The sequence below is a fragment of the Nocardioides luteus genome (assembly GCF_015752315.1).
Taxonomy (GTDB): domain Bacteria; phylum Actinomycetota; class Actinomycetes; order Propionibacteriales; family Nocardioidaceae; genus Nocardioides.
The window spans coordinates 622,336-679,233 of sequence record NZ_JADOVJ010000001.1; the positions used below are offsets into that span (position 1 = coordinate 622,336).

Annotated in this window: 55 protein-coding genes and 1 riboswitch (2 of these 56 cut by a window edge); of the genes, 31 read left to right on the forward strand and 24 right to left on the reverse strand. The window is 69.5% G+C overall.

Going from position 1 to position 56,898, the window contains the following annotated elements:
- The 3 genes from lon to HD557_RS02985 all read left to right on the forward strand — a co-directional run.
- Positions 1-226 carry the 3' end of an endopeptidase La gene (gene lon, locus HD557_RS02975; protein WP_196872768.1) on the forward strand. Its footprint begins 2,099 nt before the window's first position, so 226 of the gene's 2,325 nt are visible here — the last part of the coding sequence; the start codon falls outside the window, past its left edge; its stop codon occupies positions 224-226.
- 163 nt (positions 227-389) lie between these two features.
- A riboswitch (SAM riboswitch) is annotated at positions 390-528 on the forward strand.
- An 11-nt stretch (positions 529-539) separates the two neighbouring features.
- Positions 540-1,811, forward strand: a complete 1,272-nt coding sequence (thrC, locus tag HD557_RS02980) for a threonine synthase (protein WP_008360838.1) — start codon at positions 540-542, stop codon at positions 1,809-1,811.
- 83 nt (positions 1,812-1,894) lie between these two features.
- Entirely contained in the window at positions 1,895-2,764 is an 870-nt protein-coding gene (locus HD557_RS02985; protein WP_050800892.1) for an SGNH/GDSL hydrolase family protein, read from the forward strand.
- 143 nt (positions 2,765-2,907) lie between these two features.
- Here HD557_RS02985 and HD557_RS02990 read toward each other — a convergent pair whose 3' ends face one another.
- The 6 genes from HD557_RS02990 to HD557_RS03015 form a co-directional block, all read right to left on the reverse strand.
- Complete coding sequence (locus tag HD557_RS02990; protein WP_196872769.1) at positions 2,908-4,506, reverse strand: AMP-binding protein; 1,599 nt, start codon at positions 4,504-4,506, stop codon at positions 2,908-2,910.
- Between the two features lie 78 nt (positions 4,507-4,584).
- Positions 4,585-6,153, reverse strand: coding sequence for an AMP-binding protein (locus HD557_RS02995; protein WP_196872770.1), 1,569 nt, complete (start codon positions 6,151-6,153; stop codon positions 4,585-4,587).
- A gap of 17 nt (positions 6,154-6,170) precedes the next feature.
- A complete protein-coding gene (locus tag HD557_RS03000) occupies positions 6,171-7,430 on the reverse strand; it encodes an RNA polymerase sigma factor (RefSeq protein WP_196872771.1) in 1,260 nt (419 codons plus the stop codon).
- Positions 7,431-7,437: 7 nt separating this feature from the next.
- A complete protein-coding gene (locus tag HD557_RS03005; RefSeq protein WP_008360842.1) occupies positions 7,438-7,776 on the reverse strand; it encodes a YciI family protein in 339 nt (112 codons plus the stop codon).
- Complete coding sequence (locus HD557_RS03010; protein ID WP_196872772.1) at positions 7,773-8,120, reverse strand: YciI family protein; 348 nt, start codon at positions 8,118-8,120, stop codon at positions 7,773-7,775. Before HD557_RS03010 ends, HD557_RS03005 begins: the two co-directional genes overlap by 4 nt.
- Positions 8,120-8,479, reverse strand: coding sequence for a YciI family protein (locus HD557_RS03015; protein ID WP_196872773.1), 360 nt, complete (start codon positions 8,477-8,479; stop codon positions 8,120-8,122). Before HD557_RS03015 ends, HD557_RS03010 begins: the two co-directional genes overlap by 1 nt.
- Before the next feature lie 212 nt (positions 8,480-8,691).
- On the opposite strand from HD557_RS03015, the gene HD557_RS03020 reads away from it, so the two are divergent.
- The 18 genes from HD557_RS03020 (at position 8,692) to HD557_RS03105 (ending at position 35,093) form a co-directional block, all read left to right on the forward strand.
- Positions 8,692-12,531 (forward strand): Pls/PosA family non-ribosomal peptide synthetase, encoded by a 3,840-nt coding sequence (locus tag HD557_RS03020; RefSeq protein WP_196872774.1) that lies wholly within the window; start codon positions 8,692-8,694, stop codon positions 12,529-12,531.
- A 15-nt stretch (positions 12,532-12,546) separates the two neighbouring features.
- A complete protein-coding gene (locus HD557_RS03025; protein ID WP_196872775.1) occupies positions 12,547-13,881 on the forward strand; it encodes a M1 family metallopeptidase in 1,335 nt (444 codons plus the stop codon).
- Positions 13,882-14,072: 191 nt separating this feature from the next.
- Positions 14,073-14,606, forward strand: a complete 534-nt coding sequence (locus tag HD557_RS03030; protein WP_196872776.1) for a GNAT family N-acetyltransferase — start codon at positions 14,073-14,075, stop codon at positions 14,604-14,606.
- A 210-nt stretch (positions 14,607-14,816) separates the two neighbouring features.
- On the forward strand, positions 14,817-16,448 hold the full coding sequence (gene groL / locus HD557_RS03035; RefSeq protein ID WP_196872777.1) for a chaperonin GroEL: 1,632 nt from the start codon (positions 14,817-14,819) through the stop codon (positions 16,446-16,448).
- Between the two features lie 99 nt (positions 16,449-16,547).
- Positions 16,548-17,585: an alpha/beta hydrolase family protein gene (locus HD557_RS03040; RefSeq protein WP_231380156.1), complete on the forward strand. Its 1,038-nt coding sequence runs from the start codon at positions 16,548-16,550 to the stop codon at positions 17,583-17,585.
- A 272-nt stretch (positions 17,586-17,857) separates the two neighbouring features.
- Positions 17,858-18,433 (forward strand): hypothetical protein, encoded by a 576-nt coding sequence (locus HD557_RS03045; protein WP_040755985.1) that lies wholly within the window; start codon positions 17,858-17,860, stop codon positions 18,431-18,433.
- Positions 18,430-18,978, forward strand: a complete 549-nt coding sequence (locus HD557_RS03050) for a nucleotidyltransferase family protein (RefSeq protein WP_196872779.1) — start codon at positions 18,430-18,432, stop codon at positions 18,976-18,978. The genes HD557_RS03045 and HD557_RS03050 overlap by 4 nt, the downstream gene beginning before the upstream one ends.
- 73 nt (positions 18,979-19,051) lie before the next feature.
- A complete protein-coding gene (locus HD557_RS03055; RefSeq protein ID WP_196872780.1) occupies positions 19,052-19,930 on the forward strand; it encodes an AAA family ATPase in 879 nt (292 codons plus the stop codon).
- Entirely contained in the window at positions 19,927-21,033 is a 1,107-nt protein-coding gene (locus tag HD557_RS03060; protein WP_196872781.1) for a vWA domain-containing protein, read from the forward strand. Before HD557_RS03055 ends, HD557_RS03060 begins: the two co-directional genes overlap by 4 nt.
- Positions 21,026-22,156, forward strand: coding sequence for an XdhC family protein (locus HD557_RS03065; RefSeq protein ID WP_196872782.1), 1,131 nt, complete (start codon positions 21,026-21,028; stop codon positions 22,154-22,156). Before HD557_RS03060 ends, HD557_RS03065 begins: the two co-directional genes overlap by 8 nt.
- Positions 22,157-22,254: 98 nt before the next feature.
- On the forward strand, positions 22,255-23,478 hold the full coding sequence (locus HD557_RS03070; RefSeq protein WP_008360865.1) for a histidine kinase: 1,224 nt from the start codon (positions 22,255-22,257) through the stop codon (positions 23,476-23,478).
- Between the two features lie 98 nt (positions 23,479-23,576).
- A complete protein-coding gene (locus HD557_RS03075) occupies positions 23,577-24,092 on the forward strand; it encodes a (2Fe-2S)-binding protein (protein ID WP_008360867.1) in 516 nt (171 codons plus the stop codon).
- Positions 24,089-26,566: a xanthine dehydrogenase family protein molybdopterin-binding subunit gene (locus HD557_RS03080; protein ID WP_008360870.1), complete on the forward strand. Its 2,478-nt coding sequence runs from the start codon at positions 24,089-24,091 to the stop codon at positions 26,564-26,566. The genes HD557_RS03075 and HD557_RS03080 overlap by 4 nt, the downstream gene beginning before the upstream one ends.
- The gene (locus HD557_RS28890; protein ID WP_008360872.1) at positions 26,563-27,417 is read left to right on the forward strand and encodes an FAD binding domain-containing protein; all 855 of its coding nucleotides are present in this window, start codon (positions 26,563-26,565) and stop codon (positions 27,415-27,417) included. The genes HD557_RS03080 and HD557_RS28890 overlap by 4 nt, the downstream gene beginning before the upstream one ends.
- A gap of 3 nt (positions 27,418-27,420) precedes the next feature.
- On the forward strand, positions 27,421-28,128 hold the full coding sequence (locus tag HD557_RS03090) for an SRPBCC family protein (RefSeq protein ID WP_196872783.1): 708 nt from the start codon (positions 27,421-27,423) through the stop codon (positions 28,126-28,128).
- Between the two features lie 125 nt (positions 28,129-28,253).
- Positions 28,254-29,750, forward strand: a complete 1,497-nt coding sequence (locus tag HD557_RS28895; protein ID WP_196872784.1) for a flavin-containing monooxygenase — start codon at positions 28,254-28,256, stop codon at positions 29,748-29,750.
- Positions 29,751-29,908: 158 nt separating this feature from the next.
- The gene (locus HD557_RS03100) at positions 29,909-30,877 is read left to right on the forward strand and encodes an AraC family transcriptional regulator (RefSeq protein ID WP_196872785.1); all 969 of its coding nucleotides are present in this window, start codon (positions 29,909-29,911) and stop codon (positions 30,875-30,877) included.
- A gap of 556 nt (positions 30,878-31,433) precedes the next feature.
- Positions 31,434-35,093, forward strand: a complete 3,660-nt coding sequence (locus HD557_RS03105; RefSeq protein WP_196872786.1) for an NACHT domain-containing protein — start codon at positions 31,434-31,436, stop codon at positions 35,091-35,093.
- 143 nt (positions 35,094-35,236) lie between these two features.
- On the opposite strand, the gene HD557_RS03110 is transcribed toward HD557_RS03105, so the two are convergent.
- The 6 genes from HD557_RS03110 to HD557_RS03135 are packed head-to-tail and all read right to left on the reverse strand — an operon-like array spanning position 35,237 to position 40,342.
- A complete protein-coding gene (locus HD557_RS03110; protein WP_196872787.1) occupies positions 35,237-35,971 on the reverse strand; it encodes a hypothetical protein in 735 nt (244 codons plus the stop codon).
- Positions 35,968-36,870: a VWA domain-containing protein gene (locus tag HD557_RS03115; RefSeq protein WP_196872788.1), complete on the reverse strand. Its 903-nt coding sequence runs from the start codon at positions 36,868-36,870 to the stop codon at positions 35,968-35,970. The genes HD557_RS03110 and HD557_RS03115 overlap by 4 nt, the downstream gene beginning before the upstream one ends.
- Positions 36,867-37,946: a vWA domain-containing protein gene (locus HD557_RS03120; RefSeq protein ID WP_196872789.1), complete on the reverse strand. Its 1,080-nt coding sequence runs from the start codon at positions 37,944-37,946 to the stop codon at positions 36,867-36,869. The genes HD557_RS03115 and HD557_RS03120 overlap by 4 nt, the downstream gene beginning before the upstream one ends.
- Entirely contained in the window at positions 37,937-38,440 is a 504-nt protein-coding gene (locus tag HD557_RS03125) for a hypothetical protein (RefSeq protein WP_196872790.1), read from the reverse strand. The genes HD557_RS03120 and HD557_RS03125 overlap by 10 nt, the downstream gene beginning before the upstream one ends.
- On the reverse strand, positions 38,427-39,314 hold the full coding sequence (locus tag HD557_RS03130; RefSeq protein WP_196872791.1) for a DUF58 domain-containing protein: 888 nt from the start codon (positions 39,312-39,314) through the stop codon (positions 38,427-38,429). The genes HD557_RS03125 and HD557_RS03130 overlap by 14 nt, the downstream gene beginning before the upstream one ends.
- 14 nt (positions 39,315-39,328) lie before the next feature.
- Positions 39,329-40,342 carry an AAA family ATPase gene (locus HD557_RS03135; protein WP_008360887.1) on the reverse strand — a complete coding sequence of 338 codons (1,014 nt, stop codon included), beginning with the start codon at positions 40,340-40,342 and terminating at the stop codon, positions 39,329-39,331.
- A gap of 195 nt (positions 40,343-40,537) precedes the next feature.
- On the opposite strand from HD557_RS03135, the gene HD557_RS03140 reads away from it, so the two are divergent.
- The 3 genes from HD557_RS03140 to HD557_RS03150 all read left to right on the forward strand — a co-directional run bounded on the left by HD557_RS03140 (position 40,538) and on the right by HD557_RS03150 (position 42,876).
- Positions 40,538-41,278 carry an SDR family oxidoreductase gene (locus tag HD557_RS03140; protein WP_231380157.1) on the forward strand — a complete coding sequence of 247 codons (741 nt, stop codon included), beginning with the start codon at positions 40,538-40,540 and terminating at the stop codon, positions 41,276-41,278.
- 43 nt (positions 41,279-41,321) lie between these two features.
- The gene (locus tag HD557_RS03145) at positions 41,322-42,212 is read left to right on the forward strand and encodes an SDR family NAD(P)-dependent oxidoreductase (RefSeq protein ID WP_196872792.1); all 891 of its coding nucleotides are present in this window, start codon (positions 41,322-41,324) and stop codon (positions 42,210-42,212) included.
- Between the two features lie 61 nt (positions 42,213-42,273).
- Positions 42,274-42,876, forward strand: a complete 603-nt coding sequence (locus HD557_RS03150) for a TetR/AcrR family transcriptional regulator (protein WP_196872793.1) — start codon at positions 42,274-42,276, stop codon at positions 42,874-42,876.
- A gap of 7 nt (positions 42,877-42,883) precedes the next feature.
- On the opposite strand, the gene HD557_RS03155 is transcribed toward HD557_RS03150, so the two are convergent.
- Positions 42,884-43,495 (reverse strand): alpha-ketoglutarate-dependent dioxygenase AlkB, encoded by a 612-nt coding sequence (locus HD557_RS03155; RefSeq protein ID WP_008360896.1) that lies wholly within the window; start codon positions 43,493-43,495, stop codon positions 42,884-42,886.
- Between the two features lie 126 nt (positions 43,496-43,621).
- Here HD557_RS03155 and HD557_RS03160 point away from each other — a divergent pair, with 126 nt between their 5' ends.
- The gene (locus tag HD557_RS03160; protein ID WP_008360897.1) at positions 43,622-44,356 is read left to right on the forward strand and encodes a GntR family transcriptional regulator; all 735 of its coding nucleotides are present in this window, start codon (positions 43,622-43,624) and stop codon (positions 44,354-44,356) included.
- A gap of 10 nt (positions 44,357-44,366) precedes the next feature.
- Here the strand turns inward: HD557_RS03160 and HD557_RS03165 are convergent, their stop codons facing one another.
- Entirely contained in the window at positions 44,367-44,714 is a 348-nt protein-coding gene (locus HD557_RS03165; protein ID WP_008360899.1) for a hypothetical protein, read from the reverse strand.
- Positions 44,715-44,793: 79 nt separating this feature from the next.
- On the opposite strand from HD557_RS03165, the gene HD557_RS03170 reads away from it, so the two are divergent.
- Positions 44,794-45,060 (forward strand): DUF4031 domain-containing protein, encoded by a 267-nt coding sequence (locus HD557_RS03170; RefSeq protein WP_008360901.1) that lies wholly within the window; start codon positions 44,794-44,796, stop codon positions 45,058-45,060.
- Here the strand turns inward: HD557_RS03170 and HD557_RS03175 are convergent.
- From HD557_RS03175 to HD557_RS03210, 8 genes are all read right to left on the reverse strand, one after another.
- Entirely contained in the window at positions 45,057-46,292 is a 1,236-nt protein-coding gene (locus tag HD557_RS03175) for an MFS transporter (protein ID WP_196872794.1), read from the reverse strand. The genes HD557_RS03170 and HD557_RS03175 overlap by 4 nt on opposite strands.
- Positions 46,293-46,332: 40 nt before the next feature.
- Positions 46,333-46,950, reverse strand: coding sequence for an HD domain-containing protein (locus HD557_RS03180; protein ID WP_050800895.1), 618 nt, complete (start codon positions 46,948-46,950; stop codon positions 46,333-46,335).
- 17 nt (positions 46,951-46,967) lie between these two features.
- On the reverse strand, positions 46,968-48,164 hold the full coding sequence (serA, locus tag HD557_RS03185; protein ID WP_008360907.1) for a phosphoglycerate dehydrogenase: 1,197 nt from the start codon (positions 48,162-48,164) through the stop codon (positions 46,968-46,970).
- Positions 48,165-48,238: 74 nt separating this feature from the next.
- Positions 48,239-49,108 (reverse strand): L,D-transpeptidase family protein, encoded by an 870-nt coding sequence (locus tag HD557_RS03190; protein ID WP_196872795.1) that lies wholly within the window; start codon positions 49,106-49,108, stop codon positions 48,239-48,241.
- Positions 49,109-49,205: 97 nt separating this feature from the next.
- The gene (locus HD557_RS03195; RefSeq protein ID WP_196872796.1) at positions 49,206-49,862 is read right to left on the reverse strand and encodes an exonuclease domain-containing protein; all 657 of its coding nucleotides are present in this window, start codon (positions 49,860-49,862) and stop codon (positions 49,206-49,208) included.
- 44 nt (positions 49,863-49,906) lie between these two features.
- Positions 49,907-50,317 (reverse strand): hypothetical protein, encoded by a 411-nt coding sequence (locus tag HD557_RS03200; protein WP_008360912.1) that lies wholly within the window; start codon positions 50,315-50,317, stop codon positions 49,907-49,909.
- Positions 50,318-50,354: 37 nt separating this feature from the next.
- Positions 50,355-50,651, reverse strand: coding sequence for a DUF2087 domain-containing protein (locus HD557_RS03205; RefSeq protein WP_196872797.1), 297 nt, complete (start codon positions 50,649-50,651; stop codon positions 50,355-50,357).
- Positions 50,648-51,646, reverse strand: coding sequence for a TIGR01777 family oxidoreductase (locus HD557_RS03210; RefSeq protein WP_196872798.1), 999 nt, complete (start codon positions 51,644-51,646; stop codon positions 50,648-50,650). The genes HD557_RS03205 and HD557_RS03210 overlap by 4 nt, the downstream gene beginning before the upstream one ends.
- Positions 51,647-51,737: 91 nt before the next feature.
- Between HD557_RS03210 and HD557_RS03215 the strand changes: the two genes are divergently transcribed.
- Positions 51,738-52,349, forward strand: a complete 612-nt coding sequence (locus HD557_RS03215) for a hypothetical protein (RefSeq protein WP_196872799.1) — start codon at positions 51,738-51,740, stop codon at positions 52,347-52,349.
- A complete protein-coding gene (locus tag HD557_RS03220) occupies positions 52,346-52,969 on the forward strand; it encodes a TetR/AcrR family transcriptional regulator (protein ID WP_196872800.1) in 624 nt (207 codons plus the stop codon). Before HD557_RS03215 ends, HD557_RS03220 begins: the two co-directional genes overlap by 4 nt.
- 41 nt (positions 52,970-53,010) lie before the next feature.
- Here the strand turns inward: HD557_RS03220 and HD557_RS03225 are convergent, their stop codons facing one another.
- Positions 53,011-53,307 (reverse strand): DUF1905 domain-containing protein, encoded by a 297-nt coding sequence (locus HD557_RS03225; protein WP_008360921.1) that lies wholly within the window; start codon positions 53,305-53,307, stop codon positions 53,011-53,013.
- A gap of 71 nt (positions 53,308-53,378) precedes the next feature.
- Between HD557_RS03225 and HD557_RS03230 the strand changes: the two genes are divergently transcribed.
- From HD557_RS03230 to HD557_RS03240, 3 genes are read left to right on the forward strand one after another with little or no spacing between them, the layout of a single operon-like run.
- Complete coding sequence (locus HD557_RS03230) at positions 53,379-53,840, forward strand: pyridoxamine 5'-phosphate oxidase family protein (RefSeq protein ID WP_196872801.1); 462 nt, start codon at positions 53,379-53,381, stop codon at positions 53,838-53,840.
- Complete coding sequence (locus HD557_RS03235) at positions 53,830-54,483, forward strand: hypothetical protein (protein ID WP_196872802.1); 654 nt, start codon at positions 53,830-53,832, stop codon at positions 54,481-54,483. Before HD557_RS03230 ends, HD557_RS03235 begins: the two co-directional genes overlap by 11 nt.
- A 42-nt stretch (positions 54,484-54,525) precedes the next feature.
- Complete coding sequence (locus HD557_RS03240; protein WP_008360926.1) at positions 54,526-54,783, forward strand: hypothetical protein; 258 nt, start codon at positions 54,526-54,528, stop codon at positions 54,781-54,783.
- 3 nt (positions 54,784-54,786) lie between these two features.
- Here the strand turns inward: HD557_RS03240 and HD557_RS03245 are convergent, their stop codons facing one another.
- Positions 54,787-56,898, reverse strand: partial view of a family 78 glycoside hydrolase catalytic domain gene (locus HD557_RS03245; protein ID WP_307785528.1) — the 3' end only. 2,553 nt of this gene lie beyond the right edge of the window; only the last 2,112 of its 4,665 coding nucleotides appear in the window; its start codon lies off the right edge, out of view; its stop codon occupies positions 54,787-54,789.

Here is a 56,898-nt window from a genome sequence, read left to right on the forward strand (position 1 = left end):
GCTGCCCATCGGTGGTCTCAAGCAGAAGCTGCTCGCCGCCCAGCGGGCCGGTCTGACCGAGGTCTTCGTGCCCCAGCGCAACGAGCCCGACCTCGATGAGGTGCCGGAGGACGTGAAGCAGGCGCTGAAGATCAACCTGGTGAGCGATGTCAGGGACGTCGTACGCGGCGCCCTGGCGCCCGCCGAGGGAGACGCCACCACGCAGAGCACGGTGGCTGCTGCCTGACCGGATCGTTCCGGATGCTGCCCGCTCGATGCCTCGTGCATCGAGCGGGCAGCTCGCATGTAGTCCGCGCCCGCTGAGCTGGTTTGTCCAGATAGCGGACGGTTGGTCCGCGGAGTGGAACCCGAGTGTGTGGGGCGCCGGATACCTGCCGTACGATCGCTACTGCTCATCGAGAGGGACTGAGGGAACGGCCCAGTGAAGTCCCGGCAACCGACCGCGAGCCTCCTCCCGACCACGGGCAGGGCGCGGAGCAGGTGCTAATTCCGGCCCGGCGCGAGAGACGTGATCGGGGAAGATGAGGAGGAGGTTTCTCATGAGCGCTGCGACCACGGAGACGAAGGGCCTGCGCGAGGGTGCTTTCGGCAACGCCTCGGCGCTGTCGTGCCGGGAGTGCGGCAACCAGATCGACCTCGGTCCGCACTACGCCTGTCCGGAGTGTTTCGGGCCACTGGAGGTGGCCTATGACTTCCCGGCCGTGACCCGCGAGGAGATCGAGGCCGGACCCCGCAACATCTGGCGCTACAAGGCGCTGCTGCCGGTGCCCGACGACATCGAGCAGAGCCCCAACACCGAGCCCGGCTTCACCCGGCTGCTGGACGCGAAGAACCTCGCGCGTGAGCTCGGCGTCGAGAAGATCTGGGTGAAGGACGACTCGACCAACCCGACCAACTCGTTCAAGGACCGCGTGGTCGCCTGCGCGCTGAGCGCCGCCCGCGAGCTCGACGCCAAGGTCTTCGCCTGCCCCTCGACCGGCAACCTGGCCAACGCCGTTGCTGCTGCCGGTGCCCGCGCCGGGATCCCGACCGCGGTCTTCATCCCCAGCAACCTCGAGCAGCCCAAGCAGGTCAACTCGGCCGTCTTCACCGACAACCTGATCGCCGTCGACGGCAACTACGACGACGTCAACAAGCTCGCCCAGGAGATCGCCGCGGAGGAGGACGGCTGGGCGTTCGTGAACGTCAACGTACGTCCCTTCTACGCCGAGGGCTCCAAGACCCTCGGCTTCGAGATCGCCGAGCAGCTCGGCTGGCGCCTGCCCGACCAGATCGTCATCCCGGTGGCCTCCGGATCCCAGCTGACCAAGGTCGACAAGGCCTTCAAGGAGCTGATCAAGCTCGGTCTGGTCGAGGAGAAGCCCTACCGGATCTTCGGTGCCCAGGCGACCGGCTGCAACCCGGTCGCGACCGCCTTCAAGGCCGGCGTCGACGCGATCCGCCCGGTCAAGCCCGACACCATCGCCAAGTCGCTGGCCATCGGCAACCCGGCCGACGGCATCTACGTCCTCGACGCCACCCGCTCCTCCGGCGGCGCGGTCGAGGAGGTCACCGACGACGAGATCCGCGCGGCGATCGTGCTCCTGGCCCGCACCGAGGGCATCTTCACCGAGACCGCCGGTGGCACCACACTCGCGGTCACCAAGAAGCTCGTCGAGACCGGCGCGCTCGACCCGAGCCTGGAGACGGTGATCATCAACACCGGCCACGGCCTCAAGACCCTCGACGCGGTCAGCGGCATCGTCGGCCCCCGCGCCACCATCGCCCCGAACTACGACGCCTTCGAGGAAGCCGGGCTCTCCCAGGCGTAGGTTGGCTTCGCGTTCACACTCGTGCGCTACAGATAAGGGATGTGAGCAGCGCGAAGACGAGTGAAGAGGCCAGGTGGCTCGGTATGGTCGCCGCCACCGCCGGAGTCGCCGGCGCGATCGGCGTGGTCGGGGCGGCGGCCGGTGCCGGGTTCGTGACGTTGCTGAAGAGACAGGCGGCGCACGCGCGCGACGTGATCGGCAAGCCTCTCGGCGAGGAGGCGATCGACGCCGACAAGGTCTACAAGAAGACCTACGGAGGTACGCCGGTCGAGCTCCTGATCCTCGGCGACTCGATCGCCGCCGGGCTGGGCGCGGAGACCAGGGGCGGCACCCTCGGCGCCCGGCTGGCCAAGGGCACGGCCAAGGCGCTGCAGCGGCCGGTGCGGCTGCGTACGGCCGCGGTGGTCGGGGCCGAGACCTCGATGGTCCCGGCCCAGCTCGAGTCGCTGCCGGAGCGCTACCGGCCCGACGTCGCGGTGGTCATCGTGGGCGGGAACGACGTCACGCACCGGGTGCCGCAGAAGGACTCCACCCGCGTGCTCGGTGAGGTCATCGACGCGTTGCGCGAGCGCGGCGCCGAGGTGGTCGTCGGAACCTGCCCGGACGTCGGTGCGGTGCGGCCGCTGCCGCAGCCGCTGCGCTCGCTTGGCCGCAGGATCGCCAAGCAGCTGGCCGACGGCCAGCGTGAGACCGCGCTGGCTCGGGGTGCCCACGTCGTCTCGCTCTCCGACGTCGTCGGCCCGTTCTTCATCACGAACCCCGACGAGATGTTCGCCATCGACCACTTCCACCCCAGCGCGATGGGCTACAAGCGCACCGCCAAGGCGATGCTGCCCTCCGTCCTGGCCGCCCTCGGCCAGCTCGAGCGGGTCCCGTTCGGCCACCACCTCCCCGAGCTCCCGCCCGAGGCGGAAGAGCCGCCTGCCCCGGACGACCCGGACCGGCAGCCCTGACCCGGCGCGTCAGTCCCGAAAAATCGCGCCGAGTCGGCGCAACTGTCCCAAGCAGCTGGGACAGTTGCGCCGACTCGGCGTGTGGTGGCGGGACAGTTGCGCCGACTCGGCGTGTGGTGGCGGGACAGTTGCGCCAGCTCGGGCTACTCGGGGTCGGCCTCGTCGGCACGCTTGCCGCCGGTGCTGAGCAGGTCGGCGGTGAGGCCGGTGGCGGCGCGGTAGTCGACGGTCCCCGCCGGCGTACGCGGCACCGACTCGACCAGCAGGACGAGCTTGGGCTCGTGAGAGTCCCCGAGCACCGATCGGGCGTGCTTGCGCAGGTCGGCGGCGGCGATCTCGGAGCCCGGGGTCAGCTGCACCAGCGCCGCGACCTGCTGGCCCCAGCGCGGGTGGGGCATGCCGAAGACGGCGGCGTCGACGACGTCGTCGTGGGCGAGGAGCACGCCCTCGATCGTCTCCGGGTGGATCTCGAGATCACCGGTCCGCACCAAAGTCGCGGCCCGGCCGAGCAGGGTGATCGAGCCGTCCTCCTCGCGACGGGCGAGGTCGCCGGGGAAGGTCCAGCGCCGGTTGTCGATCAGCTTGATCGCGGTGGCGGAGCGGGCGTTGTCCTTGTAGTAGCCGAGCGCGGCCGGGCCGGAGCGGGCCAGCAGCCCCTCGACGCCGGGAGCCGCCGGGGTGAGGTCGGGGTTGAAGACCTCCACCTCCGGGCCCACCATGAACCGCGCCTCACCGGGCGCGAGCGGCGAGCCGTCGTCGGCGCGGGAGCCGGTGACGCCGGTCTCCAGGGTGCCGTAGGAGTCGACGATGACGCGGCGGGCGAACGCGTTGCGCAGGACGGCGAGGACGCCGTCGGAGAGCGGTGCCGCGGTGTTGGAGACGCCCGCCAGCGAGTGCAGCGGCCAGCGCTTCTTGCCGACGAGGCGGGCGGCGGCCACCGGACGCGCCTGGGCGTCACCGAGGAGGGTGATCGCGGTGGCACCAGACTTCTCGGCGAGGTCGAGGAACGCCTCGGCCGAGAACGACTCGGAGGTGTCGAGCACCGCGGTGCCACCGGCGACCAGCGCCCGCAGGAGCAGCAGCTGGCTCTGGCCGTGCAGCAGCGGTCCACCGGCGAGCAGGACGACGCCCGAGTCGCGGGCGGCCGCCTCCGCGGCGAGCCCCTCGACCGACGGGATCGGCGCGTTGCGGCGGACGGTGTTCAGCGCCGCCCAGATCAGGTCCTCCTGGCGCCAGACCGCACCCTTCGGGGTGCCGGTGGTGCCGGTGGTGAAGATGATGTGCCAGTCGCCGGGCGTACGCCCGACCGTCGGCCGCTCCTTGGACGCCGCGGCGACCTTGGCGTCGTAGTCCGGGCCGAGGACGACCCGGTGGTCCAGCTTCAGCTCGAGCTCGTCGAGGTCGTCGGTGAACTCGGGGGAGACGATGGCCGCGACGCAGTCGGTGGCGGCGTACGTCCTGGCGAGCTCGTCACGCCGGTAGGCGTGGTTGATGTTGACCGGGATCGTGCGGGCCTTGAGGCACCCGTAGAGGGCGTCGACCCATTCGATCCGGTTGGTCGCGTGGACGGCGACCTGGGCACCCGGCTCGAGGCCGACGCTCAGCAGGTGGTTGGCCAGGCGCGTGGCACGCTCGTCGATCTCGGCGTACGTGTAGGCGCGCTCGGTGGTGATGACTGCGGTGCGGTCGGGGATCGCATCGGCCATCGCTTCCAGGATGTCGGGCAGTGTGAGGGGGATCACGGCGGACACAGGGCGTATGTGCCTTCCAGTTGATAGAGGGCCGTACGGCACCGAACCGTACGTCGGATCAGCCGGTCGTCACGTACGCGCCTCGAGCAGCTCGGTAGCGACCGTAGCGCTCGCACGATAGTCCACCTTGCTCACGGGCGTGCGGGGGACTCGCTCCACGAGCAGGATGTCCTTGGGCACCTTGTAGGCCGAGATCAGGCTGCGGCAGTGCTCCCGGAGCGCGTCGATCGAGGTCGCGGCGCCCTCGCGGAGCTGCACGAGAGCGGTGACCTGCTGGCCCCAGCGCTCGTGCGGCGTGCCGACGACCGCGGTGTCGAAGACGTCCGGGTGACGCAGCAGGACCGCCTCGACCTCCTCGGGGAAGACCTTCTCGCCGCCGGTGTTGATGCAGCCCGAGCCGCGCCCCAGGACGGTGATCGAGCCGTCCTCCTCGCGCCGTGCGAAGTCGCCCGGGATCGACCAGCGCTGCCCGTCGACCTCCTTGAAGGTCGCCGCGGTCTTGACCGGGTCGTTGTAGTAGCCCAGCGGGATCGAGCCGGTGCGGGCGAGCATCCCGGTCTCGCCCGGCGCGCACGGCTTCAGCTCGGTGTCGAAGACCTGCACGTCCATCCCGACCTGGAACTTCGGCGCGGCCTGCGCGCCGTCCTTGCCCTCGTCGACCTGCATGCCGGTCGCCCCGGACTCCGAGGCGCCGTAGGAGTCGAGGATGTAGCGGCCCGGCAGCGCCTCCCGGAGCTGGGCGCGGACGCCTGCGGAGAGCGGTGCGGCGCCGTTCGAGACGGCGAACAGGCTGCTCAGGTCCCACCGCTCCGGCTCGCGCAGGATCGCCTCGGCGACCGGCCGGCCCATCGCGTCACCGAGGAAGGTGAGCGAGTTGACCCCGGCGGCCTGGACGAGGTCGAGGATCGTCTCGGCCGACCAGGCCGGCTCGGTGTAGAGCGAGACCGTGCAGCCGGCGACATGGCCGTTGCCCATGATCCACTGGCTGCCGCCGTGCATCATCGGGCCGCAGGCCAGCAGCACCATCGGCGTCTCCTGCGCGGCGGCCTCCTCGGCGAGCTGCTCGACGGTGTCGAAGGGCGCTCCAAACCGGCTCGCGTTCAGTGCGGCCCGGATGATGTCCTCCTGGCGCCACACGACGCCCTTCGGCATCCCGGTGGTGCCGCCGGTGTAGATGACGTAGCGGTCGTCGGGGCTGCGCTCGATGTCCGGGCGCTCCTTGGACGCGGCGGCGACCGCGGCGTCGTACTCCTCGCCCAGCACCAGCGTCGGGATCCCGAGCCCGAGCGCGGCGACCGCCTCGACGTGCTCGGGTCCGATGATCGCCATCACCGCGTCGGAGTTGCGGTAGAGGTGGTCGAGCTCGTCGTGGAGGTACTTGTGGTTGATGTTGATCGGCACGGCCCGCGCCTTCATGCACCCGTAGAAGGCGTCGACCCACTCGATCCGGTTGCGGGAGTGGACGGCGACGTGGTCGCCCGGCTCGATGCCCTGCGCGATGAGGTGGTTGGCCAGCCGGCTCGCGCGCTCGTCGATCTCGGCGAAGCTGTAGGCGTGTTCCATCGTGAACACGGCGGTGCGGTCGGGGACGGCGTCGGCCATCGCCTCGATGATGTCCGGAAGAGTGATCGGGGTCACAGCACCGAGTGTGGCAACTAGAACGTGTTCTCGTCTACCGGTCGGGATGCAAAACCTTGCAGGGCGTCCCGTCGTCGGGCGAGATCGGCCTGCTCCGGGCCGTGCGCGCAGAGCGCGATCGCCTCCTCGTAGGCCTCGATCGCGTCCCGGTCGCGCCCCGACCGCTCCAGCAGCTGCGCACGTACGGCAGGCAGCCGGTGCCCCGGCAGGGCGACCGAGTCCAGCTCCTTCAGTCCGGCCTCGGCGCCGGAGACCTCGGCCACCGCGACGGCCCGGTTGAGACGTACGACCGGGGTGTCGCGCAGCGTGAGCAGCTCGTCGTAGCGCTCGACGATGCGGTCCCACGCGGTCGCCTCGGAGCTGGGCGCGACCGCGTGCTCCGCGGCGATCAGCGCCTGGAGCAGATAGGGTGCCGGTGCTGCATGGGCGAGCGGGGTGAGGATCGCGAGCGCCTCGGCGATCTCCTCCAGGCGCCAGGCCGTCCGGTCCTGGTCGGGGAGCAGCACCAGGCCCCCGTCGGCCCCGAGCCGCGCGTCCCGGCGCGAGTGCTGCAGGAGCATCAGGGCGAGCAGAGCGTCGACCTCCGGGTCCGGCGCCGGGAGCACCGCCCGCAGCACGCGGACCAGCCGGATCGCCTCGCCGGCCAGGTCGCTGCGTACGACGTCGGGGCCGGTGCCGGGCGCATAGCCCGCCGTGAACGCGAGATAGGCGACCTCGGCGACGATGCCGACCCGTTCCCGCAGGTCGGCGAGGTCCGTGGGCACCTCGAAGGAGGCGCCCGCGAGCCGCTTGCGCGCCCGGGTCAGCCGCGCCGCCATGGTCGCCTTCGACTGGAGGAACAGCCGCCCGATGTCCTCGGTGGAGACGCCGAGGACCAGCCGGAGGGTCAGTGCCGCGGCCGCCTCACGGGACAGCGTCGGGTGGGCGCAGAGCAGCACCAGCCGCAGCCGCTCGTCGGTGACCGCTTCGCCACCGGCCTCGGCCGGCACCGTGGCCATCACCTGCTGGGCCTCCTGGGTGAGCCCGGCGTCGACCACGAGCAACGGCATCTTGCGAGCCAGCACCTCCTCCGAGCGCATCCGGTCGACGATCCGCCGGCGAGCGGTCGTGAGCAGCCAGGCGGGGCCGTTGTCCGGCTCGCCGTCGGCCGGCCAGCGCGCGGCGGCGGCTTCGAAGGCGTCGGCGAGGCCTTCCTCGGCCAGGTCGAGACGGCGGAACTGCGCGACGAGCAGGGCCAGCAGGCGGCCCCACTCGTCGCGCAGCAGCGTCTCCAGCATCGCGTGGCTAGTCCGTCGCCCGGATCTCGATCGCCGACTCGACCGTGGCGAGCAGCCGGCAGCACTCGGCCAGGTCGTCGCGGTCCTCGGACTCCACGACGTAGAGCCCGGCCAGGTGCTCGGCCGTCTCGGTGTAGGGCCCGTCGGTGATCCCGGAGGACCGTACGGTCACGGCCGTCGACGGAACGGCGAGCGCGGCGCCGTAGCCCTTCAGAACGGTGTGGCCGCGCTCGGCGAGCAGCGCCGCGAACTTCTCGTGCACGGCGAACAGCGCATCCTTCTCCGCCTCCGTCTTGGCCTGCCACTCGGCCTCGACGTTGGGGATGAGCAGGTAGTAGCGGGTCATCGGATCTGCACTCCCTGGGTGGGCCGGATCTCGACGGCGAAGTACTTCGGCAGCAGCTTCGCCAGGGCCACGGCGTCGTCGATCGCGGGCACGTCGATCACGTAGTAGCCGCCCAGCTGCTCGACCGACTCCGCGAACGGGCCTTCGGTCACGGCGCCGTCCTCGTGGACGGTCCGCGCCGTGGTGGCGGGCTGGAGGGCGTCGCCGTCGATCAGCTCGCCGCGCTCGGCGACCGCCTTCGCGAACGCACCGAAGTCGGCGTACGCGGCCTGCTTCTGCTTCTCGGGGAGGGCGTCCCAGCGGGCGTGGTGGTCGGGGCCGCCGAGAAGGAGGAGATACCTCATCACATCTCCCCGTGCTCGACGATCTCGCGGACCTCGAGCGCCGTCTCGAGCTCGGCGAGCACCTTGCAGCACTCGAGCATGTCGGCGACGTCGTCGGTCTCGATCGTGTAGAAGCCGGTCACGTGCTCGACGGTCTCGGCGTACGGGCCGTCGGTGATCACCACCTCGCCGCCCTGCTTACGCAGCGTCTTGGCCTTGCTGGAGTGGTGGAGCTCGGCGCCGCCGGTGACCTTGTGGCCGCGCTCGGCGAGCAGCTTGGCGAACTTGCCGTGCACCTCGTACCCGGCGGCCTTCTCCTCCGGCGTCGACTCGGCCCAGAAGGCCTCGTTCGTCGGCAGCAGCACCATGTATCTGGTCATCGTGGGTTCCCCTTCTCGTCTCGGTGTGAGTCTGTCACCGGGGATGACGGGTGGGACAAGGCCAAATCGACACCGAGAAGGACGGAAGATGTATGGCATCCGTTCAACTGACCCCGGAAGGCTCCGCGTGTGAGCGAGCGTCAGCGAGTGAACCATCCAAGCCTCACGCGACCGCGTCCGTATGATGGCGCTTGCGCTACGGACGTGGTCGCGTGAACGATCCCCTGCTGCGAGGCGATCTCGCGCCTGAGCCCCGGACTCTCGTCGACATCTTCCGGGCCACCGCTGCCCAGGTGCCCGAGGAGCCGGCCGTCGAGGCGGGCAACGGCCTGCTGACGTACGCAGAGCTCGAGGAGGCCGCCGACGGGCTGGCCGCCGAGCTGAACGCTGCCGGGATCGGGCCCGGGGACAAGGTCGGGCTGCGGATCGCGAGCGGCACCACCGACCTGTACGTCGCGATCCTCGGCATCCTCTGCGCGGGAGCCGCCTACGTGCCGGTCGACGCCGACGACCCCGAGGAGCGGGCGCGGCTGGTCTTCGGGGAGGCGCAGGTCGCGGCGGTCGTGACGAACGACCTGCGGGTCACCACGGCGGCCGGGCCCCGCGAGGCACGCGAGCCGGAGGAGCCGTCGACCGGCGACGACGCCTGGGTGATCTTCACCTCCGGGTCGACCGGTACGCCGAAGGGGGTCGCGGTCACCCACCGCAACGCCGCCGCGTTCGTCGACGCCGAATCGCGCCTCTTCCTCCGGGACGCCCCGATCGGGGTCGGCGACCGGGTGATGGCCGGCCTCTCGGTCGCCTTCGACGCGAGCTGCGAGGAGATCTGGCTGGCCTGGCGCTACGGCGCCTGCCTGGTCCCGGCGCCGCGGGCGCTGGTGCGCTCCGGGGTCGATGTCGGCCCGTGGCTGGTCGCCAACCAGATCACGATCGTCTCGACGGTGCCGACGCTCGTCGCGCTGTGGCCGCCGTCCTCGCTCGACCGGGTCCGGCTGCTGATCACCGGCGGCGAGGCGATCCCGCCCGAGCTCGCCGCCCGCCTGGTCACGCCCGACCGGGAGGTGTGGAACACCTACGGTCCGACCGAGGCCACGGTGGTCGCCTGTGGCGCCCGCCTGAGCGCGGAGGGGCCGGTGCGGATCGGTCTCCCGCTCGACGGCTGGGACCTCGCCGTCGTCGACCCGGCGACGGGCATCCCGGTCCCCGAGGGCGAGACCGGCGAGCTGATCATCGGCGGCGTCGGCCTGGCGCGCTACCTGGACGCGGCCAAGGACGCCGAGAAGTACGCACCGATGCCGACCCTCGGCTGGGAGCGCGCCTACCGATCGGGCGACCTGGTCGTCAACGACCCTGCCGGGCTGCTCTTCGGCGGCCGCGCCGACGACCAGATCAAGCTCGGTGGCCGGCGGATCGAGCTCGGCGAGATCGACAGCGCCCTGCTGCAGCTCGACGGTGTCGTCGGGGCTGCGGCCGCGGTGCGGAAGAGTACGGCCGGCAACAGCCTGCTCGTCGGCTACGTCACGGTCGACGAGACCTTCGACCAGGCCGCCTCCGTCGCGAGGCTGCGGGCCGACATGCCGGCGGCCCTGGTGCCGCGGCTGGCCGTGGTCGACAGCCTCCCGACGCGTACCAGCGGGAAGGTCGATCGCGACGCGCTGCCGTGGCCGCTGGCGTCCACGGCGGGCGCGGGGGAGGGGCTGAGCGACACCGAGGCCTGGCTGGCCGGGCTGTGGAACGACGTGCTCGGCGCCGAGGTCTCCGGGCCGAAGGCGGACTTCTTCGACCTCGGCGGCGGCAGCCTGACCGCGGCCCAGATCGTCAGCCTGATCCGGGAGCGCTTCCCGGAGGTCGCGCTCGGTGACGTCTACGACCGGCCGAGCCTGGGTGCGCTGGCCGCCTATGTCGACGAGCTGGACAGCTCGGCGGCGGTCTCCGAGCGCGAGGTGCCGGCGGTACGTCTCGAGACCCAGGTCGCGCAGGTGGTCGCCACGATCCTGCTGCGCTGCCTGGCCGCGCCTCGCTGGCTGACCTGGATCGCGCTCGGGACGACGCTCGCGCAGCCGTGGGCGCCCTGGCTGCCCTCGCTCAGCTGGTGGGTCCTCGTCCCGGCCGCCCTCGCCTTCCTGACCCCGCCCGGACGGATGCTGCTCGCCGCGGGTGCGGCGCGGCTGATCCTGCGCGGCGTACGTCCCGGGCAGCACCCGCGCGGCGGCAAGGTCCATCTGCGGCTCTGGCTGGCCACGCACGCCGTCGACGAGCTCGGGGCGCACGGACTGGCCGGGGCGCCGTGGATGCTCTGGTACGCCCGGCTGCTCGGCGTGCGGATGGGCAAGAACGTCGACCTGCACAGCCTGCCGCCGGTCACCGGCATGCTCACGCTCGGCAAGGGCTGCTCGATCGAGCAGGAGGTCGACCTCTCCGGTCACTGGATCGAGGGCGACGTGCTCCATCTCGGCGAGGTCTCGGTGGGCGATCGCGCCCGGGTGGGGGCGCGGTCGACACTGCTGCCCGGCACCCGGGTCGGCGACGACGCCGAGGTCGGACCCGGGTCCGCGGTCTTCGGCACGGTGCCGGTGGGCGAGTTCTGGTCGGGTTCGCCGGCCGTCCGCGCCGCCCGCGAGGCGCGTGGGCCCTGGCAGCCGCCGCAGGCACGGGCCCGAGTCTGGATGCTCCTCTACGGCATCGCCGCGGCCGTGCTCGCCCTGCTCCCCGCGGTCGCCGTCGGCGTCGGCGTCCTCGTCGGCGTCGCCCTGGCCGGGGTGCCCGGCTCCTACGCCGACATCGGACCGCTGCTCGCCTGGAGCCCGGTCGCGGTGGTGGCCGGCTTCCTCACCCTGGCCACCCTGATCTGGGCGGTGGTGCGGCTCGCCGGCCTGGCGATCCGCCCCGGCGTACATCCCGTACGCAGCCTGGCCGGTGTCGCGGTCTGGTCGACCATGCAGGTGCTCGACGAGGCGCGCACCTGGCTCTTCCCGCTCTACTCCTCGACACTGACGCCGCTGTGGCTGCGGGCGCTCGGCGCCAGGATCGGCAAGCACGTCGAGGCGTCGACGGTGCTGATGATCCCCGGGCTGACCCAGGTCAACGACCAGAGCTTCCTCGCCGACGACACCCTGATCGGCGGCTACGAGCTCGGCGGCGGCTGGCTGCGGGTCGAGCGGGTGAAGATCGGCAAGCGCGCCTTCGTCGGCAACTCGGGCATGGCCGCGCCCGGCCGCAAGGTCCCGAAGGCCTCCCTGGTCGCCGTGCTCAGCGCGGCTCCCCGTCGCAAGCGGGCGCAGAAGGGCGAGAGCTGGCTCGGCTCACCGCCCGCGCCGCTGCGCCGCGCGGCCGGCGAGGCCGACTCGGGACGTACCTATGACCCGCCGGCACGCCTCAAGGTCGCCCGGGCGCTCGTCGAGCTGGCCCGGCTGGTGCCGCAGACGCTCGCGGCGCTGCTCTACGCCGGGGTGGCCTACGCACTGATCGTGATCTGGGAGGCGACCGGCCTGCTCGTCGCGGCCCTGGTCACCGGACCGGTGCTCGCGGCCGCCGGAGCGGTCGCGGCCGGCATCACCGTGGTGGCGAAGTGGCTGCTCGTGGGCAGGATCCGGGCGGGCTCGCACCCGCTGTGGAGCTGGTTCGTGTGGGCGAACGAGCTGGCCGACACCTTCGTCGAGGTGCTCGCCGCGCCCTGGTTCACCGGTGCCGTGTCGGGCACCCCGGTGCTCAACCTGTGGTTCCGTGCGCTCGGGGCGCGGATCGGCCGCGGTGTGTGGATCGAGACCCACTGGCTCCCCGAGACCGACCTGGTCGAGCTCGGCGACGGCGCCACCGTCAACGCCGGCACCGTCGTGCAGACCCATCTCTTCCACGACCGTGTGCTGGCCCTCGACACGGTCACGCTCAGGAGAGGCGCCACGCTCGGCCCCAACTCGGTGATCCTGCCCGCCGCCGCCATCGGCCGGCACGCGGTCGTCGGCCCGGTCTCGCTGGTGATGCGCGGGGAGAGCCTCCCGGACAAGACGCTGTGGATCGGCAACCCGATCGGTCCCTGGGACCAGGCCGGCTGAGCGGGTGCCCCTACGATGACCGCCGTGCCGAAGCTCCCCACCGCCGACCCTTACCTCCCGGGACACGGGGACCCGTCGTGGAGCGCGACCCACTACGACCTCGACCTCACCTACGACCTGGTCGGCAACCGGCTCACGGGCACAGCCACGATCCGTGCGGTCGCGGTCGACGACATCAACCGCGTCGTCCTCGACCTCGCCTACCTGCGCGTGCAGAAGGTGGCGATCGACGGCCGTCCGCCGGCCAAGTGGAGCCACCGCGACCACCGTCTGGTCCTGAACCTCCGCTCGCGGATCGCGGCGGGCGAGGAGTTCGTGATCACGGTCAGGTACTCCGGCAAGCCCCGCCCGGTGGTGCTGCCGCACCACGGCGACGCCGGCTGGGAGGAGCTCGACGACGGTGTCATCGTCGCCGGTCAGCCGCATGGTGCGCCCACCTGGTTCCCGTGCAACGACCGGCCCTCCGACAAGGCCCGCTACGCGATCAGCGTGACCACGGCGCCCGGCTATGCGGTGGTCTCCAACGGCGAGCTGACCTCCCGCGTACGCCGCGGCAGCGGGGAGACCTGGCGCTACTGGGAGGCCGAGCCGATGGCGACCTATCTCGCCACGGTGCAGATCGGGAGCTACCGGGTCATCGACATCGCGCCCACCGAAGGGCCGGGCGGCCGGGTGCCGATCCGGGCTGCGTACCCGGTCGACGCCAGCGCCGGGTTCGAGGCCTCCTTCGGGCGGCAGCGGGAGATGATGGCCTACTTCACCTCCGTCTTCGGGCCCTACCCGTTCGCCTCCTACTCCGTCGTGGTCACCGACGACGAGCTCGAGATCCCCCTCGAGTCGCAGTCGCTGTCGACCTTCGGGCGCAACCACCTCACCGGCGAGTGGTCGGAGGTACGCCTCGTGGCCCACGAGCTCGCCCACCAGTGGTTCGGCAACGCGGTGACCCTGCGCGAGTGGCGCGACATCTGGCTGCACGAGGGCTTCGCCTGCTACAGCGAGTGGCTGTGGTCGGACACCTCCGGAGGCCGCGCCTGCGGCGAGCACGCACGCCACCACCACCGTCGGCTCGCCGCGCTGCCGCAGGACCTGGTCCTCGCCGACCCCGGTTCCGCGGACATGTTCGACGACCGGGTCTACAAGCGTGGAGCGCTCACCCTGCACGCGCTGCGCCGCACGGTCGGGGACGACTCCTTCTTCCGGATCCTGCGCACCTGGGTCGCCCGACACGGCGGCGGCTCGGTCACCACCGCCGACTTCGAGGCGCTCGCGGCCGAGGTCTGCGGCCGCGACCTCACCCCGCTCTTCGACGCCTGGCTGCGGCGGTCCGCGCTGCCGGACCTGCCCGCCTGAAGACAGCCACGCCGCTGGTCGAGCCGTTTCCCCGCTGGTCGAGCCGGATTCGTGAGGAACGAACGAATCCGTGTCGAGACCAACACGGTCTCCCCCGGCACACGACAGGACTGTGTTGGTCTCGACACGCTCGGCCGCAGGCGGCCTCACGGCTCGACCAGCGGGCGCTGACCCCGACTATCCTCGGCGACGTGCCTGAGCTGACCTTCCGTGACGCCACCTTTTCCGACGTGGATGCCCTGGTCGGGCTGATCGAGTCGGCCTACCGCGGTGATGCCTCCCGCGCCGGCTGGACCACCGAGGCCGACCTGCTCGCCGGCCAGCGCACCGACCCGGAGGGCGTACGCGAGGTCATCACCGCGCCGGGCTCCCGGCTCCTGGTCGCCGAACCGGCCGCCGCGCGGTCGGGGGAGATCGTGGCCTGCTGCCAGCTGCAGAAGCGCGAGGCGTACGTCTATTTCGGCATGTTCTCCGTCGCGCCGGGCCTGCAGGGGGCCGGTGTCGGCAAGGCCGTGATGGCCGAGGCCGAGCGGATCGCGATCGAGTGGGGCGCCGAGGAGATCCGGATGACGGTGATCCGACAGCGCGAGGACCTGATCGCGTTCTACGAGCGGCGGGGGTTCCGGCGTACGGGGCGCTTCGAGCCGTTCCCCTACGGCGACGAGCGCTTCGGCGTGCCGCTGCGCGACGACCTCGAGTTCGCGGAGCTCGCGAAGTCTCTCTGACCGTCGCCGCCCCGATCTTCTTGCACTCGCAGGGGTCGAGTGCTAAACATGAGGCTGGCACTCTTACCATGAGAGTGACAACAACCGGACCGGTGACGTTGAGGCGTCGCGAGCGGCAGGGAAGGGTTCTGCCGGGAGTGGCGTCGTCCGTCGCGGGCAACCCATCGGACCGGATCCAACGAACTTCCCAAGTGAAGGATCGCAGGAGCAATGCCGAAGCTCATCGCTTTCAACGAGGAGGCCCGTCGGGGTCTGGAGAAGGGTCTCAACACCCTCGCCGACGCCGTCAAGGTCACCCTCGGTCCCAAGGGCCGCAACGTCGTGCTCGAGAAGAAGTGGGGCGCCCCCACGATCACCAACGATGGTGTGTCCATCGCCAAGGAGATCGAGCTCGAGGACCCCTACGAGAAGATCGGTGCCGAGCTGGTCAAGGAGGTCGCGAAGAAGACCGACGACGTCGCCGGTGACGGCACGACGACCGCGACCGTTCTCGCCCAGGCGCTGGTCCGCGAGGGCCTGCGCAACGTCGCCGCGGGTGCCAACCCGGCCGGCCTGAAGCGTGGCATCGAGGCGGCCGTCGACGCCGTCTCCGAGCAGCTGCTCGCCCAGGCCAAGGACATCGAGACCAAGGAGCAGATCGCTGCTACCGCCTCGATCTCGGCTGCTGACACCACCGTCGGCGAGATCATCGCCGAGGCGATGGACAAGGTCGGCAAGGAAGGCGTCATCACCGTCGAGGAGTCGAACACCTTCGGGCTCGACCTCGAGCTGACCGAGGGTATGCGCTTCGACAAGGGCTACATCTCGGCCTACTTCGTGACCGACCCGGAGCGTATGGAGACCGTCCTCGACGACCCGTACATCCTGATCGTCAACTCGAAGATCTCCAGCGTCAAGGACCTGATCCCGGTCCTGGAGAAGGTCATGCAGACCGGCAAGCCGCTGGTCATCCTGGCCGAGGACGTCGACGGCGAGGCTCTCTCGACGCTGGTCGTCAACAAGATCAAGGGCACCTTCAAGTCCGTCGCCGTCAAGGCCCCGGGCTTCGGTGACCGCCGCAAGGCCATGCTGCAGGACATCGCCATCCTCACCGGTGGCCAGGTCATCTCCGAGGAGGTCGGCCTCTCCCTGGAGACCGCCGGCATCGAGCTGCTCGGCCAGGCCCGCAAGGTCGTCATCACCAAGGACGAGACCACCATCGTCGAGGGTTCGGGCGACCAGGGTCAGATCGAGGGCCGGGTCAACCAGATCCGCGCCGAGATCGAGAAGTCGGACTCCGACTACGACCGCGAGAAGCTGCAGGAGCGCCTCGCCAAGCTGGCCGGCGGCGTGGCCGTCATCAAGGTCGGCGCGGCCACCGAGGTCGAGCTCAAGGAGCGCAAGCACCGCATCGAGGACGCCGTCCGCAACGCGAAGGCTGCTGTCGAGGAGGGCATCCTCCCCGGTGGTGGTGTCGCGCTGATCCAGGCCGCGACCACCGCGTTCGAGAAGCTCGAGCTCGAGGGCGACGAGGCCACCGGTGCCTCGATCGTCAAGGCCGCCATCTCGGCGCCGCTGAAGCAGATCGCCATCAACGCCGGCCTCGAGGGCGGCGTCGTGGCGGAGAAGGTCGCCGGTCTTCCGGTCGGCCAGGGCCTCAACGCGGCCACGGGCGAGTACGTCGACCTGCTCCAGGCCGGCATCATCGACCCCGCCAAGGTGACCCGCTCCGCGCTGCAGAACGCCGCGTCGATCGCCGCGCTGTTCCTCACCACCGAGGCCGTCGTGGCCGACAAGCCGGAGAAGGCCGCCGCTGGCGACCCGACCGGTGGCATGGGTGACATGGGCGGCATGGGCTTCTGAGCCTCTTCCGCTAGAGCACACGTAGGTGCCCCCGCCGACCGGCGGGGGCACCTGTTCGTTTTCCCGAGGGCCGTGGAGGTCAGGGCTACCCTCGACGACATGGGCCTGAAGGCGGCGTCGGCGCTGGCGATCTCGGCTGTGCTCCTCGCCGGCTGTGGCGGAGAGCCGGCCGCTACGCCGCCGTCGCGGACAGCGGCGCCGTCGGTGTCAGCGCCGGCTTCGTCGGCCGCACCCTCCCCGAGCCCGTCGGAGACGCTGCCGCCGGTGACCGACAGGGTCTCGCTGCCGCAGCTGATGCGCGAGGAGTTCCCGGGCGGCGAGGTGACGGTGCTGCGGGAGTCGGGCAGCACGGACGCCTACCGGCGCTTCGAGGTCAGCTACCCGAGCGGGCCGCTGACGATCACCGGGGTGCTCCTCCGGCCGCGCGGCGAGGGGCGGTTCCCCGGCGTGGTCCTCGCCCACGGCCACATCGACACCGACATCTACGTCACCGGGCAGGGCCTGAGGCGCGAGCAGGACCGGCTGGCCCGGGAGGGCTACGTCGTCCTGCACACCGACTACCGCGGCCACGCCGGATCCTCGCCCATCCCCGAAGGGACCGAGGAGGACGAGAGCCGCCTCGGCTACACCCGCGACACCATCAACGCCGTCCAGGCGATGAAGAGGCTTCCGTACGTCGACCCCGACCGCACCGCGCTGCTCGGCCGCTCCATGGGCGGGGCCGTGGTGATGAACGCGCTCGTCGCCCAGCCCGGCCTGGTGCGTGCTGGGGTGACGTACGCGTCGGTGTCCTCGGACATCGTCGACAACATCAACCGGTGGGCGGTGCCGTCGCGGCCCGAGGAGGTGGCCCGGCTCTACCGGCAGCACGGGGACCCGGAGCGCGAGCCGGAGTTCTGGGCGGGTCTTTCGGCCCGGACGTACTTCGACCGCATCGAGGTCCCGGTCCAGATGCATCACGGGACCGACGACGAGTCCTGCCCGATCCGGTGGGCCTACACCACGAGGGACCTGATGGAGAGCGCTGGCGTACGTCAGCGGCTGTGGGTCTACGAAGGCGAGCAGCATGCCTTCGGGCCGCAGTGGGACCTCTCGATCAGGCGGGTGATCGGGTTCCTCGATCGTCATCTGGGATGACCTGACCAGACGGAGCAGAGGGGTCCAGCGGTCCCATCCTTTTGGGGACTTTCGACACTGTCTCGACAACAGCTCGGTAACGCAACATGGGTGCTCCACACAGTGGCCGACTGCGGGGAAGCGTCTGGATCTGGGGGGCTTTGAAGCCCAAGGAAGTGTCCGGGTGAAGTTCTGCAGCGGCGGGCGGGGTCAGGGTCTTCGAGACCAGGGCCCCGCCTGCGTGTGTCAACCGGGTCCATGGATGACACCCAGCGGTGAGGCATGATGGCGGCATGAGTGTGGACGTCGGACCGAAGACCGGGATGCAGCCGCCGCGGTCACCATGGCGCTGGCTCGCGGCCGTCATCGCCGTCGCGGTCGTGCTCGTCGCCGTCGTCGCCTCCTTCGGCCTCCTCGGCTCCGACGACACCGCCGAGGACCCGGACGCCAAGCCACCCTCGCCGACCGCGACCGTCACCGAGACCGCGCCGGTCCCGTCGGCCTCCGCCCCGGCAGGCGGCGCGGGGACGACCGAGCTGACCGTCGTCGCCGATGCCGCCCGCTGCCTCCCGCCCACGTCGAAGTGGCTCTCCCAGAACGCCGCGCTGGCCTTCGAGGGCACCGCCGAGAGCGTGAGCGAGAGCGAGGCCGTGCTGAAGGTCAAGACCTGGATGTACGCCGACGGCTTCGGCGGCACCGACACCGTCCGGATCGTCCTGCCCGCGCCGAGCACGATCCCGATGCCCGAGTTCGAGAAGGGCAAGAACTACCTGGTCGCGGCCCAGGGCGACGCCGAGGTCATCGGCTGCGGCTACAGCGACGTCAAGAGCCCGAAGCTGCAGAAGCTCTACACCGCCGCGTTCAAGTGATCTCCGGGCTCCTCCTGGCCGCCGGCGCGGGGCGCCGGATGGGCAAGCCGAAGGCGCTCGTCGACGACTGGCTGGTCCGCTCGATCGGGGTCCTGCGCGAGGGCGGCTGCGACGACGTGCTCGTCGTGCTCGGAGCATCCGCCGAGGAGGCTCGGGCGCTGCTCCCGGCCGACCAACGGGTCGCCGTCGCCGAGGACTGGGACGAGGGCATGGGGGCCTCGCTGCGGGGCGGGCTGGAGGCTCTCGGCCCCGACGTACAGGCTGCCGTGGTTCATCTGGTCGACCTGCCCGACGTGGGTGCCGACGTGGTGGCTCGGGTGGTCTCGACAAGCTCGACCACCGGCACAGACTCGTCGGCCGGGCTGGCGCGGGCCGCCTACCACGGGGTTCCCGGTCATCCGGTGCTGATCGGGCGCGACCACTGGGACGGGGTCATCGAGGCAGCTGTCGGGGACCAGGGCGCCCGGGGCTATCTCGAGGCTCATGACGTACGCCTGGTGGAGTGCGGCGACCTGGCCGGCGGGGCCGACGTCGACCGCCGCTGATCGGCGACTCGCCCCTACCCTCGTAAGAGGCTGTCCAACCCTCAGCCAACGCTTCGCGTTCTAGGCTCAGGTCATGGACCTGACGCCCCGGGAGATCGCCGACCGCCTGGCGGCGACGGGATACCTGGCCGACCCGGAGCTGGCGACGGTGACGTTCCTCGCGCTCAGGATGCAGCGTCCGCTCCTGCTCGAGGGTGAACCCGGCACCGGCAAGACGGCGCTCGCCGAGGCCGTCGCCGAGGCGCTCGACCTGCCGCTCGTACGGCTGCAGTGCTACGAGGGGATCGACGCCACCCAGGCGCTCTACGACTGGGACTTCGCCCGCCAGATCCTGCACCTGCGCGCCCTCGAGGCGGCCGGTAGTGCGGGCGAGGTGGAGGAGGCCGAGAAGTCGCTCTACGACGAGCGGTTCCTGCTGGCCCGTCCGGTGCTGGCGGCGCTGCGGCAGTCACCGTCGGTGCTGCTCGTCGACGAGGTCGACCGGGCCGACGACGAGTTCGAGGCGTTCCTGCTCGAGGTGCTGTCCACCTACCAGGTGACGATCCCCGAGTTCGGGACGGTCGCCGCGGCGGTTCCTCCGGTCGTCGTGCTCACCTCCAACCGCACCCGCGAGCTCCACGACGCCCTCAAGCGCCGCTGCCTCTACCACTGGATCGACCACCCGGGCCTGGACCGCGAGATCGAGATCGTACGCAGCCGAGCCCCCGAGGTCGCCGAGGAGCTCGCCCGCCAGGTGGTCACGGTGGTCCAGCAGCTGCGCGGCGCCGAGGGTGCGAACGCCCTGCTCAAGCCTCCGGGGGTCGCCGAGACCCTCGACTGGGCCCGCGCCCTGCACCACCTCGGCACGACCGAGATGAACCTGGAGAGCGCCGCCGCCACGCTCGGCGCGCTCGTCAAGCACCGCGAGGACGCCGATCGCGTCCGAGCCGCCCTGGATCGGCTGCTGACGTGACCGTAGAACACGACGGACCCGAGATCCTCCTCGGCTTCACCCGAGCCCTCCGCGCGGCCGGGGTGCAGGTGACCCAGGACCGCGCCCACGGCTTCCTGCAGGCGACCGCGATCGTCGGCGCCGGAGACCCGGTCGCCACCTACACCGCCGGACGGGCGACGCTGTGCGCCGGCCCCGACGACCTGCGCCGCTACGACCAGGTCTTCGAGGCCTGGTTCGGGCCGACGGCGACGCTGCCGAGGCCACAGGGGCCGCCGCGTACCGCATCGGTCACCTCCAGTCTCCCCGAGACCGAGCCGCAGGACGGCGACGACATGGGGGAGGGGGAGGGCGACGTCATCCGGGCCCGCGCGAGTGAGATCGAGACCCTGCGCCACCGCGACGTCGCCGACCTCGACCCGGCCGAGCAGGAGCGGGTGGCCGCGCTGATCGCCCGGCTCCGCCCGCGGGCGCCGCGAAGAAGGACACCACGGCAGGAGCAGTGGCGACGGGGCCGCGTCGACGCCCACCGCACCCTGCGGGCCAGCCTGCGACACCTCGGCGAGCCGGCGGGGATCCACTACCGCAGGCGCGGCGAGCGGCCGCGCCGCGTGGTGTGGCTGATCGACGTGTCGGGGTCGATGAGCTCCTACGCCGACGTGCTGCTGCGGGTCGCCCACCGGGTGACCTCGACGACCGGGAGCGGCGCGGTGTTCACGATGGGCACCAGGCTCACCAACGTCACCCGCGCGCTGCGCCACCGCGACCCCGACCGGGCGCTCGTCGCGGCCGGTGAGACGGTGCCCGACTGGTCGGGCGGCACCCGGCTCGGCGACAACCTGCAGGCGTTCCTGCAGCGACATCAGGGACTGGCCCGAGGCGCGGTGGTGGTCATCGCGAGCGACGGCTGGGAGCGCGGCGACCCCGCGCTCCTCCAGGAGCAGACGGCGAGGCTGCACCGCCTCGCCCATCGCGTGGTGTGGGTCAACCCACACCGTGGCAAGGTTGGATATGAGCCGCTGCAGCGAGGCATCGTCGCGGTGCTTCCGCACGTGGACGACTTCGTCGCCGGACATTCGCTGGCGACGTACGAGGATCTGGTGGAGGTGATCGCGCGTGCGTGACGTACTCGACGATCTGATGAAGTGGTGGGACGCCGGCGAGACCGTGGCGGTGGCCACCGTGGTCGCGACGTTCCAGTCGGCGCCCAGGCCGCCGGGCGCGTCGATGCTCGTCGGTCCCGACGACGCCGCGGTCGGCTCGGTCTCCGGCGGCTGCGTCGAGGGCGCCGTCTACGAGGTCGCCCGCGAGGTCGCCGAGTCCGGCGTCCCGGAGCTCCACCGCTACGGCGTCTCCGACGACGACGCGTTCGCGGTCGGCCTGACCTGCGGCGGCATCCTCGACGTCTTCGTCGAGAAGGTGTCGAAGGAGACCTTCCCGGAGCTCGGCGAGCTCGCCGAGGACGTACGCAGCGGCACCCCCGTCGCCCTCGCGACCGTCATCGAGCATCCCGACCCCGAGATCCTCGGGCGCCGCGTCCTGATCCGTCCCGAAGGTGTCAAAGGATCCCTGGGGAGCGCCCGGATGGACGACGCCGTCCACGACGACGCCCTCGGGCTCCTGGCCCACGGCACCAACCAGACGCTCTCCTACGGCATCGACGGCGAGCGCCGCGGCGAGGGCATGCGCGTCTTCGTGTGGTCCTTCGCGCCCAAGCCCCGGATGCTCGTCTTCGGTGCGATCGACTTCGCCGCCGCCGTCGCCCGGGTCGGCGCGTTCCTCGGCTACCACGTCACCGTCTGCGACGCCCGCCCGGTCTTCGCCACGAACTCGCGCTTCCCCTCCGCCGACGAGGTCGTCGTCGACTGGCCCCACCGCTACCTCGGCGCCGAGGTCGAGGCGGGCCGCATCGACCGGCGCACCGTGATCGCCGTCCTCACCCACGACCCGAAGTTCGACGTACCTCTCCTCGAGGTCGCGCTCCGCCTCCCCGACATCGCCTACGTCGGTGCGATGGGCTCCCGCCGCACCCACGAGGACCGCCTCGCCCGGCTTCAGGAGGCCGGTCTCACCGAGGAGGAGATCGCCCGGCTGAGCAGCCCGATCGGCCTCGATCTCGGCGCCCGTACGCCGGAGGAGACCGCCATCTCCATCGCCGCCGAGATCATCGCGGGCCGTTGGGGCGGCTCCGGTGAGCGCCTCGCCTCGACGCACGGCCGGATCCACCAGGACGTGGAGTACCGCTGACGCTCATCAGGTACCACTGAGGGGATCGTGAGGTACGTCACAGGGTGCTACCTTGGCAGGACCGAGCCTCGAGAGGCCGGACTCCGAAGGGGGATCTGATGGTCCGTAGCGATCTGCAGGAGCGTCGCATCAGCGCGGCGCGGGCGTGGACCGCCTTTGTGGAGAGCGGCGACGCCGCCGAGGACTTCGTGCGACCGGAGATCCTGACCAGCTGGACGCGCTCGGCGACGGCCATCAAGCCCGACGTGCGCGAGGCGCCGCTGGCGGACGAGGACGAGACCCGGGAGATGTGGCGCGGGTCGCCGCTCCAGGTCGCCGTCGAACGGGTCGAGGAGGAGCTGCGGTGCACCGCCGACGACGGTGACCTCGTCATCGCCGTCACCGACCCCGACACCCGGGTGCTGTGGACCTACGGCGGCCGGGTGATGCGCCACAAGGCGGAGTCGGTCAACTTCGTGCCGGGCGGCCGCTGGGACGACGAGAGCGCCGGCACCAACGCGCTCGACCTCGCCAACCGCACCAACTCCCCGTCGATGGTCTTCGGTCCCGAGCACTACGCCGAGGTCGTGCACAACTGGGTCTGCTGGGCCGCGCCTCTCCACGACCCGGTCACCGGCACGCACCTCGGTGTCCTTGACCTCTCCACGACCTGGGACCGCACCCACCCGATCGGGATGGCCACGGCCCGGGTGATGGCGCGCCTCATCGAGGGCGCGCTGCCGAAGATCCCGACCCCGCGGGCGGACGAGGCGATCGCCGAGCCCGGCCTGGTGCTGACCCTGCTGGGCACCGCGGAGACCTGGCTCGACGGGCAGCGGCTGCTGCTCAACCGCCGCCAGACCGAGATCCTCGCCCTGCTCGCGCTCCACCCCGAGGGGCTCTCGCTGGAGCGGCTGCACGCCATGGTCTACGGCGACCAGGCGGTCACCTTCTCCACGCTCAAGGCCGAGGTCTCCCACCTGCGCCATGCTCTCGGCGGCCAGGTCGCCTCCAGGCCCTACCGTCTGCTGATGCCGGTCGCGACCGACGTCGATCAGGTGCTGACGCTGATCCGGCACGGTCGCGTGGCGGCCGCGGTGGAGGCGTACGGCGGTGATCTCCTGCCCGGCACCAACAGCCCGGCGCTGGCCGAGATGGCCGAGTACGTCGCGGTCGCGCTGCGCGAGGCGCTGATCGCCGACCCGCAGCCGGATGCGGTGCTGCGCTACAGCGAGCTGGCTCCGTACGACACCGAGGTGGTCGACGTCTGTCTGCGGCGCCTCGGCGGCAGCGCTCACCCCGCGTTGCCCCTGCTCAGGGCACGTTTGGCTGCCAGCCGCTGACCAAGAAGAGGTAACCGGCGGCAGCAGCCAACCGGAGCCCAACCCTGCGCGTCCTACTGTGATCTGGCCCACACAGTGACGTCTGGCAGGGAGACAACATGGCCCGGATCAGCATGCGCGTCGACGGTATGAAGGTCACCGACGACGTCGAACCGCGGACACTGCTCGTGCAGTATCTGCGCGAAGGACTCGGCAAGACCGGCACGGTGATCGGTTGCGACACCAGCAACTGCGGCGCCTGCACGGTCCATCTCGACGGCGACTCGGTGAAGTCGTGCAACGTGCTCGCGGTGCAGGCCGACGGGTGCGAGGTGACCACGATCGAGGGCCTCGCCGACACGGTCGAGGGCGACCTCCACCCCGTCCAGGAAGCGTTCCGGGAGTGTCACGGCCTGCAGTGCGGGTTCTGTACGCCCGGCATGATCATGCAGTCGGTCGACCTGCTCAAGCGCAACCCGCAGCCCAGCGAGGAGGAGATCCGCGAGGGCATCGAGGGCAACCTGTGCCGCTGCACGGGCTACCACAACATCGTCCGCGCGGTGCAGTACGCCAGCGGCCACCTGGCCACCGCCGCCAGCCCGCGCGGCGCGACCGAGGAGGTGGACGCGCTGTGACCGCCGTAGAGGCTCGTCCGGAGCAGACCAACGAGATCGGCCGCGACCGGCGCCGCAAGGAGGACGCGCGCCTGATCACCGGCCGGACCCGCTGGACCGACAACATCAACCTGCCCGGGATGCTGCACCTGGCGATGGTGCGCAGCCCCTTCGCCCACGCTCGCATCACCGGCATCGACACCAGCGCCGCGGCCGACGCCGAGGGCGTGGTGACCGTGCTGGCCGCCGGCGACTTCGACGAGACCCTCGGCGTCTGCATCAACGCCTGGCCGATCACGCCCGACCAGAAGACGCCGGCCCACCCGCCGATCGCCACCGACCGGGTCACCTTCGCCGGCGAGATCGTGGCGGTCGTGGCCGCCCGGTCCGCGGCGGCTGCCCGCGACGCCGCCGAGATGGTCGAGGTCGACTACGAGGAGCTCCCCGCGGTCGTCTCCCTCGAGGACGCGGTCAAGGATGAGGTGCTCGCCCACCCCGACCTCGGCACCAACAAGTCCGCGCTGTGGGTCTTCGACAGCGCGCAGGCCGGCACGGGCGGCAGCGTCGACGAGGCCATCTCGGCGGCCCGCGACGACGGGATCGTGATCGAGCGGACCTACCGCCAGCAGCGCCTGATCCCGGCGTTCATGGAGCCGCGCAGCGTCGTGTGCGACCCGACCGGTGAGCAGATCACCGTGTGGAGCGCCACCCAGATCCCGCACATCCTGCGGTTCGCCTTCGCCGCGACCACCGGGGTGCCCGAGTCGAAGATCCGGGTGATCGCGCCCGACGTCGGCGGCGGCTTCGGCGGCAAGCTCCAGCAGACGCCGGAGGAGATGATCGTCTTCGCGCTGGCCCGCCGGCTCGGCAAGCCCGTGAAGTACACCGAGACGCGCTCGGAGTCCCTCCTCAGCGCCCACCACGGCCGCGACCAGATCCAGAAGCTGACCCTCTCGGCCACGAAGGACGGTCAGGTCACCGGCCTCAAGGTCGAGCTCGATGCCAACCTGGGCGCCTACGTCGCCATCGTCGGCGGTGGCGTCCCGGTGCTCGGGGCGTTCATGTTCAACGCGATCTACAAGTTCCCGGCCTACCAGTTCAACTGCCAGACCCACTTCACCAACACCACTTGGACCGACGCCTACCGCGGCGCGGGGCGGCCGGAGGCGACGTACGCCGTCGAGCGGCTGATGGACGAGCTGGCCGCCGAGGTCGGGGTCGACCCGCTCGAGATCCGGGAGAAGAACTGGATCACGCACGAGGAGTTCCCGTTCACGACCGTCGCGGGGCTCACCTATGACAGCGGCAACTATGAGGCGGCGACGGCCAAGGCGAAGGAGCTCTTCGGCTACGACGAGCTCCGTGCCGAGCAGCAGCAGCGACGGGCGAACAACGACCCGGTCCAGCTCGGCATCGGCGTCTCGACCTTCACCGAGATGTGCGGCCTGGCTCCGTCGCGGGTCCTCGGCAGCCTCGACTACGGCGCCGGCGGCTGGGAGCACGCCCAGGTGCGGATGACGCCGACCGGCAAGGTCGAGGTCATCACCGGTGCGAGCGCGCACGGTCAGGGGCACGAGACGGCGTTCAGCCAGATCGTGGCGGACCGTCTCGGCGTACCGTTCGAGGACGTCGAGGTGCTGCACGGCGACACCCAGATCGCGGCGAAGGGCTACGACACCTACGGGTCCCGGTCGCTGGTCGTGGGTGGCGAGGCGCTGGTCAGGGCGGCCGACAAGGTGCTCGAGAAGGCCAAGCCGATCGCGGCCCACCTGCTCGAGGCGAGCGTCGACGACCTGGAGTTCACCGGTGGCAGGTGGACGGTGCGCGGCACCGACCAGGGCATGTCGATCGGCGAGCTGTCCACCGCGGTCTTCGCGGCGCACAACCTGCCCGACGGCGTCGAGGCCAACCTCGACTCCGAGGCCACCTTCGACCCGGAGAACTTCAACTTCCCGCACGGCACCCACCTGTGCGCGATGGAGGTCGACACCGAGACCGGGCAGGTGAAGATGCGGAAGTACGTCTGCTGCGACGACATCGGCAACATCATCAACCCGCTCATCGTCGCAGGTCAGGTCCACGGTGGACTCGTCCAGGGCATCGCCCAGGCGCTGTGGGAGGACGCCGTCTATGACGACGCCGGCACGCTGGTCGCCGGGTCCTTCGTCGACTACCTGCTCCCGACCGCCGCCGACACGATCAGCTTCGAGATCGACCACACCACCTCGCCGGCGACCACCAACACGCTCGGCACCAAGGGCGTCGGTGAGGCCGGCACGATCGCCTCCACCCCGGCCGTGGTCAACGCGGTCGTCGACGCGCTGCGCCCGCTGGGCGTGCACGACGTGGCCATGCCCTGCACGCCGGAGCGGGTGTGGCGGGCGATCAACGAGGGCTCGGCCGGCGGCGAGACCACCGGCGCGGCCGCCGCACACTTCGATCCGTCGACGGGCATGTCCGGGAACGTCGACCGCACGGAAGGAGACGTCCAGTGATTCCCGCATCGTTCGACTACGTCGCCCCGACCACGGTCGAGGAGGCCCTGGCGGCTCTCGCGCAGTACGGCGACGAGGCCAAGATCATCGCCGGCGGACAGAGCCTGCTACCGGTGCTGAGGATGCGCCTCAACGCTCCGGAGTGGGTCATCGACCTCGGTCGCATCGACTCCCTCAAGGGCGTACGCGACGAGGGTGACTCGATCCTGATCGGCGCCATGACGCGCCACTGCGACGTCGCGGCCGATCCTCTGGTCGCCGAGCACGCGACCCTGGTCGCCCGTGCCACGGCGACGGTCGCCGACGAGCAGGTGCGCCACCGCGGCACCTTCGGTGGTGCGCTCGCCCACGCCGACCCGGCGGGCGATCTCGGAGCCCCGGCCCTGGCCCTGGACGCCGAGTTCGTCATCGCCGGGCCGGCCGGCGAGCGGGTCGTCCCGGGCTCGGAGTTCTTCCAGGGGCTCTTCGAGACGGCCGTCTCCGAGGACGAGCTGCTGGTCGGCGTACGCATCCCGAAGCACACCGGATGGACGGCCCACTACGAGAAGTTCGTGCGGGTCGCCCACCAGTGGCCGATCTGCGCGGTCGGCGCGACCCTCAAGGTCTCCGGCGGCGTGATCGAGGGTGCGGCGATCGGTCTCACCAACATGGGCTCGACCCCGCTGCGGGCCGCCGGCGTCGAGCAGGCGCTGATCGGCCAGCAGGCCACCGAGGAGGTCGTACGCAACGCCGCGGCCCTGGCCGCGGACGGCGCCGAGCCGCCCTCCGACCTCAACGGCGACGCCGACTACCGGCGCCACCTGGTCACGGTGCTGGCGCGACGGGCCATCACGCAGGCGCTCGGGGGCTGACGCGTGGATCTGACGCATCAGTTCACGGTTCCGACCTCGGTCGAGGAGACCTGGGACAGCTTCCTGGACATCGGCTCGCTCGCCGAATGCTTCCCGGGAGCCCAGGTCACCTCGGTCGAGGGCGACACCTTCACCGGCACGGTGAAGGTCAAGCTCGGTCCCATCGCCATGGTCTACGCCGGCTCCGGCACCTTCATCGAGAAGGACGAGACCGCCCGGAAGCTGGTCGTCGAGGCCAAGGGGCGCGACAAGCGCGGCAACGGCACCGCCGGTGCCAACGCGACCCTGACGATGGCTCCGGAGGGCACCGGCACGAGGGTCGAGATCGTCACCGACCTCGCCGTCACCGGCAAGCCCGCCCAGTTCGGTCGTGGGGTCATGCAGGACGTCTCCGACAAGCTCCTCGGCCAGTTCGTCGCGTGCCTGGAGTCCAAGTCGGCACCGGCTGCTCCGGTGACCCCGGAGACACCGGCCGCGGCGGAGCCCGTGGGTGAGGAGAGCTCGGAACCATCGCCGGCTGCCCCGTCGACAGCCCCGTCGCCAGCCGCGGCGTCGACGCCGCAGGCGCCGAGGCATGCCAAGCAGCCCGAGGCGATCGACCTGGGCGCGACCGTGGTGCCGGTGCTGATCAAGAACTACGGCAAGAAGATCGCCATCGGGGTGGCCGTGATCGCGGCGGCGGTGATCGTCTACAAGCTCCTGCGGGGCTGAGACCGGTGTGCGCGACAATCCGTCGCGCAAACCGGATACCTCTCGCGCAACCTGGATAGCGGAGCGCTGTTCGACCTCTCTAGCGTTTTGCCTACGCAGACCCCGCTGCGAGAGGAAACAGAAAAGTGAAGATCGCGGTCATCGGTGCCGGGTTCGCAGGTATTGCCTCGGCCAAGGTGCTCACCCAGCTCGGGCACGACATCACCGTCTTCGAGAAGACGCCCGATGTCGGTGGTGTATGGAGCCGCACCCGTCGCTACCCGGGCCTGACGACGCAGAACAACAAGGACTCCTACACGCTCTCGGACCTGAGGATGCCGAAGGTGTTCCCCGAGTGGCTCAGCGGCGAGCAGGTGCAGAGCTACCTCGAGATGTACGTCGAGAAGTTCGAGCTCGCCCCGATGATCAGGCTCTCCACCGAGGTGTTGAGCGCCCAGCCGGCTGGAGGGGGCGGCTGGGCCCTCACCTCGCGAGCCAGTTCCGCTGCGGGGGCCGACGCCGAGACGACCGAGCACTTCGACCACCTGGTCGTGGCCAGTGGTGTCTTCTCGGAGCCGTTCTCCCCTGCGTACGACGGGGTCGAGGAGCTGAAGGCCGCCGGCGGCCAGATCCTCGCGGCGAGCGAGCTGCACGACCTGGAGACCGTCAAGGGCAAGGACGTCGTGGTCGTCGGCTACGGGAAGTCGGCCTGCGACGTGGCCGTCGAGATCGCCAAGGAGGCGTCCTCGACCACCGTGGTCGCGCGCCAGCTGCTGTGGAAGATGCCGCGCAAGATCAAGGGCGTCCTCAACTACAAGGTGCTGCTGCTCACGCGCATGGGGGAGGGGCTCTTCCCCTACCAGAACATCCGTGGAGCCGAGAAGGTGCTGCACGCGGGCGGCTCGAAGATGGCCGGTTCGATGGTCGGCAGCGTCGAGTCGGTCACCTCCAGCCAGCTGAAGCTGAAGAAGCTCGGACTGCTGCCGAAGGGCCAGTTCACCGACATCGCCCGCTCGACGGTCTCGCTGGCCACCGAGGGATTCTTCGAGGGCGTCGAGGCCGGCGACATCGCCGTCGAGCGCGACACCGAGATCGCCGCCTTCGTGACCAAGGACGGCAAGCCGTACGCCGAGCTCGCCAACGGCCGCGCGGTGCCTGCCGACGTCGTGGTGACCGCGACCGGCTTCAAGCAGGAGCTCCCGTTCTTCTCCGAGGAGATCCAGGACCAGCTCACCGACGACAACGGCGACTACCAGCTCTACCGCCAGATCCTGCCGTTGCGGGTGAAGGACCTGACCTTCGCCGGCTACAACTCCTCGTTCTTCTCACCGCTCTCGGCCGAGATGAGCGCCGTGTGGATCGGCTCCCACCTCGGTGGCGGCCACGAGGTCCCGCCGGTCGAGGAGATGGAGGCCCACGTCGCCGCCCGGCTCGCCTGGATGCGGGAGCGTACCGACGGCCACCACGCCCGCGGCACCAACATCATTCCGTTCTCGATGCACAACATCGACGAGGTCCTCGGGGACGTCGGCCTCGACGTCGGCAGGCTGACCAAGGCAGCGCAGTGGCTGCTGCCGATCAACCCGAAGGCGTACGCCTCGGTCACTCCCAGGCTCGTGGAGAAGCTGGCGGCGAGGAGCTAGTACGGCGCGAGATGCCGGTTTCCTGGGTGGGACCGGCATCTCGACCGGGTGAGGTCCTGGGCTGGGACCTTAGACAGTGATTGCGCCGTGTTCGCGTCGACACGGCGCCGGCTCCGCTACGCTCTTCGGTCAATCGAGCCACGGTCCAGGAGCCTCCCTTGCCCCGTCCCCTGCTGAGCCGCCACACCGTTGTCGCCACCACTGACGTGGACCAGGCTCGAGAAGCCGTGGCGGAACGTTTCTGCGCCCACTACCTGGCGCTGACGAAGGCCGGCTCGCAGCTCGACATGGTGCACAACGCCGCGCCGCTGGGCGAGGACGTGATGCTCAACTACATGCGCTACGGCGACGAGGTGCGGATCACCCCGGGCACCTTCGACGACTTCTACCTGATCCAGCTCCCGTTGGCCGGCAGCGCCAAGGTCAAGGTCGGTGAGCACGTCGTCCTCGCCGACCGCACCCGTGCCTCGATCGGCTCGCCGACCGAGCCGGTCGACATGCTCTGGTCCGACGGCTGCGAGAAGCTGCAGGTCTACATCCGCCGCAGCGCCGTCGAGGAGGCCGCCGCGGGCATCGGTGGCTCCGGCCCGGTCGTCTTCGACCCGACGCTCGATCTCGGGCGTCCCGAGGTGCGCGACTGGCTCAAGATGGTCCGGCTGGCCTACGACAACGTCGAGGCCGGTGGCTCGCTGATGAGCTCACCGCTGGTCGCCGCGCCCTACGAGCAGGCGCTCATCGGCGGCCTGCTGACGATCCAGGCCAACACGTCCCTGGAGATCGTCTCCGAGGGTGCGACGCCCACGATCTCCCGAGCCGTACGCATGGCCGTGGACCTCCTCGAGGCCCACCCCGAACGCCCCTGGAAGGTCGCCGAGCTCGCTCAGAAGGTCGGCGTCTCGACCCGCACGCTGCAGGAGGCGTTCCAGCGCGACCTCGACACGACGCCCTTGGAGTACTGGCGGCGGACCCGGCTCGACCGTGCCCACTCCGACCTGCTCGCCGCCGACGCGACCGCCACCTCGGTCACCGCGATCGCCGCCCAGTGGGGCTTCTTCCACCTCGGCCGCTTCTCCCAGGCGTACCGGGCGCAGTTCCAAGAGCTCCCGTCGCAGACCCTCATGCGCTGACTCATGTGATGCCGCTGTCTAGGTGAATCACGACGACGAGCCCAGTCGCGCGGTGAGCGTTATGAAGCATTTTAGGACCGTCCACCAAGGCGGACCTTGAGATCGTCACTGCCGCTGAAGCGCTGCTCCGAGTACGCCGATGGTGGTCCAGTCGGCAGGGGAACTGTCCACCCTAATCTCCCCGCGGTGACGGAACACCTTCAGGTCCTTCGGCAGGAGTCCAACAACCACGTGACCCTGACAACGGGTCCTTCAACGGCGTCCGTGCCAAATGCCGCCGTACTCACACGCCGACCACCTGCCCCACCCGCAGTCTTGCTCCGGTCCCGACGACATCGCCGCTGGCATGCACGGGCCGGAGATAGAACCGCGACGGTCCCCACCGCGAAGAGCCACGTCGCGCCGAGTCGAACGACATTACGGCGGCGCGTATCCACGCCTGGGTGCCCAAAACCGACGAAAACTTCAAAATCCGCCTCCGCGATCTCTTTGAGAGTGGGAGCCTTAGACTCAACAACGCCCCCTCTGCGGTCAACGCTGGCAACTGGAGGAGCAAATGGCAATCGAGTGGATTCCCCTTGCGGCGGCCGTAACCACGAAAGCCTTACAGATGTTGCACGTGCCAGAGAGCGACATCTTAAAAACAGGGATACAGTCGGCTTACAGCGTCCTAAGTGATCACGTTACGAGCCGGCGAGGGGCCGTCAACCACACGATCGAGCGCACACTACGGCGTCAGCAGCGGCAATTCAAAAACTTCGACAAAGGTGAAGTTCGGGTTGCGGAGGACGAGAAGGTGGCAGTGGTTGACGCTGTAACGCGGGTAATCGAGAGCGCGGACATCGACTACGCATCGATCGAAGCATTGAACTTCAACTCCGACGCTTTGTACAGCAATCTCCAAGAGGATCTCAACAATGAGTTTCGGGTTACAATGCTGGCGCCGGAATCGTGCTCTTACGGGAATTCGCTTGCGATTCTCGTATCACGGCAAATCGTCGCTGTGCTATGCGCGATGCCCGAGTTCGGAGTGAACCTTAGTCTTTCGACGTTTCTCATCGCTAAAGACGCACCAGACCGCATCCTTAGCGAGCTAAATCAAGTGGTCGTGGCCAGTGCCCGAATTGGGACCGAGGATGAGAATTCGAAGTTCACGGCCAACTTCCTTTATCAAACAGCCATAACCTACGGACACATCGAGCTATTTGGCCTGGACGATGTACCGCCTGCATTGCGCCGAGTCGCGTTGGATTTGGCGTACATAAATGTTTCCACGTCTTTTCCGATCACTCCTGAGGCAATGGGCGAGAAGTCGCATCTCGTCAGTTCAAAGCATTCATCGGATTTCCTGCGTGACTACGACCGCGTGGCGACCGAAACGATTGGTGATCTCATCAACGAGTCAAGGCGCTTGAAGCGTGGCTTGCGACTCGCAGTCAAGGGAACAGCAGGGTCAGGAAAGACGACCTTGACCAGTTGGCTCGCCACCTGCCTTGCAACCTCACAAAGCGATAATCGCGATCTGCCTCCAGCGTTATCAAATTGGGTCGGGCGAATTCCGATAGTTGTGCCGCTACGGCAGGTATCGAACACTGCTAACGAATCTCTTACGGCGGACAGTTTGATTCGAGTCTCGCCGCTTTTTGGAACACAGCCGGGAGGATGGCTAGAGAACATTCTAGCCTCTGGGCGAGCAGTCGTATTCTTAGACGGCCTCGACGAGGTTCGCGAGGAGAGGAGGGGTGACGCCAGAAAGTGGGTCAGATTTCTCTCGTCCGAATACCCCGATATCGACATCATCCTTACTACTCGCCCAGAGGCACTGGACTTCTCGCTTCTGTCCGAACTTGAATACAGCGCCGTGGAATTGAAACCCCTAGATATTGAGCAAGAGAAACTTCTGGTCAGGAAGTGGTTTGATGCACAATGTCTTACTGCGCCACCCAATGTCAAAGATATATATCGCGCCAGGCAGTCTGATCTTATGCGGAGGCTGAACGACGATCCGATGCTTTCTGACCTTGCTGAGACGCCACTTACTGCGGCGATGCTCTGCGCCTACTATGCCAGCAGTTCGGATGATGGGCCACAAAGTAGAAAGCGTCTAATACTATCGGTGCTTGCCGTATTGGTCGACGGTCGCGACAGGTCCCGCGGACTTATTCCGCCGGAGTTGGTTCCGTTCACGCTCGACCATAAAATGGATCTTCTGGGCGGAATCGCGCTCGCGATGTTCCGATCTGGACGGAGCATGGTCTCAATATCGCCTAAAGATCGTGGCGCGCGACCATTCTATGTTCGCATTGACGGTGATGACCTCACGGATTCAATTCGATCACCGATTATTGACATCGCTTTGACTGTCGAACATCTCTTAAGAAGAAGTGGGGTCTTCGCCCGTCTGGGCGATTCAGAAGCTCATTTTGTACACCGAACATTCCTTGAGTACTTGGCTGCGCATCGTATATACAACCAGGGCCTAAGGAGGGAGCTTGTCGACCATCCTCTGCGTCCCGGATGGTTCGAGGTCTGTGGGCATTACTCTGATCTTGCAGCTAGGCATGACGCCGTTTCGATGGTCGAGGACCTGCTCGAATTGGCTCGACCGACTGAGCCGCAACTAAGGCGCCGTCTCGATTACTGCTTGGCGGATTGTCTCAGTGGTGTAGTAAATCCGGACTCAGCGCTGCGTGCGCAGGTCTCGACCCGACTGCGGGACTCGTTACCGCCAGAGACAGATGAGGAGATCGTTCTACTTGCGAGCTTAGGTCCTGGTGCAATTGACCTAATTAGCGACCTGACAAGTGCAACTCAGGCAAAGGCCGCCGTTCTGACCGCGGCTCGCATTCGATCCGAAGCTGCTCTGTCATTGGTTTCCGCAGTCGCTAGGTCGGAGTGGAGCGAGGATTGCCTCGAGGCGATTCTCAATGCCTGGCGACAGTTCGACGCCCGGGCCTATGCTGAACTTGTGCTGGCGTCGCTAGATTTGAGTAAGGTCCGTCTCGTGGTGCCTACGAGGCGGGAGGCTGACGCATTCTCACTTGTCGGCGATGTCGGTGAGGTCGTCCTCGGCCACTGCGACACCGTCACGGATTTGTCTTGGCTTGATCCCGGCGCCTCTTATCTAACAATTGATCTTGAGGGTGCTGTCTCAGTTGACGATGTATCAAACCTCGAATCACATACCGAGACAAGAAGAGTTCGCCTACCGAAGGTAGGGGCGGTGTCTGATGTCAGGGCTCTTGGTGCCCTGGATGGTTTGACTGATCTTCACATACCCAATGCATCTAAGATCACCGAGTTCGGCACTCCATCCAGGCTAACGGGTGTATCGACTTTAACCGTAGGTGAGGCCAAGCAGGGAGCCCTAGCAAAATTGATAGAGTCCGTCGACGCGCTAAAGGTACTATCGATTCTGAACACGTGGATCGATGACTATCGGCCATTCCGAAATATCCCCGAAGTTTCGCGCCTAAGTCTTCTTGACGTGACATTCGGGAATAATTTCCATCTCGATCTATCTCGGCTCCACTGCTTACGCAGGTTGGTGATTAGTACTTCGAGCCCCTTTCGAGTGACTCTTCCATCGGGGCTGAGCCATTTGTCGATTCGAACTAAGGCGCCAACCGGAACTCACGAGCCTCATTCTGTCGCATACAATCTTTCGGATCAGCCGTACTTGATCGACTTGGACCTCTGGGGTGATGTCGTTCCGGGTCTGACTCCCGATTCCCCAAATCCTCCATGGAACTTCGAGGTTCTTCGGACTTCGATACGGCTGAAGACAGTGAAGATTCAAGAGACGCGAAGACTATCGTCCCTTGCGGGCATCGAGGAATTGAAAAGTCTGAAGGCGCTCGATCTCTCGTCGAGTAGCGTTCGAAATCTGTCAGGAATCCGGTCCCATGCGGGTAACTATGTCCGTAACGAGTTTGGCGATTTCGTTCCGCGACAAGAGGCACTTCTTATGAAAGACGGAATGGCTTCCGTCGGTAGCACGTGGAGTATCGGGTCCTGTGAATCCCTTCAGGAGATTCGTCTGCAAAATTGCACGGATCTTTTCAGTATCGACGGACTTGAAGAATGTCCTTCCATCAACTTCGCCGATTTTCGAGGCTCTGGCTGGGGCCGAGGCTTATACAGCGCCTTTGAAGCGCTTCACCCGAATGCGACAATTCTTGCCGACGATTGGGTCGATCATCAAGAGACTGGGTGACGATTCACGACGTCGGCTGAATCGCACTGAGGGGCTGTGGCCGTACCGGCGTCACTGCTGCTTCCCTTTGACTGATGACGGGACTCAGTGCGATGACGCAAGGAGGGAAGCTACCGTCGCAGACCCTCATGCGCTGAGGTGCCTCACCACTGGGGCTCGTCGCTGAACCCGCCGTAGTCGTCGAGGTCGGCGTCGTCGCGGCGGTAGCTCTCGCCGTCGCCGTTGCGCTTGTCGAGCTTGTCCTCCTTCTTGCTCTGGTCCTGCGGCGGGTCCGGCGGGTCGTCCTGCTGGTCAGGCCTGATAGGCGTCTTCGGGGTCAGCTTCTCCTGGAGGCGCTCCTCGACGGACTCACCCTGCTGGGACTGCTCGGGGCCCTGGCCGGCGTCGGTGGGGCAGTCGCCCTCCTTCAGCGTGGCGAGCGCCTCCTCGTAGGCAGCCTTCGCGCCCTGCTGGTTGCCGGCGTCGCGGGCGCGGTCGCCGATCGCCTCCTGGGTGAGCGACATGTTGATGCGTACGGTGCACTCGTGGTCCTCGGGCACCCGCTCCAAGGCCTCGCCGTAGTAGGCGATCGCGCGGGCGTTCTCGCCGAGGAGGAAGGCGGCGTTGCCGGCGTCGAAGTGGGCGATCCACGGCTGCAGGATGTTGAGCTCACGGTTGGCGGAGTAGTGCTCCATCGCGGTCGCGGCGTCGCGCAGGTCCCAGGCCTCGCGGCCCGCGCGGTCGTGGTGGCCCATCAGGATCACCTTCATCAGGAAGGCCAGCCCGATCACGACCGGCACGATCCCGGCCAGCAGGAGTGCGCGTCGCACCTGCTCGCGGGCGGTGCGTACGGGGGGCTGCGGCTCGGTGGCCTCGACGGGTGTTTCGGTCAGCGTCACGACAGCACCTCCTCGGCCTCGTGCCCGCGGCGGCGGTGGCCCCACAGTTCCCACAGCAAGAGTGCCAGCAGGGGGAAGCCGAAGATCCAGGCGCGGGACACCTCACCGCCGGCGGAGGTCTTCTCGGTGAGCATCTCCGAGTCCCAGGTGGAGGCCTCGGTGGCGATCTCCTTGGTCTCCTTCGTCGTGCGGTGAAGTGTCTGAAGACCCATCTGACCTGCGATCTCGCGCAGGTTGGCCAGGTCGATCCGGGAGCGGGCGTCCTGGCCCTCGCCGTCCTTGAGGTAGCCGTCCTGGGGGCGTTCGTCGTCCCACGGCATCCGGCCGCCCTCCTCGGTGCCGTAGCCGAGCACCACGCCGCCGGCGGAGAGGTCGTCGATCTCGCTGAACGACTGCTGGTCGACGCCCTCGCGGGTGTTCTCGCCGTCGGAGGCGAACACCACGATCCGGCGCCGCTCGGGGAAGCGCTCCTGGTCGCGCTCGAGCGCCGAGATGACCTCGTCACGCGGGGCGTCGACCATCGAGCCGGACCCGTCGAAGGCCCGCTCGGCGTAGAGACCGTCGACCCAGGCGTTGAAGGCGGTGGTGTCGTAGGTGAACGGCATCTCGGTGCGCACGACCTCGCCGCCGAAGGTGATCGCCCCGAACCGCACCGACGGCAGCGCCGCCGAGAGCGCCTTGAGGTCCTTCTTGAGCTGCGTCATCCGGGCCTCGCCGCCGGGCCCGTCCTCGGCGACCATCGACCGGGTGCGGTCGACCACGACGAGGACATCGAGGTCGGCCGTACGCATCTCCGACGGCGCCGCGCCCCAGCTCGGCCGCACCAGGACGATGACGGTGAGCAGGACGATCAGCACGCGGCGTACGAGCGTGAGGATCTGCCACCCCAAGGCGCTCATCGGCCCACCTCGCTCGGTGGGCGAGTCTGCTGGGGCCACGGGGCCGGCGGGGGAGTCGGGCGAGGCCGCGAGCCCGGGGACAGCCGCCCGGAGCGGACCAGGGCGTAGACCCACCCGGCGATCAGCATCAGGACCCCGAGGACGATCGTCGCGATCGGCCAGCCGGGAGCGTCGCGGACCTGGTACTTCGGCGGCTCGACGACCTCGTCGGCCGAGAGCCGGTCGATGCCGGCCAGGATCGACTCGATCGAGCCGTCGTCACCGAGCAGCGAGAAGGTGCCGCCGGTGTCGGTCATCGCCTTGTCGAAGGTGGCGCGCTTGTCCTCCTGGAAGCTGAGGTCGGCGGAGCCGATGCCGTAGAGCTGGACGTCGCGCTCCTTGGCGAACTCGGTGGCCTCGGGCAGCGAGTAGACCGGCGGCCCGCCCTGCGGGTCGTTGTCGGAGGCGACGATGACCGCCCGGCCGCGCTCGGGGTTGGACAGGTCGAAGCGCTTGACGCAGGAGACGATCCCGTCGCTGATCAGGGAGGCGCGCTCCTTGCCGAGGTAGGTGCCGGCGACGTACTCCTGGTCGCCGAGGGCGAAGGCCCGGCCGGCGCGGGCCAGCTCGTCCTGCACCCAGCCGTAGTCGTCGGTGAGGGGGAAGACGGTGACCGCGGCGTCGCTCCACAGGACCAGGCTGACCCGCTCGCCGTTGAGGCCGGCGACGAGCTGGGAGTAGGCCTGGGTGACCTGGGTGTCCTCGTCGAACATCGAGGTCGAGGCGTCCAGGCAGAGCACGATGTCGCGGGTGGAGTAGCGGTTCTGGGTGATGTCGGTGGTCTGCGGCCGGGCGATCAGCCAGATGCACCCGATCACGGCGAGCGCGATCCCCGCGGTCTGCCACCAGGACAGCCAGCGCTGCTGGGTCGCGAGCTCCCGGAACCGGGGGAGGCGCTTGAGGCGCTCGGTGTGGGCGACAAGCACGGCGTCGGCCGGGCGGCGGTGCACCCGGGCGGCGAGTACGACGATCGCGGCGACGGCGATCACCGTGACGACCAGCATGATCACGCCGAGGACGGGCCATCTCAGGTCCATGTCGTCACCACCTGCCGGGCCCGGCCCAGTGCCTCGGGGAAGCGCTCGGCTGCCTGGCCCTCCTCCTCGGAGGCGAAGGCGGGCGGGTACATCACCTCGACGGCCATCGCCAGGGGACGGGTGCGGGGGTCGCTGCGTACGGTCGCCTTCAGGTCGGCGAGGACCATCTTGTCGGCCGGGATCTGGCTGACCTCGGCGACGTAGTCGCGCACGGTGCGGCTGAGGTGCTGGTGACCGACCCGAGCCGGTACGTCGCCACGGTGCACCGCCCGCTCGATCCGGTCGATCTCGGCCAGGTGCTCGGCGCGCAGGTCGCGCGGCTCGGGGACCCACGGCGTCTCGACCTCGACGACCGTCCGGCGCTTGCGGGTCAGCAGGATGACGGCGAGGTAGTAGAGCGCCACCCCGGCGAGCAGCGCGAGCGCGAGCACCAGCCACCAGCCCGAGTGGGCCAGCGGCTGCTGGAACTCCTCGGGGACGCTACCGGCGCGCATGACGGTGCCTCTCCAGGAGATGGAAGACGGCGCCGATGGCGGTGGTGTCGTCGCGGACCCGCTGGTAGGCGATGCCGAGGCGGTCCAGCGTGCTGCGCAGGCCGTGCTCCTCGGCAGCGGCCAGCTCGGCGTACTGCGCCTGGAGGACCGCGTCGCCGCTGAGCCATCCCGGCAGGGCCGCGACGGTGTCGACGTCGACGGTCGGTGCGCCGCCGGCCACCGCGGTGGTGGGGTCGAGGTCGTCGATGCCCGCGACCAGCACCTCGTGCTGGACGGTGAGGCGGCGCAGGATCGCGGCCATCTCGTCGCTGACCGAGTGCTCGTCGGTGACGACGAGCAGGATCGCCCGGCGGCGTACGTTGGTGGCGATGTGGCGCAGGACGGCGACGATGTCCGCCTCGGCGGCGTCGGGGGTGATGGCGTCGTGCGCCTGCCCCAGCGCCCGCTCGAGCGCGACCTCGGTGTCGGCAGGCTTGGTGAGCTTCTGGGTCTCCGAGTCGCCGTAGGCGACCGCGACCTTGTCGCCGTGGCGCACGCCCAGCCAGCCGACCAGGCCGGCGGTGAAGATCGCCAGGTCGCGCTTGGTCGTGGTGCCGGTCGCCTGGGCCGCCATGCTCCGGCCCGTGGAGATGGCCAGCAGCACCAGATGCTGGCGCTCGGCGGTGAACCGCTTGACCAGCAGGCTCCGGGACCGTGCCGTCGCCTTCCAGTCGATGTCCTTCACGTCGTCGCCGGGGACGTACTCCCGCAGGTCGTGGAAGTCCATCGAGCGCCCTGTCTGAAGTGACGCGTACTCCCCGTCGAGCAGCCCGACCACCTTGCGGTGGGCATGGATCATCAGCCGCGTGCGGATCCGAGGAAGGTACGTCGCCATGTGCTCAGGGGAGATCAGGGGCTGGGAACAGCGCGGACCAGTGCGTCGACGAGCATCTCGGGCTGGACCTTCTCGGCCAGCGCCTCGAAGCTGAGGTGGAGCCGGTGGCGCAGGATGCTGTGGCGCAGCTCGCGCACGTCCTCGGGGGTGACGTAGGAGCGGCCGAGCAGCAGCGCCGCCGCGCGGGAGGCCTGCAGGAAGGCGATCGAGGCACGCGGGGACGCGCCGATCTCGACGTAGGAGCCGGTCTCCGGCCCGAGGAGCTGGCGGGCGTTGCGGGTGGCCTGGACGAGGGCGACGATGTAGCGCTTGATCGCCGGGTCGACGTAGACGCGCTTGGTCAGCTCCTGGAGCCAGATCACGTCGTCGGGGTCGGCGACCGGACGGGTCTCCTCGTGGTCGGGACCGAGCGTGCCGGCCTCGATGCGCTCCAGGACGATGAGCTCCTCGCCGTCGCTGGGGTAGTTGACGATCTCCTTGAGCAGGAACCGGTCCATCTGGGCGTGGGGGAGGACGTAGGTGCCCTCCTCCTCGATCGGGTTCTGCGTGGCGAGCACCATGAACGGGCGTGGCAGCGGGTGGACGTGGCCGGCGATGCTCGTCTGGCGCTCCTGCATCGCCTCGAGCATGGCGCTCTGGGTCTTGGCGGAGCTTCGGTTGATCTCGTCCAGCAGCACGAAGTTGGCATGGACCGGTCCGAGCTGGGTCTCGAACTCGTGGTTGCGCTGGTCGTAGACCTGGGTGCCGATGATGTCGCTCGGCAGCAGGTCGGGGGTGCACTGGATCCGGGAGAACTGTGCCTTCACCGTCTGGCTCAGCGTGCTCGCGGCAAGTGTCTTGGCCAGTCCGGGCACGCTCTCCAGCAGCACGTGGCCCTCGGAGAGAAGCGCGATCAGCAGCGCTGTCCTGAGCCGTTCCTGGCCGACCACACGGCTGCTGAAGGCGGTGCTGATCCGCCCGACGATCTCCTTCGCCCTGGCGATCTCCTCGGCGGACGGCGGGGCGAGGGTGGGTGCGGTGGTGGTCAAGGCGGCTCCAGAGGCGTCGGCTGTCGGTCCCATCCTTTCCTACCAGCGTACGGAACGCATCTGGGGCCCACTCGAAAGCCGTTTCCGGGCACCGTGAAGGGCCTCCGGCGGGTGGCCTGAACCACATATGTGGACAGAGAGTTCATATCTGTGGTTATATGGACACATCGTTCACATCAACTCATGAAGGACACCATGACCACCATCAACAACACCCGCGTCGCACTGGTCACCGGCGGCTCGGGCGGCATCGGAGCGGCTGTCGTCGAGCGACTGGCCCGCGACGGCTTCGCGGTCGCCGTGCACTACGCCGGCAACGCGGAGCGGGCCGAGAAGCTCGTCGCGGAGATCGCCGCGGCCGGCGGCCAGGCGATCGCAGTCGGCGGTGACGTCGCGGACGAGGTCGCGATGGCCGAGGCCTTCAAGGCCACCAGCGAGGCGTTCGGCGGCATCGACGTCGTCGTCAACACCGCCGGCATCATGGCCCTGAGCCCGATCGCGTCGCTGGACCTGGACGTCCTCGACCGGATGCACCGCACCAACATCCGCGGCACCTTCGTCGTCTCGCAGCTCGCCGCCAACCAGGTCCGTGACGGCGGCGCCGTCATCAACTTCTCGACCTCGGTCAAGAAGGTCGCGCTGCCGGGTTACGCCGCCTACACCGCGTCCAAGGGCGCTGTCGACGCACTCACCATGGTGCTGGCCAAGGAGCTCGCGGGTCGCGACATCACCGTCAACGCGGTCGCGCCGGGACCGGTCGCCACGCCGCTGTTCCTGGACGGCAAGGACGAGGAGACCATCGAGCGGATGGCCAACATGAACCCGCTGCACCGCCTCGGCACGCCCGAAGACATCGCCGAGGTCGTGGCCTTCCTCGCGGGCCCGTGCCGCTGGATCAACGGTCAGGTCGTGTACGCCAACGGCGGCATGGTCTGAGCCGCAGAGAACCCCACGAAGAACCCCAAGGAAGGACATCGTCATGAATCAGATCGTCGTCATCACCGGGGCCTCGAGCGGCTTCGGTGCCCTCACCGCCCGCGCGCTGGCGCGGGCCGGACAGACCGTCTACGCCGGGATGCGCGAGACCGGCGGCCGCAACGCCCCGGCGGTCCGGGCGGCGGCCGACTACTCGGCCGAGCACGGGGTCGACCTCCGCGCGATCGAGCTCGACGTCAACTCCCAGGACTCGGTCGATGCGGCCATCGCCCGGATCGAGGCCGACAACGGCCGCATCGACGTCCTCATCCACAACGCCGGTCACATGGTCGTCGGCCCGACCGAGGCGTTCACGCCCGAGCAGCTGGCCGAGCTGTACGACGTCAACGTGCTCTCGACCCAGCGGGTGAACCGGGCCGTGCTGCCGGGCATGCGGGCACGTGGTGCCGGCCTGGTGGTGTGGGTGTCGAGCTCCTCGGTCAAGGGCGGTACGCCGCCCTACCTGGCGCCCTACTTCGCCGCCAAGGCGGGCATGGACTCCCTCGCCGTCTCCTACGCCGGCGAGCTCGCCCGCTGGGGTGTGGAGACCTCGATCGTCGTGCCCGGCTCGTTCACCAGCGGCACGAACCACTTCGCGCACTCCGGCCGGCCGGCCGACACGGCGGTCGAGGCCGCGTACGAGACCCGCTACGCCGGGCTCATGGGCCAGGTGGCCGAGAAGCTCGCCGCGCTGGCTCCGGCCGACGCGGACGCCTCGATGGTCTCCGACGAGATCACACGGATCGTGTCCCTGCCGGCCGGTGAGCGTCCGTTCCGGGTCCACATCGACCCGGCGGACGACGGCTCGGAGGAGGTCTCCGACGTGGCTGATCGTGTCCGCCGCGAGTTCCTCACCCGTGTCGACCTCGCCGACCTGCTCACCGTCGCTCGGTGAGTCGTCTCGCTGCCGGCGCCCCATACACTGACTCACCGATCGACATCAGAAGGGTGAGGACATGACCGCCGAGGACGTTCCGCCGCGCCGAGGACGGGGTCGTCGGCCCGCCGACGAGGTCCGAGCCGACATCCTCGGCACGACGGGCGAGCTGCTCCTCACCGAGGGCATCGCCGACCTCACCTTCGACCGGGTGGCCCGGGTTGCGGGCGTCAGCAAGACCACGCTCTACAAGTGGTGGCCGTCTCGGGGTGCGCTCGCTCTCGATGGTTACTTCCACGCGGTCGAGGACACTCTGGCCTTCCCGGACACCGGCGACATCCGGGCCGATCTCCTCAGCCAGCTGCACGCCTTCGTCGCGCTGATGACCGAGACGGCCGGCGGTTCAGCGCTCCTCCAGCTGATCGGGGAGGCGCAGACGGACCCCGAGCTCGCGGCCGCGTATCGAGCCCTCTACTCCGCCGAGCGCCGCCGCCTGGCCGTGGAGCGCCTCACGGCCGCTCAGGAGGCCGGCCAGATCCGGCCGGACGTCGACGTACGAGTCCTCATCGACCAGCTCTGGGGATCGGTCTACCACCGGCTGCTCATCCCTGACGAGCCCGTCACCCGTGAGTTCGCCACCGCCCTGGTCGCCAACCTCATGGACGGCGTCGCAGCATCCTGAGGGAGTCTCAGAAGACGTTGCGGGGCCGGAACTGGACCGAGATCCGGGGGCCGGCGGAGGAGACCTTGGGGATGGCGTGCTCCCAGGTGCGCTGGCAGGAGCCGCCCATGACGACCAGGTCGCCGTGGCCCATCTCGATGCTCATCCCCTTGCCGCCGCCCTGGGGCCGCAGCGCCAGACGGCGCGGGTCGCCGACGGAGACGATCGCGACCATCGTGTCGTTGCTGCGGCCGCGACCGATCCGGTCGCCGTGCCAGGCGACCGAGTCGTTGCCGTTGCGGTAGTAGCAGCAGCCCGCGGTCACGAACGGCTCGCCGAGCTCGGGCAGGTAGTGGGCGGTGAGGCGGCCGCGGGCCTCGGCGAGCCGCGGATGGGGGAGCGGGTCGCCCTGGAGGTAGGTGTGCAGGAGCCGGGGTACGTCGACGACGCGGTCGTACATCTGCCGGCGCTCCTCGCGCCACGGGACGTCGTGGACCAGGGCCGCGAAGACGTCGTCGGGATCAGGCAGCCAGCCACGGGCGACGTCCACCCAGGCTCCGCGGTCCAGATGGATCCGCTCGTAGGTCGTCTCGGTGGTCTCGTCGTCGGTGGGGGCGAAGAGTGTTCCCTGGAAGTCCACTCTGGCAGCATACCTCGGGATCGAACATGTGTTCTAGCGAAATCCTGTATTCGGGTTTCGTTGCACCTGATCTGCCTCATCTCATTGCAATGTCACAACTTGACCAAACCCGGGACCGTACGCCATGTGTACACCTACGCTCTGCTCATGGTCCGGTCGGTCGACGGTGAGCGTTCGCTCAAGCACGTCCAGATCCGGGAGTACGTCCGGGAGCTGGTCATCGGGGAGAGCCCGGGTGCGTCGGCACCCTCGGAGCGCGAGCTGGTCCAGAAGTTCAGCGTCGCCAGGGCGACCGTGCGGCAGGCGCTCGACGCGCTCGTCGCCGACGGTCTGCTGGTCCGGATCCCGGGCCGGGGCACGTTCGTGGCGCGTCCGCCGCGGGCGCAGAGTCCGGTGCTCGGGTTCAGCGAGGAGATGGCTCGCCGGGGGATGCAGGCCTCCTCCGAGACGCTGCTGCTGGGCCGGGAGAAGGCCGGGCCCACGATCGCGCGTGCGCTGGCGATCAAGGAGGGCGCGGCCGTCGTCCACTGGCGCCGTCTGCGCCGCGGCGACGGGGTGCCGATCTGCATCGAGGACGTCTATCTCGACGAGACGATCGTGCCCGGGATGCTCGAGCGCACCACGCCGACCAGCCTCTACGCCGAGCTGGCCCGCCGGCACATGCGCCCGTCGTGGGTCGACGACACGTTCCGCGCCGATGTGGCCAACATCGAGGAGGCCACGCTGCTCGGCCTCTCGGTCGGTGTGCCCGTGCTCCGCAGGCAGCGGAAGTCGGTGGCGGGGGACCGCTACGTCGAGGTCTGCCGCTCGGTCTACCGCGCCGACCGCTACGCGCTGCACCTGCAGCTCGGCCCCTCCTGACGCCTGCGGCTCAGAGATCGCCGAGCGGGGCGACCACGTCGCCGCTCTCCTCGCACACCCAGATCGGGTCCGGGCCGCCCAGGTCGGGGGTGATGTGGAGCGAGTGCACCGGGGCCTCGGGCGGACAGAGCGTGCACACGGGCCAGCGCTCGGAGTTCTCGTCGAAGAGCACGTCCTGCACGTCCTGGGCGACCAGGCCGGCGACGTACGCCTTGCCCTCCGGCCACTGCTCCACCCACCAGCCGCGCTCGGTCATCGCGTCCTCGAGGGCTGAGACGGCCGCCGCGCCGGCGAGTCCGCGCGCATCGAGGTCATGGAGCACCTTCGCCCGAGCCTCGAACAGCACTGTCGTGTTCATCACCGACCATTCTTGCCCACCGGTCAAGGAGGCGAGGGTCAAGCGGAAGCGCTCGCGAATTGCGGAGCAATCGCCAACAATGCAGCCTGTGATTCTGATCGATCCGCCGAACGTGCCCAGTCGTGGCCGGATGTGGTCGCACCTGGCCAGCGACACCTCCTACGAGGAGCTGCACGCCTTCGCGAGCCGGATGGGGATCCCGGCCCGCGGGTTCGACCGGGACCACTACGACGTCCCGGCGGAGGCGTACGACGACATGGTCGCCGCCGGTGCGGTCGAGGTGACGTCCCGGGCTCTGGTCTCTGCCCTGCTTGCTGCCGGCCTGCGGCGCCGCAAGCCGCGCTAGGCGGGTGACTTCTCGCCCGGGAGCGGCGCCTCCGCCGTGGGCTTCGTCATCCGCCGCACGGTGAGCCAGATCGCTGCCGCGATGAGCAGGCCGAGCCCGCCGCCGAGGATGAAGCCGCCCTGCCAGCCGATCAGGTCGATGGCGAACCCGGCGGTGGGTGCGCCGACGGCGCTGCCGAGGGTGATGGCCGAGCCGTGCCAGCCCATCACCTCGCCGCGTACGGTCGAGGGGACGCGGCTGGTGATCGCCTCGAGCGCCGCGGTCAGGGTCGGCGCGCAGAAGAAGCCGCTGAGCAGGAGCAGCACGGCGAACGAGACCGGACCCCAGGCGAACGCGGTGAGCACCGTCGTTGCGCCCAGCAGGACGAGCATCACCGCGGCGGACGGGTGGCGGTTGAGCGCGCCGTAGACGAGCGCGCCGACCAGGGACCCGAGCGCCCAGATCGCCATCACCAGCCCGAGGAGGGCGGTGCGGTCGAAGTCGCGCATCGCGGCCACGGTGCCGAGGTCCTCGGCGATGAGGATGAGCGAGGCGGTGAAGGTGCCGGCGAGGAGGAGTACGACGCCCGGGCTCACCCACGACGGGAGTGCGAAGCGGCGAGCCGGGGCGCCGGAGTCGCTGGGGACCGCGTCGCTCGGCACGGCCGGCTCGCCCTCGGTGATGCTCGGGTTGAGCAGCCACAGCACGATGGCCGCGGCGATCCCGAGCCACTGGGTCACCAGCAGCGCCCACGAGGTGCCGAGGTAGCTGGCGCTGAGCACGCCGATCACCGGCCCGACCATGAAGGCGAGCTCCGTCATGATCGCGTCGGCGCTGAGCGCCGCGGTGCGCTGCCCGGGTTCGACCGAGCGCAGCACGACCTGGCGAACGATCGACCAGGACGGCACGGTGAAGAGCCCGGCGACGGCGATCAGCGCGATCAGCGGAAGGTAGCCGACCCAGGGAGCGATCGACCAGGCGATCGGGAGGATGGCCAGCGGCAGCAGGAGCGTACGCCGCAGCCCGAGGCGGTCGAGGAGACGGCCGAGCCAGGGCCCGGAGATCGCCATCGCGATCGCGAGCACCGTCGAGACCAGACCGGCCTCGGCGTAGGAGCGATCCAGGGGTCCGACCACGTGCAGGGTCACGATGACCGAGGACGCCGGCATCGGGACGCGCAGGAACAGGCCCAGCACGAGGATGCGGCGAACGTCAGGGATCCGCCACAGGTCGGCGTACGTCTGGAAGCTCACCGACGGATTCTGTCACCCCGGAGGGGTATGGAACCAATTGTTATCGATCGGGTGACAGGTATGGTGCGAGCGTCTCCAGCTCTGCCGAGATGTTGGCCCGCGCGGCGGCCTCCCAGCTGATCCGCGCGAAGGGTGTCGAGTAGAGCGACTCCTTCTCCAGCAGCCGCTCCAGGACCTGGGCGCGGCCGACCCGGAACTCCTCGTCGGAGAGGTGCTGATACTCCTCGCGGACGGTCGCGACGTACTCCTCGTAGCGCTCCGCCGGGGCCGCCAGGATCGCCAGATCGGCGTCGGAGAGCACTCGGCCGCCGTGGTCGTCGGGCTCCGGGTCGTGGGTCTCGGTCAGCCGCACCAGACGAGCGACCTCGGCGACCACGTCGGGGTCCAGGTGGGCGGCCAAGGCGTCCTCGGCCCAGGTGGCCGAACGTTCCTCGGCGTCGCGCTCCCCGTCGTAGACGGAGTCGTGGAAGAAGGCCGCCAGGATGACGGTCAGCGGGTCGAAGCGCTCTCCCTCCTCCCGCAGCTCCTCGATCCGGTCCAGCACCTCGGAGAGGTGCCGGCGGTCGTGGTAGCGGCGGGTCGGCTCGTCGTACGCCGCCAGAACCTCACCGAGAAGGTCGGTCGCCTCTGGCAGCGGCCAATGTCGAGGGAGCTCCATGGGCCAGAACGCTAGCGTCAGGCGTGGTAGGCGCGCACCCACCTGGTGTGCGGGTTGCCCGCGATCTTCTCCAGCGTCGTGGGCGGAACGCTGGTCACATCGGTGACCACGAAGCCGGTCTCGCCGCTGGTGGCCAGGTACTGACCGGTCACGTTGACACCCTCGGAGGCGAGCAGGTTGTTGAGCTCGGCGAGCACTCCGGGGACGCTGTCGTGCAGCAGCGCGAGCCGCGAGCCCCCGGCCATCGGCGGCGGCTGGACGGCCGGCAGGTTGACGCTCAGGGCGGTCGAACCGGCGCCGACGAAGTCGCGCAGCTTGCCGGAGACGAACCAGCCGATCTCCTCCTGGGCCTCCTGCGTGGAGCCGCCCACGTGGGGGGTCAGGATGACGTTGTCGAGGCCCTGCAGCGGGCTCTCGAAGGCGTCCCCCTGGGCCTTGGGCTCGATCGGGAAGACGTCGAGCGCGGCACCGGCGATGTGTCCGGACTCGATGTGCTTGCGCAGCGCGTCGTTGTCGACCAGGAAGCCGCGCGCGGCGTTGATGAAGAGCGAGCGCGGCTTCATCTTCGCGAACTGCTCCTCGCCGAACATGCCCAGGTTGCCCGGACGTCCGTCGATGTGGATGGAGACCACGTCGGCCTCCTCCAGGAGCGCATCGAGCGACTTCATCCGGCGCGCGTTGCCGTGGGCGAGGCGGTCGGCGATGTCGTAGAAGATGACGTACATCCCCAGCGCCTCGGCGACGTTGGACAGCTGGGTGCCGATGTTGCCGTAGCCGATGATGCCGAGCGTGCGGCCGCGGACCTCGTGGGAGCCCTTGGCGGACTTGTCCCAGACGCCGGCGTGCATCTTCTCGGTCTTCTCCGGCAGCCGCCGGGCCAGGGAGATGATGTAGCCGATGACCAGCTCGACGACCGAGCGGGTGTTGGAGTAGGGGGCGTTGAAGACGGCCACGCCACGCTCCGCCGCCCCGGCCAGGTCGACCTGGTTGGTGCCGATGCAGAAGCAGCCGATCGCCTTGAGGTCGGTGGCCGCGTCCAGCACTCGCGGGGTGATGTGGGTGTTGGAGCGGATGCCGAGCAGCGTCACGCCGGGCAGGTCGGCCACCAGCTCGTCCTCGGAGAGGGACTTGCTGCGCAGCTCGACCTCGAAGCCGGCCTTCTCGAGGTTCTCGACAGCGACGGGATGGATGTTCTCCAGGAGCAGCGCCTTCATGGCTCAAGCCTAAGGCGCGCGGCGTACGCCTCCTCAATCGCGCCCGAGGGCCGGACGCCGGTCCGTGGCGGTTCTCAGGACCAGTAGATGACCACGCCGTCGCCGATGTTCACCTGGTCGTAGAGCGAGGTGATGGCGCCGTAGTCGCGTACGTTGACGCAGCCGTGGGAGGCGCCGTTGTAGCCGTTGGCGGCGAAGTCGGGGGAGTAGTGGACCGCCTGGCCGCCCGAGAAGAACATCGCGAACGGCATCGGCGTCTTGTAGATGGAGGAGACGTGGTCGCGGCTCTTCGCGAAGACCGAGAACTGGCCCTCGCGGGTGGGCAGCTCCTGCGAGCCGAAGCGCACCTCGACGCTCATCTGCACCGTGCCGCCGACGACCCAGCGCAGCATCGAGGTGGACTTGTCGATGCACATCACCCGGCCGGTCAGGCAGCGCGGGTCGAGCTTGCCCGCCGGGACCGGGGGCGGGGCGTTGGTCAGCTCGGCCTCGGTCGGCTCGCGGGTCATCGCGTGGAGCCGGTCAAGCGTCGTCTGGTCCACGAACCCGGTCACCGCGATGCCGCGCTTGGCCTGGAAGCCGGAGACGGCCTCGGTGGTGACGTTGCCGTAGAACCCGGTCACGCCGGCGTTGAACCACCCGATCTGCTTCAGGCGCGCCTGCAGGTCACGTACGTCGTCGCCGCTGTCGCCCTTGCCGAACAGTCGCGGGCCCGAGGTGGGGGCCGGCTTCGGCTTGGGCTTCGGCTTCGCGCTGGGCGTCGGTGTCGGCGTGGCGCTCGTCGACGGGCTCGCCGCCGAGGAGGAGGGGGCGGTCGAGGCGCTGGCCTCGGGGGCGGCGGCCGGCTCGGTGGCGCATGCCGCGAACGTGGTTGCCAGCAGGGCGGCGAGCGCCCCCGCGATCATTGCCCGCTTGACCATCTTCATCGCCTCGCTCCGGACCATGGCCCTTCAGGTTAGATCGGGCCGACGACATACTGATGCCCGAACGGGGTCCTCCGGTTGCATTTCTTCGGGAGATGTCCCGCGTGACGGGACGATCTCAACGAGATGGTCGAGCGAGGCCGCTGAACCAGCGGCGCAGGGTCCGCTTCAGCCGGTGTCGCGCGCCGTTGCAGGCGACCAGCGGCAGCACGAGACCGGCCCGGTCGGCGTCGGCCAGCTCGCGCAGCAGGATCTCCGCGGCCACCCGGGTGTCGTCGCCGGCGTCGTGCGCCTTCAGCTGCTCGACCGCGTAGTAGGCGGCGATGGTGGCCAAGGACTTGTCCGGCACGTCGAGGGCGAGCGCCTTCGCGAACCGCATCGTGCACAACCAGTCCAGGACCTCGAGCCGCACCCCTGCACGGTCGGACTCCACCGCCACGAACGCCCAGTCGAACGCGGCGTTGTGGGCCACGAAGACCCGGCCGGCGAGGCGCTCGGCGATCGTGGCGGCGACGTCGCGGAACGGCGGGGCCCCGGCGAGATCGGCGGTGGTCAGGCCGTGGACCTCGACCGGTCCCGGGTCGACGCCGGCACCTGGGTTGACCAGCGTCTCCCACTCCGACTCCGCAGTGCCGTCGGCGGCGATCTGGCGGATCGCCACCTGGATCACGCGGTCGCGGTAGGGGTCGAGCCCGGTGGTCTCGACGTCGAGGACCGCGAAGCCCCGTCGGTTGCCCCGGGCTTCGCTTCGGCCGCGCGATTCGGTGGTGGTCACGGTGCTGACGCTATCGGTGAGCACCGACACTCGAGCCGGGCCCGTCAGATCGTCAGCGCCACGATGCCGGCGATGACGAGCAACAGCACCACCAGGACGGCGACCAGCGCGAGCACGCCGGGCTTCTTCTGCTTGACGTGCCCGATCGCGCCCTTCTGGAACGTCGTGGCCGGCGCGGCGTAGAAGACCGGGACGGTCTGTCCCTCGGCGACGTCGAAGCTCAGCGACGCCCTACCGAACTTCCAGGTCCACTGGGTGTACATGTCGACGTTCCAGTGGCCCGGCGGCACCGGGAAGACGTTGCGGCCGTACCGGGTCGGCATCTGGTGGCCGTTGAGGAGCACCGTCGGCACGATCATGTTCGAGGTCATGTGACTGCCCTGGATGGTCAGGTCGATCCACCCCACGGGCGGCTGTCCGGGCACTGGCTGGCCCGGCTGGTCCGGCATCGTCATGGGCGCATCATGCCCGATCGGGCAGAGGCGTCGCCGATCAGATGTCGACGCTCCCGCCGTCGCGCCAGTAGAAGCCGCCCTCGCGCATCATGAACCCCTCCTCGTAGAGGTAGCGGCGCAGCGCGGCGACGTCCTCGTGGAAGCGGCCCAGGATCTCGTTGACCTCCCGCTCGGGATAGACCTTCCCGAGCTCGAAGGACTGCGCGAGCTGGTTGAGCACCACCAGCTTCTTGACGTGCTTCGACGGGATCGTGAGCAGCCGGCCGTCCTTGCCGAAGAACCGTCTCAGGGTCTCGGCGTCGTCGGGTCGGGGCTGCCAGGTCGCGCGGGTCACCCTTCCATCGTGCGCGCCGGGCGCCCGCGATGCGAATGGTTTCTCCGTCGCCGTGCTCGGGCGACGAGGTCGCGGGCGGCAGCCTCCCACTCGGGGAGCTCGAACTCGAAGCCCGCCTCGAGCAGCCGTCCCGGGGCGACGCGACGGCTCTTGAGGAGCAGCTCGGTGTCCGAGCGCATCACCCAGGCGCCGATCTCGGCCATCCAGGCGGTGGCGGGCAGGCCGATCGGCATCCCGGCCTCCTTGCGGAGCACGCGCATCAGCTCGCGCTGGGGCAGCGCGACCGGGGCGGCCAGGTTCACCGGCCCGGAGATGTCGGCGCGCTCGATGAGCAGGTCGCAGGCGCGTACGAAGTCCCGCTCGTGGATCCAGGAGACGAACTGCTCGCCCCCGGCGACCGGGCCGCCGAGGCCGAGGCGGGCCATGGTGAGGAGTACGTCGAGGACACCGCCCTTGTCGGGGCTCATCACCATCGCCGAGCGGAGCGCCACCTTGCGGGTGTGCGGTGTTGCCGCCGCGGCCTGCTCGGCCTCCCAGCTCTTGGCGATGCGCGTCGAGAACTCCCAGTAGCCGGGGACGTCCGGCTCGTCGCCGCCGATGATGCCGGTGGCCTCGTCGTTGGGCGCGTCGAAGCGGTGGGCGTAGATCGTCGCGGTGCTCATCTGCAGCCAGACGTTCGGCGGGTGGGCCGCCCTGGCGATCGCCTCGCCGACGACCCGGGTCGACTCGACCCGCGAGTCCATCATCTGCTTCAGGTTGGCCTCGGTGTAGCGGCAGCTGACCGTCCGGCCCGCGAGGTTCACCACCACGTCCGCGCCGTCGATCTCCTCGGCCCACGGACCGATCGTCCGGCCGTCCCAGACGCGATGGCGTACGCCGGCCTCCAGCTGCTCCGGGTGGCGGGAGAGCGCCACGACCTCATGTCCGCGCGTGCTCCACGCACGCCGCAGCACGCCTCCGACCTGGCCGGTTCCTCCTGGGATGACGATCTTCATGGGGTGACCATAGAACTGATTTGAGCGATCGCTCAAGGTCTGCGCTACCTTAGATTTGAGCAATCGCTCAAATCGACTCGAGGAGGCGTACGTGGCTGGTCGGATGTGGTCTGTGTTCTGGGCGTTGTGCCGGTGGTGGTTCTTCGGAGCCGTGCTCGGTGTCGTCGTCGGGGGAGCCGTGGGGAGCGTCATGGTGCCGGTCTTCGGGACGCTCATGGGCGCTTGTTACGGCGGCTTCGTCGGCGCCGTGGTCGGACTGATCGCCTCGGCACTGGTCGCGCCGGCCGTGCTGCTGCCGTCGTCGCCGGTCTTCGACCGGGTCTGGCCCGGCCTCGTGGGGTTCGGGATCACCTTCGCGCTGGGGTTCGCGATGTTCGTCGAGAACGAAGGGCGGGGCGTTGCGGGTGAGAACATCGGCGCCCTGCTCGCCATCGCCGGCCTCTCCGGGGCGGTGGCGGCCTGGTTCGGAGAAGCCGTCACGCGCGGCGTACGGATCCCGCTCCCGGACATGGTGATCGGAGCCGTCGCCCTCGGCATGGTCTGCAGCATCTCGAGCGCCGTGGTGGGCCTGTCGGATACCGGGCCGTCCGAGCCGGGCCTCGTCGCCGTGGTCATGCTGTTGGCGCTCGCCTGCGGGGGCATACTCGGCTGCGTGCTGATCCTCTTCGACCTGCTCGTCACCAAGGAGCCCGCCGCAGAATGAACCCCACCAAGGCCAAGCTGATGTCGGCGGTCACCGACCTGCTCAAGGAGGACGGGATCGCCGGCGTCTCGGCGCGGGCGGTCGCCGACCGGGCGGGGGTCAACCAGGCGCTGGTCTTCTACCACTTCGGAACCGTCATGGACCTGGTCGACCAGGCCTGCCGGGCAGCGACCGACGAGGCGGCGGCGTCCTACCGCGACGAGCTCGCCGAGGTGACCTCGCTGAGCGAGCTGCTGGCGCTAGGGCGGGTTCTCCACGAGCGGGAGCGAGCCGCGGGCAACATCACGGTGATGTCGCAGCTGCTGGCCGGTGCGCAGCGGGACAAGACGCTGGCCGAGACCGGTCGCTACGCGATGGGCCGGTGGAACGAGGAGATCGAGGCCGCGGTCGCCCGTGCGCTGGAGGGGAGCCCGGTCGAGAGCGTCGTGGACGCGCCCGGCCTGTCGCGCGCGATCAGCTCGGCGTTCGTCGGCCTGCTCATGTACGACGGGGTGGACCGCCCCGGCGCCGATTCGGCCTTCGCCGCCCTCGAGCAGCTCGGCTCGCTCGTCGAGGTCATCGAGGATCTCGGCCCGGCGGCCCGGCTCGTGCTCCGCTCCCGGCTCAAGGGCCGCGGCTAGCGCCGACCCGTCTCCACCCGCCGGTGCCTGGTCCCGCGGGCTCAGACGAGGGTGATGGACACGAGCGCGCGGTCGCCGACCTGGAGGTCCTCCTTGCGGCGTACGGCCTTCTTGATCGGCAGCGCATAGCCTTCCTGACCTGGGAAGACGGACGTTCTCCAGATGGTCGTGCCGATCCGCGCCTCGACCCTCACCGAACCGAAGCCGCGGGGCGGGCCGGTCGCGACCGACGCCTCCCGGATCTCCTCGGTGACCTCGGGCGGAGCGGTCACGAAGATCCAGGCATCGGTCTCGCCCTTCCACGGCCACAGCTCGGCCTCGAACTCCCAGGTCTCCATGCGCTCATCCTCCTCCAGAACGCCCCAGAAAGCCGTAGGTCGCCCGCTCGGTCGGCGACTAGGGTGCGGCCATGGCTGACCCTCGCTCACTCGACCAGAGACTCGCCGACACCCGCGCCCGTCTGGAGAACGACGTCGACCTGTGGATCGCGTCGGCGCACGACGACCAGCCGTGGTTGGTGCCGATCTCGTTCGTGTGGTGGGAGGGCGAGATCTGGATCGCGAGCATGGGTGGAGCGCGTACGCAGCGCAACCTCTCCGCCTCTCCGGTCGTGCGTCTCGCGCTCGGCGAGCTGCGCGACGTCGTGATCATCGACGGCCGCGCCGAGGTCTCGCCGATGAACGGGACGCCGAAGGAGGTGCTCGAGATCTACGCGGCCAAGCAGGGCGGGGACCCGAGCCGCTGGGCCGACAGCCTGATCCGCGTCCGGCCGACCAAGGTGCAGGCGTGGCGCGAGGAGAACGAGCTCGAGGGCCGTCACCTGATGCGGAACGGCCGCTGGCTGGACGAGGGTGGGTCGGATGGGAGCTGAGCTGTCGCTGACCGAGGACACCTTCCGTGCGCTCGCCCGGTCGTCGCCGTGGCGCTTCTCCGCGCTGCACTTCACCTGGCGGACGCCGACGGACGGCGACGTCGAGTGCTGGCTGCGGCGGCCCGGCCGACTGCGGGTGCGCGACGCCGGCGGCGACCGCGCCGTCGACGAGAAGGTGACCGACCCGGTGCCCGAGCCGGTCCTGCGCGCCGACGGTCTCGTGGCGAGCCGGCCGCGGGCCCACACCCACGAGATCGACGACCCGATGTGGCAGAACTACGTGTTCGTGTCGATGCTCGATCCCGAGGAGCTGTCGGCCGACGTGGTGCTGAGCGACCTGCGCTCGGAGCCGCGGGCCGGCCGTGAGACCTGGTGGGCGCGGGCGGTGCCCGGTGAGGGGTACGAGCCGCGGTGCGGCTGCTGTCCGCTGCTGTGGTCGCGGGTCAGCGACTGGTTCGAGTACGGGGACGGGGCCCCGGGGTGGGAGCCGCCCGCAGGGACGGTCTACCCCGAGGCGTACGACATCGGGCTGGACGTCGCGACCGGCATCGTCGTGCAGCTGAGCCCGGTCGGCGGCTCCCGGCCCGACCTCGCTTTCGTGACCACGATCCACGAAGCAGAAATGTCGGTGGCCTCTGCTTAGGTGGTGGTGAGGACGACATCCGATCCAGACGGAGGAGATGTCATGACCATCAGCCCGACCATCGACGAGGAGATCGAGCGGCTCGAGGAGGAGCTCGGCGAGCGGCCCGCCTGTGAGTGCAGCTGCGGCAGCCCGGACAGCGACGCGGAACCTTGTGGCGAGGTGGCGGCGTACGCGGTGACCGTGCTCTGTCCCGACGACCGCTGCACGCACACCTACCTCCTGTGCCGGGAGTGCCGGGACCAGTGGGTCGAGAGCTGTCCACCGCCCCATCAGCTGCGCGTCGTGGCGCTCGGATGAGCCTCACCCAGCCGGCACCACCCACACGTCGGCGACCGACGGGTCGTAGTCGGCGCCGGTGTCCCGGAACCGGATCCGCACCGAGCCGTCCGCGGTCAGTGCCGAGGGCTCCACGAGGAACTGGTGGGTCATCGTGCCCTGACCGCCGGCCGTGCGGGTCAGGTCGACGCTGTGCGCCACCTGGCCGTCCAGCTCGACGTCGTAGGTCTTGCGTCGCGCACCGTCGAACGTCTCGACGATGCGGACCACGAACGGTCGGTCCACCGGCACCGCGGCGTCGAGCTCGAACCAGCCGCCGGGATAGGAGGAGTGTGTGTAGCGGCGGGTCAGCCCGGCCTCCTGATTCGTTCCCGACCGCTCGGAGGCGGTCAGGCCGTGCTCCGTCTCCGAGGTCGCCTCGCCGAGGTCGATGTGGTCGGTCGAGTCCGCGGGTGGCGTCGCGAGGGCGACCGTCACGCTCGTCGCCGCCTGCTCGGCCGGGGTCGCTCCGGTCGCGACGGTCAGGGACACCGGACCTGCCACCACCGTCTGCGGCACGACGACCTCGATGTCGACGTCGGCGTCCTGTCCTGCGGGGATCTCGAAGCCCTCCGGCTCCGCCGACCAGCCGTCGGGGCCGGTCAGCGACAGCTCGCCGCGCTGGGTGACGTCGCTGCGGTTGTGCAGCGTCGTGGTGATGGTCGCGGTCTGTCCGCCGTCGACCGAGGCCGGAGCGCTCGACGTCGCGGTGATCTGCACCCCGGAGCCGACCAGCAGGGTGCCTCCCACCGGCAGCGTCGCGGTGCCGCCCGAGCGGCTGTAGGACAGCTCACCGGTCAGCTCGACGGGGCCCACGGCAGCATCCGCGGGCACCGCGACCTCGTAGGTGTGCTCGACCTCGTCGCCGGCGGGCACGGTGTCGGCGTGGGCGCCGGCCGGTTCCGCCGTCCACCCGTCCGGCAGCGCGAGCGACGAGCTGACCTCCTTCAGCGACTGCTTGCCGGAGTTGTCGACCCGCACCGAGACCTCGACGACGTCACCGGGGAGGACCTCGTCCTCGGGCACCTGCAGCGTGGCGACCGCGCCGACCAACCGGGCCGATGCACGCGACAGGCTCTTCCCGATCGACGTCAGCCGATCGCGCAGACCTGTCGCGGTCGCGTCGGCGAGGATGCCGGCGTGGGCGTACATCTGGATGGTCCGGTCCAGGTTCGCAACGGCAGCGAGGGCGTGGTGGACCGCCTCGGCGACCTGATCCTCGTCGGCGTCACGGGCGGCGAGCTCCCATGCCTCGCCGATCTCGGCGCGCAGCGCCGCGGTCCGCTTCTCGAGGTCGCGCTTGGCGGCCCTGCCGGCGACACCGTCGAGCTTCAGGGAGGAGACCTCCGACGCCGTCGTGGCGGCTTCGGTCCGGGCGGCACCGATGTCGCCGAGCGCGGGAGCGACCGCGAAGCTGTAGTCGCCCGACCCGATCTCGAGGACGACCACGTCCTCGCCGTCGTCGTAGCGTACGAACTCGACGTCCTCCGAGTCCTCGATCGGCGACCCGCCCTCGGTGACCGCCCAGCGGTTGGCGGCCGGGATCCGCACCTCGGCGGTCGTGTTCGCCGGCACGGTCACGTCGAGGGTCATCGGCCCGTCGTCGGTCGCCCAGGCGCTCTTCACCGTGCCGTACGGGGTCTGCAGGCTGTAGTCGACGTGGTCGACCCCCGCGCCGGGTTCGGGCGCGATCGTCACCTTGCGGTAGCCGGGCTCGGCCGCCGAGACGCCGGCCATGGTGCGGTACATCCACTCGCCGACGGCGCCGTAGGCGTAGTGGTTGAAGGAGTTCATGCCCACGTCGTTGAAGGTGCCGTCCGGGTTGATCGAGTTCCAGCGCTCCCAGATCGTGGTGGCGCCCTTGCCGATCTCGTAGCCCCACGACGGGTAGTCCTCGTGCTGCAGCAGCCGGTAGGCGATGTCGGTGCGCCCGGCCTCGGTCAGCGCCGGCAGCAGCCCGTCGACGCCGAGGAACCCGGTGGAGAGGTGGTAGTCGCGCCGCTCGAGCGTCTGCACGAACTGGTCGTAGACCGCGTCGCGACGCTCCTCGGGCTCGAGGTCGTTGGTCAGGGTGAGGATGTACGCCGTCTGGCTGTC

Excerpts from the sequence above, each read along its gene's own strand:
- thrC (WP_008360838.1), top strand. The coding sequence starts at position 540 with ATGAGCGCTGCGACCACGGAGACGAAGGGCCTGCGCGAGGGTGCTTTC.
- HD557_RS02985 (WP_050800892.1), top strand. The coding sequence starts at position 1,895 with ATGGTCGCCGCCACCGCCGGAGTCGCCGGCGCGATCGGCGTGGTCGGG.
- HD557_RS03000 (WP_196872771.1), bottom strand. The coding sequence starts at position 7,430 with ATGCTGGAGACGCTGCTGCGCGACGAGTGGGGCCGCCTGCTGGCCCTG.
- HD557_RS03005 (WP_008360842.1), bottom strand. The coding sequence starts at position 7,776 with ATGACCCGCTACTACCTGCTCATCCCCAACGTCGAGGCCGAGTGGCAG.
- HD557_RS03010 (WP_196872772.1), bottom strand. The coding sequence starts at position 8,120 with ATGAGGTATCTCCTCCTTCTCGGCGGCCCCGACCACCACGCCCGCTGG.
- HD557_RS03015 (WP_196872773.1), bottom strand. The coding sequence starts at position 8,479 with ATGACCAGATACATGGTGCTGCTGCCGACGAACGAGGCCTTCTGGGCC.
- HD557_RS03025 (WP_196872775.1), top strand. The coding sequence starts at position 12,547 with ATGACCGCCGTGCCGAAGCTCCCCACCGCCGACCCTTACCTCCCGGGA.
- groL (WP_196872777.1), top strand. The coding sequence starts at position 14,817 with ATGCCGAAGCTCATCGCTTTCAACGAGGAGGCCCGTCGGGGTCTGGAG.
- HD557_RS03040 (WP_231380156.1), top strand. The coding sequence starts at position 16,548 with ATGGGCCTGAAGGCGGCGTCGGCGCTGGCGATCTCGGCTGTGCTCCTC.
- HD557_RS03045 (WP_040755985.1), top strand. The coding sequence starts at position 17,858 with ATGAGTGTGGACGTCGGACCGAAGACCGGGATGCAGCCGCCGCGGTCA.
- HD557_RS03055 (WP_196872780.1), top strand. The coding sequence starts at position 19,052 with ATGGACCTGACGCCCCGGGAGATCGCCGACCGCCTGGCGGCGACGGGA.
- HD557_RS03070 (WP_008360865.1), top strand. The coding sequence starts at position 22,255 with ATGGTCCGTAGCGATCTGCAGGAGCGTCGCATCAGCGCGGCGCGGGCG.
- HD557_RS03075 (WP_008360867.1), top strand. The coding sequence starts at position 23,577 with ATGGCCCGGATCAGCATGCGCGTCGACGGTATGAAGGTCACCGACGAC.
- HD557_RS03105 (WP_196872786.1), top strand. The coding sequence starts at position 31,434 with ATGGCAATCGAGTGGATTCCCCTTGCGGCGGCCGTAACCACGAAAGCC.
- HD557_RS03115 (WP_196872788.1), bottom strand. The coding sequence starts at position 36,870 with ATGAGCGCCTTGGGGTGGCAGATCCTCACGCTCGTACGCCGCGTGCTG.
- HD557_RS03120 (WP_196872789.1), bottom strand. The coding sequence starts at position 37,946 with ATGGACCTGAGATGGCCCGTCCTCGGCGTGATCATGCTGGTCGTCACG.
- HD557_RS03125 (WP_196872790.1), bottom strand. The coding sequence starts at position 38,440 with ATGCGCGCCGGTAGCGTCCCCGAGGAGTTCCAGCAGCCGCTGGCCCAC.
- HD557_RS03130 (WP_196872791.1), bottom strand. The coding sequence starts at position 39,314 with ATGGCGACGTACCTTCCTCGGATCCGCACGCGGCTGATGATCCATGCC.
- HD557_RS03140 (WP_231380157.1), top strand. The coding sequence starts at position 40,538 with ATGACCACCATCAACAACACCCGCGTCGCACTGGTCACCGGCGGCTCG.
- HD557_RS03145 (WP_196872792.1), top strand. The coding sequence starts at position 41,322 with ATGAATCAGATCGTCGTCATCACCGGGGCCTCGAGCGGCTTCGGTGCC.
- HD557_RS03150 (WP_196872793.1), top strand. The coding sequence starts at position 42,274 with ATGACCGCCGAGGACGTTCCGCCGCGCCGAGGACGGGGTCGTCGGCCC.
- HD557_RS03165 (WP_008360899.1), bottom strand. The coding sequence starts at position 44,714 with ATGAACACGACAGTGCTGTTCGAGGCTCGGGCGAAGGTGCTCCATGAC.
- HD557_RS03170 (WP_008360901.1), top strand. The coding sequence starts at position 44,794 with ATGCAGCCTGTGATTCTGATCGATCCGCCGAACGTGCCCAGTCGTGGC.
- HD557_RS03180 (WP_050800895.1), bottom strand. The coding sequence starts at position 46,950 with ATGGAGCTCCCTCGACATTGGCCGCTGCCAGAGGCGACCGACCTTCTC.
- serA (WP_008360907.1), bottom strand. The coding sequence starts at position 48,164 with ATGAAGGCGCTGCTCCTGGAGAACATCCATCCCGTCGCTGTCGAGAAC.
- HD557_RS03190 (WP_196872795.1), bottom strand. The coding sequence starts at position 49,108 with ATGGTCCGGAGCGAGGCGATGAAGATGGTCAAGCGGGCAATGATCGCG.
- HD557_RS03200 (WP_008360912.1), bottom strand. The coding sequence starts at position 50,317 with ATGACGATGCCGGACCAGCCGGGCCAGCCAGTGCCCGGACAGCCGCCC.
- HD557_RS03210 (WP_196872798.1), bottom strand. The coding sequence starts at position 51,646 with ATGAAGATCGTCATCCCAGGAGGAACCGGCCAGGTCGGAGGCGTGCTG.
- HD557_RS03220 (WP_196872800.1), top strand. The coding sequence starts at position 52,346 with ATGAACCCCACCAAGGCCAAGCTGATGTCGGCGGTCACCGACCTGCTC.
- HD557_RS03225 (WP_008360921.1), bottom strand. The coding sequence starts at position 53,307 with ATGGAGACCTGGGAGTTCGAGGCCGAGCTGTGGCCGTGGAAGGGCGAG.
- HD557_RS03230 (WP_196872801.1), top strand. The coding sequence starts at position 53,379 with ATGGCTGACCCTCGCTCACTCGACCAGAGACTCGCCGACACCCGCGCC.
- HD557_RS03235 (WP_196872802.1), top strand. The coding sequence starts at position 53,830 with ATGGGAGCTGAGCTGTCGCTGACCGAGGACACCTTCCGTGCGCTCGCC.
- HD557_RS03240 (WP_008360926.1), top strand. The coding sequence starts at position 54,526 with ATGACCATCAGCCCGACCATCGACGAGGAGATCGAGCGGCTCGAGGAG.